The organism is Haloferula sp., assembly GCF_049672945.1.
Lineage (GTDB): Bacteria > Verrucomicrobiota > Verrucomicrobiia > Verrucomicrobiales > Akkermansiaceae > Haloferula.
In genome coordinates this window covers 1-45957 of record NZ_JBATWY010000028.1, presented here as the reverse complement: position 1 = coordinate 45957, position 45957 = coordinate 1, and the positions used below count along the sequence as shown (strand labels likewise).

Genomic DNA, 45957 nt, shown 5'->3' with positions numbered 1-45957 from the left:
AGGTTTAACGATTAAGCAATCAATCATAAATGTGGGTTCTGGCAAGTCGTAGAATTCCTTGCAGGGCGGTCGCCGGCTGCCGGTGTTGCCCTTCCAGCCCTTGCCGACAAAGCGACTTCGGCGAGCGTGCAGGCGAGCTCACTCCGCCGCATCGACGCGGATAAGCCCTTCCTTATTGGCGAGATATTCCTCCAAAGCGAGTGACCAGTCGGCCCAGGACTGACCGTGATCCGTATTCAAAATGGTCCCCAGTTCCGCCATGATGGTCGCCTTGAGGCTGGGTTCGACGTGCTCGCTTCGCGCCAGTTCGAGGAGCAAGGGCAGTCGAACGATGGGCGGGCGCAGAGTGGTCTCTTCGTAAACGATCCCGCTCATCTCCTGCCTGGTTTCTGGCGCTTCAATTTCGTCGATCATGTCGAGCAGTTCCAAAATCTCTGAGTCGGGGAGATCGAAGACGACCTCCTCGAATTCAGCCAATGATGCGGGAAGCGTTTCGCTCTGGCGGGTTGCGGATTGATCACTCGGGGGAGCTGTATGGATGATACGCCGGGGAGGTTCGGCATCGATGGACAAGGCGGAATCGTCAGTTTCCTCCTGCCGGCAATTTGAAAGGACGACGGCACCCAAGAAGAGGCCGCTGAGCCATCGTTTGCGAAACGAAAGGGGGCCACTCCACGAGCTCATGGAGTGGCCAGAAGGGTTGCGGGATGATCGACTCAATCTTCGGTGGGGGGAATGAGGACTCCGCTGATAAGATGAACGGTGCCGTTGTCAGTTTCGATGTCGGCAGCAATGACCCGTTCACCATTCACTTGAACGATACTGAAAGGAATCCTCCAGCCCCAGAACCTGAAGCTTCTGGAGGTGATTTTGACATCCGCGCTTTGAAGGGTCTGAGCTGTGCCGCGGTCAATGAGTTCGGACGCGCTCAGCGATTCCCCGAGGACGTGGTAGAGAAGGATCTGGGTCAGTTGGCCCTCGGGATCCTCAAGCAATGCGTCGACGGTGCCGGCAGGAAGCTTCCTGAAAGCGAAGTTGATCGGCGCGAAAAGCGTCAGATCCGCTTCAGGGTTGTCGAGCGCGCCAGTGAGATTGGCGGCATCAAGCGCTGCGCTGAGGGTGGACAGGTAGGGCTGGGTTCTCACGTAGTGGGCGACGGTAAACGTTCCAGGAGCAATGACGTCCTGCATGATGTGCAGGAAGCCATTTTCGGCGCGCAGGTCGGGCTCGGCAACGAGTGCGTTGTTGATGCGGATCCCGTCGTCCGCGACGGAGACCTTCAATCGTTGACCGGAGAGGCTGCGAAGGATTTGTCCGTCGTAGAGGTTTGAGGCGGGGAACTGACCCGCCACCACGTGGAGCTTCAAAACGTCTGCGAGCGCGCCAGTCGGATCGCTGAGCAGGCCATCCAGGACACCTTCGGGAAGATTGGTGAATGCGTCATTGTTCGGGGCGAAGATGGTGTAGGCAGGCCACTTGTCCGTGCTGTCGAAGGTTTCCGCAAGGCCTGCGAGGCCGACGGCGGTCACGAATGTCGCGAGCTCTTCCCGCGATGAGGCAATGTCCACGAGCGACCGGGGTTCGGCGGGGACGAGGACTTCGCCGACGACGTGAACAATGCCATTACTGGCAATGATGTTGGCGGCGTTGATTGGCTTTCCATCGACGGCGAGTCCGGTCACCGAGTCGGAACTCGGAGAAATGGCAAGCTCGCGCCTCAGGGCGGTCGTGACACTGCCGGCAGAAGACAGCTCGTCGCTGGTCAGGCTACCGAAAGCGATATGGTTTCTCAGGATGCTACGGAGGAGTCGACGGTCGGAACTCACGGCCTCAAGGGTCTCTTCACCCAGGGCCTCGAAGGCGGCATTGGTCGGCGCGAAGACGGTCAGTTCGAGGGCGTCGCTGGCGAAGACGTTGGAGTAGCCGGCCTTCTTGACGAGATCCGTGAGGATCGAGAAATCGGGATTGCCAGCCGCGATATCGAGAATCGAAGGGACCACGTCTGCCGAGGGATCGAGCACGCTTTCGATGCGGTGGATGATTCCGTTGGAGGCCGGGATGTTGGCGCGGGTAATCCGAACTTCGTCGATTTCCACCCGACGGAAGAAACCGCGGAAGAAGCTGGTGACGGAGACATCCACGGAGCTCCCTTCGAGCAAGGTCTCCCGAGGACCATCCTCGAACTTGGAGAAGCGGGTGCTTCCGGGCGATACGTGATAAGTCAGGACCTTCGTGAGAGCTTCCTTGTCGGCAAGGAGCGCATTCAGATCCTCCGGGGCAATCCGGGCGAATGCCGCATTGCTCGGTGCAAAGATGGTGACGTCCTCAGCATTGGCGAGAGCATCGACGAGGCCCGCTTCGGTCACGGCGGTTACCAAGGTCGAAAATTCCGGCTTGGAGGCCAGCTGCTCGACGACGTTCATCGCGGTGACAGCCCCGGTCATCGCGAGGGCGATGGTGGCGGCGATGAATCCCCGGCTTCTTCCTAAAATGGGTGATTTCATGGTTTGTTTGGGTTGTTTCAGGTTTTCGAGACTTTCAGAAATGGTTCGCTTCTGTGATTCAGACCTTCCAAAGATGTACGGATTCAGCACCTCGCAAGATGATTTTCTTCGTCGGCTCCCGCCGCCAATTTCAGCGCTTTTCTGCTGGTGGCAGCTTGATCCGGATCAATGTGCCTCTTTCCCTGCGGGGAAAGACATCTTCAGGATTTCGAGAACCGGAAGCGGATCCTCATGCAAAGGCTTCACTTGCTCGATGCTGAAGGTATGAATCGACCATGCCCTCGCGCGGACGTCACCAGAGCACTTCGAAAGAGTGTCGTGATCTCATTCGGCGGATCGAGGCGATGGACGGCGTGGTGGCTGTGATCATCGGGCGGTCCTATGGAGGAAAGTCCTTGGGTCAGGGCAGCCGGACCGGGGCGATCCGGGTTCAGCGAAAGGTTCCGGGAGGGCTCAAGGCGGTGACCCAATCAGCCAAGGGGATTCAGGAGATCTTCATCCGCACGGAGGCGGACAGGGAGGAGGACATCACGGCCGCGATTCTCAAGCTCGGGTAGGGCTTCAGCGGTGGTCAAAGCTCAGTCCCAGTTCCTTCTCGAGGCGGGCAATCTTCTTCCGCTCCCTCGGGTCGATCAAGGCAAGCGAGAGGCCCGACCTTCCGGCTCTTGCGGTCCTGCCGCTACGGTGGGTGTAGTACTCCGTTTGTTCGGGAAGCTGATGGTGGATGACGAACGACAGGCCTTCGACATCGATCCCTCGGGCGGCGATGTCGGTGGCGATGAGAAACTGGAACCGTCCCTTCTTGAACGACCGCATGACGGTGTCCCGCTCCTTTTGAGTCAGATCACCCTGCAAGACGCCGACGGGGAATTCGCGCTTCGTCAGCTGCTTGCCGAGGGTGATCGCTCCTTCCTTGGTCCGGCAGAAAATCAGTCCGCGCTCCTGCTTGCGTGCCTTGAGGAACTTCGCGATGAAATCGGTCTTGTCGTCGCGGGTGCAGATCGCGAACTGGTGGTCGATGTCACGATTCACCACGTGGGCCTTGTCGATCCTCAGGATGTGAGGGCTTTCGCCCATGCAATCCCTGGCCAGTTCATGGATGGCATTCGGGATGGTGGCGGAAAACAGCCAGGTGCTGCCCCGCTGGCGGGTGAGTCCGAAGATCTGCTTGAGCTCTTTCCGAAATCCCATGCTCAGCATTTCATCCGCCTCATCGAGAATCAGATGTCTGACCGAAGTCAGGGTGAGTGCCTTGCGTTTGATCAGGTCGAGCAGTCGGCCGGGTGTGGCGACGACGATCTGGGTGGGCCGCTGGAGGGACTTCACCTGGCGGTCGATATTGTCTCCCCCGCTCAGCACCTCGACGAAGATCTTCTGCTCGGAGTACTTGGTGAAGCGGAACAGTTGCTTGCCGATTTGCTTCGCCAGCTCACGGGTGGGCGCGATCACGAGGCCTTGGATATCCTCTGACTTGGAATTGATCTTGGTCAGCAGCGGCAAGCCGAAGGCGGCGGTCTTTCCCGTGCCTGTCTGAGCCTGGGCGATGAAGTCGCTGCCATCATTCATCAGGAAGGGGATGGCTTTGACCTGAATCTCCGTTGGCTTGAGGATGCCAAGCTCATTGATTCCCTGAATCAGATCGGCGGGAACTCCGAGTTCTTTGAATGCGTGCAAGATAGTGGTGCTTTCCGGTGAAGGGGACGCCAGGACTCTGGATGCCCCGCTCAGGATTGACGAGCCACGATTCCTTGATGAGCAAATGGATGCGCTCTCCGACGGAGGGAACCCGCCAGGGTCTACGGAGGTGCTGTCTGAAACTCGGTTCGATAGAACAGCCCTCCTCCGGGCGACGCTGCGGGGATGATGTTGAAGCGAACGATGGTTCGGCTGCCGATCGTGGTGGTGAGGCTGCCGGAGTAGTCCACGCCCTCGACCAGAGGCCTCCAATCGATCAGGTTCTGCGATTTCTGGAAGCTTGGCAGCACGTCTTGAGTTCCCGAGCGGTAGCTGAAGCTGACCTGCTGGCCGGAAATGCTTGGGTTGACGCGGGTGTCGTGGGGTGCCCGAGGATCAGCTCCCGCGGCGTAGTCGACGAAGTTGCTCAGTCCATTCCGATTGTCGTCGGCATGGGGATTCAGACCCGCGAAGAAGAAGTTGAAGTCGAGACGGTTTTCTCCTTCGTAGGCGCCGAGATCAATGCGGTCATCGAGAAAGCGGGGCTGGCCCTTGGCGTCCTCCACCGAGCTGTTCATGCTCGAGCCGGGTCCGCCATCGCCGGCGTTGATGGCGGGGGATGTGGCCAGAAGGCGGAGGTCGCCATAGTCATCGGCACCGAAGCTGCCGGGCTCGCGGACGAACTGGGGATCCTCGGAACCGGGATCACCTTCAACGAGGTTGAAACCGCTGTCTGGATCGGGTTCATCGCCGAGGATGCCGGAGTTGTTTCCCCAGAGGATGCAGTTTTTGAGAACGGGCTGGGATCCGGCGTTGTAGATGGCACCTCCGAGCATGTCAGCAGCTACAAGATTGCCGCTGAAGGTGCAGTTGATCAGGTGGGGGTGGGAGGCATTGAGATTGAAGATGGCACTTCCCCCGCCGACTTCGCCGGTCGAGCGGTTCTTTGAGAAGAGGCAGTTGGTAAGCTCGGGCGAGGACCCGGCAAGATTGAGGATCGCTCCGCCATAGCCGAGGGCTTCATTGCCGAGAAAAAGGCAGGCGACGAGCATTGGGCTCGCGCCTTCGTTGAAGATCGCACCGGCATTGGCTTGGGAACTGTTCTCGATGAAGGTGCATTCGATGGCGGATGACTGCGAAAACAGATTGGCGATTCCAGCCCCCTGATTGCGCGCGATGTTGCCCTCGAAGGTGACACGGGTCAGCGCCGAGATGGAACCAGCTTGATTCAGTAGCGCCCCTCCCCGGCCATCGGGAAACACTCCGGAAGCACGATTGTTGGCGAACTCACAGTCGGTCAATTCGAGGTCTTCCGAATTGAGGATCGCGCCGCCCAGCGGGGAGATCCCGTTTTTGAAGGCGACATTTTGAATCGAGACCCTGAGCTTGGTATTGAGCTTGCCGTCGCCGATTTCGAGAAGCCGGAACCTTGGGGCCGCCAGCGAGCGTGCGATGGTGATGCCCGATTGAAATCTCGAGGCATCGATTCGGAGTTCCTTGTCGATGAGGATTTGATCGCTGCTGAGGTTGATGGTTTTTCCGTTGAGATCGGAAGCGAACAAGATCGTGTCACCAGGTGCGGCATTGGTGATTGCCTGTCGCAGGGAGCCGGGGCCGCTGTCGAGCGTGCTCGAAACGATGAGCTCGGCACCTTGGGCTGCAAGTAGTCCGCCAACTACGGCAAGTATGGTAACTGGAAGGTGAACCTGCATGGGGAGGGAAATGAAAACCGAGACCACCGAGTCGGAAACAGCGGCAAGAAAACGGTGGAAGCCGAACGATCAACCAATTTCCTCAGGAGTTTCTCGAGGAGGGCTGCATGGCGGAAAGCGAACAGCGGGATTTGGAATCGGGGTTTCCTTGCGGGTGAGGGTCAGGGCTTGGACGGGGAAAGGCTGGCGTCAGGAGTTACGGTCAACGGTTGCGGGGAGATATCGATGGCCGGTGAGGATGTCGCCGGTTCTGTAGGGAGCTTTCAGTCTCAGAGAGATGAGAGAAGCTGTCTAGAACTGAGTATTTCGTAGGAATTAGATATCCATACATCCGAAGTTCCGATGCGGCAGCGGCATCTTGCTTGCAGGCGAAATTCCATGCCTTCCAGCCTTCCATGGTGGAAGGCTTCATCGGGTCGGGTCCGACCGCTCGAGCGGAGGATTGAAGCTCCGGCCTTGTTCAGGGAGTTCGGCTGGTTTCCACGCCACTGACTGCCACGAAGACATTCGCGACGACTGCGAGAATGAAAAAGACGATCAGGATGCCGGTCAGGACCTTTCCGGCGGTATCGAGCTGCTTGTGGTCGTGATAACCGGCAGGGCAGGCGAACATTCGCCAAGAGATCCAGACGCTGATGATCGGAACCAGTGACCATAGGATCGCCCACCCTGACATGCCGAGATTCTGAACCCGTTTCACGCCGAGGAAGACGGCCGCCACACCAACGATCATCACGACTAGGATGAACAAGCCGGCGATTCCTTCCGAACCACCCGATCCAGAACTCCCGAGAATAACTGCAAAGAGGAGCCCATAAGCGATGACGGAAATTCCCATTTGCCAGAGAAAATAGGCAAGGCGTCCGATTCCAGGGTATTCGAGGGTCTGCGCGGAATCACGCGTGGCGGTGATGGTGCTCGAAGGTGCGGCGTAAGGATTGAGGGCGCCGGTGCTTTGTGGTGCCACCTGGGCGGGGGTGGGAGTTGGCTGAGGGTTGGCGACGGCCGAAGGGGTTTGCAAACCACCTGTTGCGGGCGGAGGCGATCCCATGGAGATCTCCTTGAGTAGACCAGCCTCCGCGAGGCTTTTCCATTCAGCCATTCCTTCCTTCCAGGCGAAGGTCGTATTGGCCTTCACTTCACCGTTTGCAAGCAGGGCGCCTACCTGTGCCGCCGTCATCGGTCCCTCTTGCGAGCCGTCGCGGGCAATAAACCATTCGCTCATCTGGCCTTCTGTTAGGCTGACAGGGTGTGCCGGTCAATTCACAAATCGCCCGTTTTCCGAGCTAAGACCTCGCCGCAATACGGAAACCCGAGAGAGCGCCAGAGATTCTCAGCCAAACCGGGGGGTGCCAAAGAATCCCTGACGCTCTGAGGGGATGGGTTCCCGGGGAGATCGAGTGCAACCATGAAGGGGAGTATCGGACAAATACGGGGTGATACTTCTTGCGCGTAGGTCTCGGATCCATAAAATCGCAGCCATGTCGAAGCTTCGGGACCGACGAGTCGGAGGTTCTCGCCGTCCGATCCACCGGATTCACTTGATTCACGAGGCCGTGAAAGAGGGGGGCTTCCCCAATTGCCGCATTTTGGCCGAGCGCTTGGAGGTCACCGACAAGACCGTTCAGCGTGATATCAACTTCATGCGTGACGATCTGGGCCTGCCCTTGGAATACGATCGGCGGATGCACGGCTATACCTACACCGGTGCGGTGGACGATTGTCCCGCCTTTGGCATCGGGGCGAAGGAACTCGCAGCTTATCTGCTGGCTCGCGAGGCGATCGGTGCGGTGAGTGGGACGGCGCTCGAGCAGGTCGTGAGAGACTTGTTTTTGCAGCTCAATCGCATGGTTGAGTATCAGGCGAACGTCTCCTGCGAGCATATCGACCAATTGGTTTCCCGGCGGGCGAGAGGTCTGGCACGAGCGGATCCGGAGACTTTTGGTCGACTTGCGGAAGCGCTGCTCGGGCAGTTCGAGATCGTCTTCTATTATCACAAGATTGGGGCTGAGCGATCGGAGCCGCGCAGGGTGCGGCCCTACCACCTCGGCGAGGTGGATGGCTGCTGGTATCTCATTGCCCACGATCTGAAACGGGGGGCGCTGCGGACTTTCGCGCTGCCGCGGATTTCGCGAGTCCATCTGGAGGAAACGAAATTCAAGCGTCCGGCGGATTTCGATGGATCGGCCTACCTTGATCGATCCTTCAGTGTGTGGTCGGCACAGGAAGGGGAGTCGCCCCAGTTGGTGCAGGTGCATTTACGCGGATATGCCGCCCGGATGGCGCAGGAGAGGCGCTGGCATCCGACTCAGGAACTGAAGCGCCTCGATACCGCGGGAGAGCTGGTCGAGCTGCGCTTCATGGTCAGTCGCCCCGAAGAACTGCTGCGCTGGGTGCTCAGTTGGGGGAGCAAGGCGAAGGTGATCGGCCCCGAATGTCTGAAGCAGAGAGTCAGCAAGGAGCTGGCCCGGATGCGTGATGAGGAGAACGACGGTTGGGGAAAATAAAACATCCCGACCCGCGGTGGCAGATCGGGATGTCGTAAATCCTGAAGGACGGCTCAGGCGTGAAGATCGAAGCGGTCGAGTTCCATGACTTTGGCCCATGCCGCTACGAAGTCCTGAACGAACTTCTCCTCGCTGTCACCGCAGGCGTAGACTTCTGCGACGGCGCGAAGGACGGAGTTCGAGCCGAAGACGAGGTCGACGCGGGTCGCCGACCATTTCGGCTGGCCGCTTTCGCGATCCATTCCGGCGAAGGCATTGCCACACGGCGACACCTGCTTCCACTCCGTCGCCATGTCGAGGAGGTTGACGAAGAAGTCGTTGCTCAGCACGCCGGGACGATCGGTGAAGACCCCGTAGTCGCCGCCGTCGGCATTGGTTCCAAGGACACGCATTCCTCCGATCAGCACGGTCAGTTCGGCCGGAGTGAGCGTGAGCAGTTGGGCCTTGTCGATCAGCAGCGCCTCGGCGGGCACGGCATACTTGCCTTTGAGGTAGTTGCGGAAACCGTCGGCATAGGGTTCGAGAACCTCGAAGGACTCGGCGTCGGTCTGATCCTCGGTGGCGTCACCGCGACCCGCGTTGAAGGGAACGGTGACCTGGTGTCCGGCGCTCTCAGCGGCCTTTTCGATACCGGCATTTCCGGCGAGGACGATGAGGTCGGCGAGCGACACCTTTTTGCCGTTAGACTGCGCATCATTGAATTCGCTCTGCACCGCTTCGAGCACTTCCAGGACGTGGGCGAGTTGGCCGGGTTGATTGACCTCCCAGTCCTTCTGGGGGGCGAGGCGAACGCGTGCGCCATTGGCACCGCCGCGCTTGTCGGAACCACGGAAGGTGGAGGCCGAAGCCCAGGCGGTCGAGACGAGTTGCGAGACCGTGAGGCCCGAGTCGAGGATCTTGGATTTGAGTGCGGCGGCGTCCTGTTCGTCGATCAGCGGGTGATCGACGTCGGGAATCGGGTCCTGCCAGATCAGCACTTCCTCCGGCACTTCCGGTCCGAGGTAGCGGGCGCGTGGCCCCATGTCGCGGTGGGTGAGCTTGAACCAGGCACGCGCGAAGGCGTCGGCGAATTCATCGGGATTCTCAAGAAAGCGGCGCGAGATCTTTTCGTAGGCCGGATCGGTCCGCAGCGCGATGTCGGTCGTCAGCATCGTCGGCCGATGCTTTCTCGAAGGATCATGCGCGTCGGGAATGGTCTCTTCGGCATCCTTGGCGACCCATTGATTCGCACCTGCCGGACTCTTGGTCAGTTCCCACTCATATTTGAACAGGTTTTCAAAGTAGAGGTTGCTCCACTGGGTAGGCTTCTGGGTCCACGTCACCTCAAGACCGCTGGTGATGGTGTCACCGCCTTTGCCGCTGCCATAGCTGTTTTTCCAGCCGAAGCCCTGCTCTTCAATCGGCGCTGCTTCTGCGTCGGGGCCGACATTGTCCGCAGGTCCCGCACCGTGGGTCTTTCCGAAAGTATGCCCCCCTGCGATCAGCGCGACGGTTTCCTCGTCGTTCATCGCCATGCGGCCGAAGGTATCACGGATGTCGTAGGCGGACTTCAGCGGGTCCGGATTGCCGTCCGGACCTTCGGGGTTCACGTAGATGAGACCCATCTGAACGGCTGCGAGCGGGTTCTCAAGATCACGGCTGTGCGTGCTGCCATCCGCCTCGTCCTCACTGACAAGTACGCCTTCTCCAGTAACTCCCGGGGAACCTGCGGCGTAACGCTCGGTGCCACCCAACCAAGTGGTTTCACGTCCCCAGTAGACGTCTTGATCCGGCTCCCAGGTGTCGGGGCGTCCTCCGCCGAAGCCGAAGGTCTTGAAGCCCATCGATTCGAGCGCGACATTCCCCGCGAGGATCATCAGGTCGGCCCAGGAGATGTTGCGGCCATACTTCTGCTTGATCGGCCACAGCAGTCGGCGCGCCTTGTCGAGGCTGACGTTGTCGGGCCAGCTGTTGAGCGGGGCGAAACGTTGCTGACCGCGTCCGCCACCACCGCGGCCATCGCCCGTGCGGTAGGTGCCGGCGCTGTGCCAGGCCATGCGGATGAAGAGCGGACCGTAGTGACCGAAGTCGGCCGGCCACCAGTCCTGCGAATCGGTCATCAGCTCGGTGAGGTCCGCTTTCACGGCGGCGAGGTCGAGGCTCTTGAAGGCTTCCGCGTAGTCGAAATCACTACCCATCGGGTCGGACTTCGAGGAATGCTGGACGAGGAGATCGACTCTCAAGCGATTGGGCCACCAGTCTTCGTTGGTGGTTCCACCTCCAGCGGTGGCGCTGGAGTGAGCGAAGGGACATTTGGATTCTGACATGTTCGTAGTTAGGTTGTTTGGTATTGGTGAGTGTCGGTTGAATGGAGCAGTTGGCCTACGGAGCGGACGTCGCCGCCTGTTTCTGGCAGTCGGGACAGGTTCCCCAGTAGATCACTTCGGCCTCATCGATGGTGAATCCATGATCCTCGCCAGCCGTGAGGCAGGGAGCCTGGCCGATCGAGCAGTCGACGTCGACCGTCGTCGCGCAGATCCGGCAGATCAGGTGGTGATGGTTGTCGCAGACCCGGTCTTCGTAGCGAGCGGAGGAGCCGGCGGGATGGATGCGGCGGATGAGGTTCTTGTCCGTCAGGACGCCGAGAACGTTGTAGACGGCTTGGCGGGAAATGGTGCCGATCGAGCTCCGGACATGATCGGCGATGTCATCGGCCGTGGCATGGGGAAGCGCCCTGACCGCCCTCAGGACGGCCACCCGCTGCGCGGTTACGGGAACCCCGTGTTCGCGCAGAAGTTCATTCGGATCAGACATCGGGACAGAGCTATCGGCAGAATCTGGACAATGTCAAAAACTTGTTCATGTCAATTTCAGCCGACCCGAGGTGCCCGGGGACAGCCTAGATGCCCCTTCAGAGACTCGCTCTGGGAACTGAATTCGCGCTCGGTCCTAGGCCTTGCGCTTGAGCTTGGGCGAGATCCACGCCTTCAGCCCGGGCTGGGCGTGATCGGGGGCGTGATCCGCGATGACCCGGGGGAGTCTGGAGATCAGCTGGGGAACGAACTTCTTTCCCTGATCCGCGACCCCTAGCACGCCCGCAAGATTTTCAGCCATCTCAAGATTGCGGGGACTCGGTTCGTCGTCGGCGTATTCGGGCTCCACCTCGAAAAAGAAAACAGGTTCTCCAGCGGAGAGGGCTTGGAACGATTTCATGGGTTTTGAACGGGTTAGGATTCACCGGTTAGTTTGACCGCGATGGAGGGCGGAAGACGAGCATTTATTTCAGTCCTGTGGTCGAGGAGTTGAGGGATCCGGCAGTCATTTGAAATAGATTGGAAAATTGAATCCATCTCCTAATTGTCGCGGCCGGATCCTTTGGCGAAGATGCTCCCATGACCGAGAAGGAATCATACTCAGCCAACGGAGAAGCGCTCTATTCGATCTGTCTGCTCGCTGCCTTTGCCGATGGAGAGAAGGGCACCGTGGAGCGTGAGGAGCTGAAGAAAATTGGCGAAGCCCTGCTTCCCGAGGAGCTGCACCCGGCGGCCGTCTATCAGAAGGTGCTGCTAGGAAAGACCGATGCGGCGGCCGAAGCCGCCAAGCTCGAGACCAAGGAGTGGAAGCAGCTTGCCTACGAAATGGCCGTCAAGGTGTGTGAAGCTGACGGGGTGACCGAGCCCTCCGAGAAAGCCTTCTTGAAGGAGCTTGCCGAACAACTCGGAATCCCTGCGAAGGAAGCCGGAGCGATTGTTGCCGACGCCGACGAGATGGGGGCGGCTTCGCTTGAAGAAGTCGATACGGCGCTGCTGCCGCCTCCATTGCCTGCCGGCCCGGCCGTCAAGGATGAGGTGGACTCCCTGATCATGCGCTACTCGATCATCAACGGAGCCCTCGAACTGCTGCCGGAAACGCTTTCCACCATGGCGATCATTCCGCTCCAGATGAAATTGGTGAATTCCGTTGGCAAACACCATGGTGTGTCAATGGACAGGCAGCAGCTTGTCGAATTCCTCGGTGCCGCCGGTATCGGCGCAACCTCCCAGGTTGTCGAAGGCATGGCGCGGAAGATGATTGGCGGATTGACCGGCAAGCTGGGGAAGAAGTTCCTCGGAAAATCCTTCGGTGGCTTGGCGAAGAAGGGAGTCGATCAGCTGACCAGTTCGGCGTTTTCCTTCGCCAGCACCTGGGCCATCGGCCAACTGGCCCAGCGTTACTACGCCAATGGTCGTACTTGGTCCGGGATCAACGCCCGCGAAACCTATCAGGCGCTCCGCCAGCGCGCCGAACCCCTGCATCAGAAATTTCTCCCGGAAATCCAGAGGGAGGCCTCGGTCCTCGATTACAAGAAGGTGCTCTCGATGGTTCGTGGCTGAGGAAGCCGGAGGGTTGGGAGAAGGGTCGGCGTCCAGGCTCCATGCAAAGAATTTGATGCCTGCCTCGGACGGAGGTAGTTTGAATCTTCTCGCAAGAAAAAGCCTGTTTTGTTTTCCGGGATCGGCTCCTTGCTTCAAAAGAGTGAAATCCTTGAGTGTCCCCGTTTACCATTCAACACGGACACCATTTCACGAGTGTTGCCATCTGCAAAGAGAGAGACCTGTGCTGTCTACAGTTCTTCCTTCTGAAAATGGCATTATCTTCCGCCCCGCCGGGGCATCTTATCACAGACCAGGGCAAGGGTTCGGATACCGTCTGTATCCATTCCGTAGCCCTGAAAAGGCGATCCAACTCCCAGCGCCCCGCCAACGTCATGCCGCAATCCCCTACCAACCTTTACGTTCACCTGATCTTCTCCACGAAGAACCGGCTTCCGTTCCGCACCAAGGATGTTCGCCCGGATCGGCACGCCGAAATGGCCACGGTGCTGACTAACCTGAAATCCCCGACGGTGCGCATCAAATCGGTGGAAGATCACGTGCACGCTCTTTTCATTATGGGGCGAACGGTGATGCTGGCACAAGCTGTGGAAGATGTGAAGAAATCGTCATCGAAGTGGCTCAAGACAAAGTCTCCGGACCTCGCATCGTTTTCGTGGTAAATGGGATACGGCGGATTCGACATTAAGAACTAAGAAGAACATCACCGGAAGACCACCTTCGAGGGGGAATATCGTGAGTTCCTTGCCAAACACGAAATCGGATTTGATGAGCGTAGGTGTGGGATTGATTGGGGGGGTGGCCATGCGCACCGATTCGGCCGCCCTTTCAGGGCTCCGGTCCTTGCGGCGATAAGGCGCGCCGTTGCCGTTGAGAATCCGGGAGGAGTGCTTGGGAAAAAAGGGTCAGTCAAGGGTTACCGTGATTCAAAGCTGCCGGGAGAGAGAAACCGGAAGGGACTACGGCTCATCTTCGCTTGGGATTCTTGTGATCTTGTCGCTGCTGTAGCCCCAGCCGACGTACTTTCCAACATGCTCCTTGGCGAATTGACGGACCGCAGAGGTGGTCTCTACGATCGTGCTCTCGGAGAATTCCATGATCTTGAAGAAGCGCAGGTAGAACCATTTTTCTCGGTGACTCGATTCCGGCGTGGTTGTCATCTCCCAAGTCATGCCACGGCTGGTGGCGAAGGATTCGATGTCTTCCTCGGACGGTGGGAGAGTGAATCTCAGGGTGTATCTGATCTTCCAGGTGCCGACCGACGTTCGGGCTCTTTCGCGGAGCGATTTGAGCATCCGGCCGTCACTATCCAGTTTCGCATTGGCCTCGAGCTCTCTTGCGCTGCTTCCCGGAACCTGGACGAGGGCTTCAAGGTCGAGTGGCAAGGATGCCTTCGCGGCAGTCCGGATCGACTGCTTGCTCTTCTGGTTCCCGTTGAAGAGCAGCTGACTGTAGTGGACTCGTGTTTCTGAGAAGCCGCCACGAGCTGATGCCTTTCCCGGAATGGCGATGATGCTTACGATCGCCGAGCGTGTTCCGTCTCCGAAAGCGAACGAAAACAGGTGATCTGCCCCAGAGGATGCCTCAAACGCAGGATCCCAGCTCGCGCAAATTCTGTTCGCAAAGGTGCGTAGCTCATTCGCCTCCAGCACTTCGCCCGGCACGGTCCACGACCAGAACTGTTCACGGACAGTGGCACCGATGAATCCGTCTCCGGGGCTGTCGAACTTGTAGCGATTCCGCTCCCGCGGATTGCTCGAAGGAACGGTGTAAAGAGTGATGAGGCGCTCGAGCTCCGAGGTGAAAAGTGACCTGAGTTGATCGAGCGATTCAGAATCAACTGGGAGCTCGCTCTTTTTGATGGGCAGGTGTGGGTCGTCGTTCGGAGGGCTCTCAATCGCACATGCTTGAGAATGGATCCTGGTCAATCCTCCTTCCTCAAAAGCGGTGAGCAGCACCTGGGCATGGGTTTGGGAATCACCGAATGAAAAATCGAAACGTGACCCTCCTCCTCCCTGTCCTTTGCTTGGGTAGGCTTCTTGAATCTTCCATCCGTCGAGAACGATCTTGGAAAAGGAGGAAAGGTCTGCGGCAGGAAGGACGTCCGAAGGCAGGGTCCATATTTGGTCACGCCTGAAAATGCCGATGGTTTCACTGTCATCTCCGGGCCCGACGGAGCTCATGCGAAGTTCTCCCTCAAGCTTCCTTTCCCGTGACAAGTGCTCGAGCCCTTCATGAAATCGTTGGTGGAATGATTCGACTTCCTGAGCGATGCGGGGCTCCGGCGCGCGAGGCGTTTTCAAAAACAGGAACCACACGAGCGCCAGGACAAGGATCCCCAGCGACCCGAGGGCAATGACGGTTTCCTTTTTCGGCCGAGCGCGGCGAGCAGGTAGTGGCGGCTGCGACGACGGGGACATGACGGGACGAGATCAGCATTGACGCGGGTTTGAAATAACAATTGGCGTTGTTCGTGTCAGATAGGAATGGGGCAGGGATCAGCGATTCGGACCTTTGTCTCTCCGACTGTCTTCGTTCTCCTGCTCGTCCGTCGTCCTCGAGCAATCGAGCCCGAAGAGCCAATCGATCCGAGAGCGGGCAAGAGGGACGAAGGATGAGAGGGCCCTTGGGCACCAACCATTTTTATTAGACCGCAAGGGTTCCTTCTGGTTCCGGGTGGACGGTCGATCGGGATTCATTTCCCGGAGTAGTTGACGTCATGGAGTTTTTTTAAGACACTGGTGATCCGTCGAATAAACCAAGTGCCAAGCCCATGAACCCCATCAAGTCTGCCGTTGTCTGTTGTCTCGCCTTCTTCCTGCCCGCCGCAGCCATCGCGAAGGAGCCCTCGGTGCGCCTGCTTGCCGATCATGTGCCGGCGGACCTCGGACAGCTCTGTCTCGTTGCCGGGAAGAAGAAGTCTGATCCGATGAGCCTTCCGATAAACTCCCTTTCCGCCGCTGTGGTGGTTCCTGACCGGCACTTCGAGCTTCGTCGTATCGATGGAAATGAGGCTCTGGCAAGCGTGGAGTTACCGGCAAAAGGCCGCGAGTTTGTCGTTATGCTCTCCTCCATCGACACAGGCTTTCAGGCCGCGGTGATACCGGCGGATGATCGTTCGTTCAAAAAAGGGGATGTCTACCTGTTCAACAACTCAGGTGAGACGATTGTTGGAAAGGTCGGCGGCGCGGAACTGGAGATCGAAAACGGGAAAGGCATCATGCTGCACCCGGAAGCCAAGGATTCCGAGACAAGCTATTCGGTCTCTTTCAAAGTGCGCGAAGATTCGGGTGAGCGTGTTTTGAGCAACACCTCCTGGCCCGTCGAGGAGAACATGCGCAGCTACGTTTTCTTTTACGTCGATCCGAAACGGGAACGAATCAGCTTCCGGTCCGTCGATGAATTCATCGGGGATTGAGTTGAACGAAGACTCATGGAATGCCGCTGATTCTTCCGCTGCCAGCTTCATTTTTTCGTCGGCGGTTTCAGAACAAGAAAGTCCTTCGCCGATTCTCCTGACGTGCTCTCGAGCAGTGCCGCCATCCGTGTCGTCGAGGAATAGGACCTCGTCCGCAGTTTCAACGAGGGACGACTCGGCTCCGCGCCTTGCCGCCGCACGTATCCGGGATTGAAGCGAGCTGGATGTTTGACTTGGTCGACAGGACAGCGGGTGCTCCGATTGAAATGTCGAGGGTTTGAAACAAGCGTGATTGTCGCGGCGAGACAGCCCTGAGAGTCTCGCGAGCTTGCCGGGCGGTATGAGATCTGCTGGAATTCGAAACGATGATCGATATCAACTGCGAGTGCTGTGACCTTCCCACCAGAAAGTTCTCGGAGGGAGAAGTGATCATTCGGGAAGGCGGACGATCGGGCTGTCTTTTCTTTCTCGTAAGCGGGGTGCTCGAGGTCAGGCGGGGCGAGGTTTTGATCGGAGAGATTTCGGACAGCGGATCGGTGATTGGTGAGATCTCCGTTCTTCTCGATCGTCCCCACACGGCAGGAGTCACTGCGAAAACGGACGCCACCTTTCACGTCGCTGAAGACGCCGTGAGCTTCCTCCGGGAGCACCCCGAAGTGAACCTCCACATCGCTTTGGATCTGGCGAAAAAAGTCGATGCATTGACCTGCTACATCACCGACCTCAAGCAACAGTATGAAGGCGATGAGGGGCACCTGGGCATGGTGCACGAGGTGCTCGACTCACTGGTGCACCTCAAGCACTAACCGTCAAAGGCGGAGCGGGCCCTCGAGTGGCCGGCATTCCAGCGGGAGGACGAGCCTGGCTTGCTGGGCGTCTTCAGCGGAGATCCAGATGGCGTGATCTTTTTCAGTGTCGATCACGGTGAAGGTCGGGACGCTGCCGGGTTGCCGACCGCTGTTGAACAGCCAGGTGCCATTGATCTCATCGATCCAAGCACCGTCGCGGACGAAGGGTGCTTGATGAACGTGGCCGCTGAGGACCATCTCGGGTTTGAAGCGTTCGATCCATCGGCCCGCATGTTGGTCGCCCCAGTCGGCGCGGCCGTTCCACGCAACGGTCCTTTGCTTCGGCGGCGGATGGTAGATCCAGATCCATTGCTTTCCCGCGGCGCGGATTGCGTGCTCTTCAAGCAAGACTTCGATGCGTGCGACATCATCCTCCGTTTCCCACCACGGGAGAAGGCTGAAGAAGAGCCCGTCCTGCTCATAGTGGTCGCCATCGACGAAGAGCTGGTCCCGGCGCTCGTGTTGGAGCCATGCGGCGGTCTTGGCATCGCCTTCGGTCGGTGAAAGCACGTCGTGGTTTCCTGACGACACCAGCACCGGAGGTCCCGGGGCGAGGCGCTGGAGGTATTTCCGAATGACGACGATCTGGGCTTCTTGTGAAACGATCGAGGCGATGTCGAGCAGGTCACCGGCGATGACAATCAGATCGAACTGTTCCGCGACCGACTTCAGCCAATCCCACTGCCTGAGCGTGTAGTGGAGGTCGGCGACAAGAAGCAGTTTCATCGTGTGAACATACGACGCCGGGATTGGTCGCCTGACAAGCAGGGAAACCGGCTTGGGAGGCAGTTGTTAGGTTGGTGGGCTTTTGAGATCCGATCTCCCGTAAACTAAACCGCCCCTGACCGTTTTTCGGGTCAGGGGCGATTTTGCGCAACCTTGCAGGTATCCGATAGACCTGCAGAATGGTTCAAACTCTCATTTAGAAGCGCCAGACAAGGTCGACGGTCAGGCGACTTTCAATGACGCTGTTCTCGTCATTGGTGAGTGGGATTTCATAAGCGACCCCGGTTTGAATCGAATCGGTGATCTGGGAGCGGAAACCGATCGCTGCAGTTACCAGATCGCGGTTGGCGGTCGCGTTGGAGGCTCCAAGATTGAAGAAGTCATTACCTTCAAACTCGGCAATCACCGGAACAACACCGCCGGCCTGTCCGTCGAAAGCACGCCGACCATCGCCCGCGCTCAGCACGGAGAACCAGTTCAGTTCCACCAGTGGGATGAACCATGGCGTGACTTCATAGCTCACGTGGGCACTGAGGAAGCCATTCGTCGCCTGCTGATTCGAGAAAGGAATCGAGACACCCGTGCCACCAGCGAACTGCCAGTCGTCGATCGTCTTCACGCCGGAGAGGATGAGATTGACCGATCCGTCACCTGCTCCCTGGAAGACATCCGAATTGCCCGTGGGAAACTCGAAGGTCATCGATCCGCTCAGCGCATGGCCGGCGGCGGGGTCGAGGAGGAAGGCGTATTTGAGTCCGCCGCCGAGGTTGGCGAAGCCGCTCCCGTTACTAAGCGTGGCATCCGGGTTGAAGTCGATGTAGCCGTCCTTGGTCGCCACGATCGAAAGGCGCTCGCTGAGCGCGTATTCGAACTGCAGCGCATAGACCTGAACGTCACCGCCGACGGGTAGATTACCCGCGATCGTATTCACCGCATCCGGCAGCGCGTGGTAGGCGAAAATCGGCCTGATGTTGGTTGTGGGAACCGCCAGATCGAAGAGGGTGGGGTTGGTCATGGGACGTCGGAGGTCCATGGCCCAGTCACCTTCGTTGGTGACAGGCGGGGCGGCTGTCTCCAGGACGGCAGTACCAGCGATGGCTCCAGCGGCGGATCCGATGAAGAGGAGTGGGTGAAGGATGGATTTCATGGTGTTGCGTATTTGTTCAGGTTGTTGCGTTTGGCCCTTGGGCGATCCCTACTTAAACGAGTTTGGGAAATCCCCAATTGGAAATCGGCCTCCACTTTCCAATTACACGAAAAACGAAGCATGCATCGGGTTGCAGGAAAAAAATGGCATCCTTACGGCTTGACGAAGATGGTCGGGCATCGGTCTTCCCTCCACGAAGCGCGGACGTGTCATTCCGTTCCGAGGACCCCGGCGGTGATTTCGCATGCTTGAAGTTCGCCAATCAAAGCGAGTAGGGGGTTCCATTAAGGAAGTCTGGACCGGTTCAAGCCGCGGGCCTGACGGAACGCGCGGCATGGAAGATAGCTGGTTGGTCAACGGCGCAAGCGAAAATCGATAATCTGAAATTTTCTCAGGACAGGCCAAAAATCGATGCTCACCTTGGGTTGTTGAAACGATTCAACACACGAAACACGAAACCAACTACACAACGATGAAACTCACAACAACACTGTTTGCCGCTGCCGCCCTCCTCCTTCCAATCTCGTCCCATGCTGAGACTGCTGAAAAGCCTACCCAGACGGTGGTGGAGATTGCTGCAGGTAATGATTCATTCTCGACACTGGTCGCTGCCGTCAAGGCCGCTGAACTCGCCGAAGCTCTTTCGGGCGAAGGACCGTTCACGATTTTCGCTCCGACCAATGACGCGTTTGCTAAGCTTCCAGAAGGCACGGTCGAGACCCTGCTCAAGCCTGAGAACAAAGAAAAGCTGCAAGGCATCCTGAAATACCATGTCGTTGCCGGCAAGGTCATGGCGGCGGATGTTTCCGCAGGAGAGGTTGAAATGCTCAACGGTTCCAAGGCCACCATCACCGTCAAGGATGGCGTCGTGATGATCGACAAGGCCAAGGTGGTGAAAACCGATATCGTTGGAACCAATGGAGTCATTCATGTGATCGATTCCGTGATTCTGCCAGCTGAATAAGCGGAGGGATTACGCATTGGATCAAAGGAGTCGTGCCTTCGGGCACGGCTCTTTTTTGGTTTGTGGCAATGACCCGACTCGAAGTCCCGTTGCATCCGCCGGATGGACCTGTTTAATGATCGAGACGGCCTTCCGCTTGAAGGGCCTCCATGACTTTCAGAGCCGCGAAGGCGTCGTTGGCGGCGTAGAGCAGTTGACGGGGCGTAAGCTTGAATGCCGCCCAGTTGCTGGTGGTGACGGATTTGGATTTTGGGAAGCTCTGATTGAGCAAGGCACCGATGGCCCCCCGGACGCCAATCTGGCCGCGGTAGCCAAGTTTGCGAAAAACCTGATCGAGATCGAGCACATGGTTGAGCTGGATGCCAAGTCGATGCCGGATTTGGCCGTGATCGTTCTTCAAGCCGAAGCCCACTTTCAACACCTGTTTGGAGGCAATCAAATCGGCCGCCATCTTCAGGCACGATTTCCGGTGCAGTTGGAGAATGTAGGCGCTATCGGTGAGGGCGAACTGGACCACATGAGGACCACTGCTCTTCTCGCCAACCTTGAAGGTCGGTTTGGCTTCAGTGTCAAATCCCACAACCCCTGCTGCGAAGATCTCCTGCATGGCGGCCTCACACTCGGGCGCTGTCTTGGGGACATGGATCTGATCCGGAGAGAGTCCGGGGAAGGCCGGTAAGAGGATCGTCTCTGCCTTCGTCGGAGCCACTGGCCTGATCCCGCTGCAGCCCTTCTGCGGTTTGCTCTGACCAGCGGAAGCGGAAGAAGATTTTGACGAGGAAGTCCTGCGTCGTCGTCGGGGCTGGCGTTGGGGGGTGGATTCGCTCATCTTTGACTCGTTGGCGGCTATCTTGGTGAGACTGGTAGCCACAAGCAACACCGACTTGACACCTTGGGCCACTGGCATTCTCCACAAGGGTGATCCTCATCTCCTCACGAGGGATGGGCAGTTGATGAGACCTCAGATGCTGCCTATAAGCCTTCATGTCCTTCTCTTCTTTCGGTTTGTCAGCCCCGCTCGTTGAGGCGGCGGCTTCATTCAAAGAGCCTACGTCGGTGCAGCTTGCGGCCATTCCGGTAGTGCTGGCAGGTGACGATCTCCTTGCCACGGCAAAGACAGGTTCAGGGAAGACGACCGCTTACGTGCTGCCCTTACTGGAGCGCTGGATAGCAGCTCGGCGGACGAAACCACGGCGGGTCCATGCGCTTGTCCTGGTGCCCACCCGCGAACTCGCGACGCAGGTGAGGGAGGTCATCCAGCAATTCGCCAAGGGTCTTCCCGAGCGGATCAAGGTGGTCAGCGCGGTTGGAGGGAGTTCGATCAATCCTCAGATGATGGCCTTGAGGGGTGGTGCGGATATTGTCGTTGCCACTCCGGGGCGATTGCTTGATCTCGTCGATCACCGTGCCATTCAACTCCACGATGTGGGTTCGCTGGTGTTGGATGAAGCCGACCGGATGCTCGATCTCGGATTCGCCGACGAACTGTCCCGCATCCTTTCCTTACTACCAAGTCGGCGCCAGAATCTGATGTTTTCCGCGACCTTTCCGCCGGCGCTTGAGTTGATCGCGCGGGATCTTTTGAATGAACCCCGCCGGATTGCGGTCGACACCGAACCTGCCGAGGCACCCGACATCGAACAACGTGCCATCCGCGTGGATAAGGCGCTGCGGACGCCCTTACTGCGTCACTTGATTGCTGCGGAGAACTGGACGCGGGTGCTCGTCTTTGTGGCAAAAAAATACTCGGCGGATCATGTTGCCGACAAACTCAACCGCCATGGGATCAAGGCGCTTTCATGGCATGGAGATCTCAGTCAGGGCGCGCGACGTGATGCTCTGAATGACTTCAAGAACGCATCGATCCAGGTGCTGGTGGCCACGGATCTGGCAGCCCGTGGATTGGACATTGAGAGACTCCCGGTCGTGGTGAACTATGACCTGCCGCGATCACCGACTGACTATATTCATCGTATTGGGCGGACGGGTCGGGCGGGTGAGAAGGGGAGGGCGATTAGTTTCGTGACCGCTGACTCCGTCGCGCACTTCGGACTTATCGAGAAACGAAACGATTTCTTGCTCCCTCGTGAGGTCGTGACCGGTTTTGAGCCGACCGAGCTTCCGCCGGTGCCATCGGCTGGAACGGGTGGCATCAAAGGGCGGCGCAAAAGCAAGAAGGACAAACTCCGAGAGGCTGAAGGTCGAAAAAAGCAATAGGAGGGCTCTCTGACTGATTCGAGAAGTGGCTCCCTACTGGTTCGTTACGCGTTTTTGGTTTCCAAGGCTTGCCCTAGGTGGTTACCTTGAACGGTTTGCTTGGGAACTAAGCCTTCTTCCTGTGAATTCGAGACCTTCCAGCCCTCGTTCTATCTGTCCGTCTCGCACGGGGAGCAGAGCTGCACCTGGAGGACTTAGGAGCTTCTGGCAGAAGTCATGGGTTCGCATGGCGGTAGTGCTCGTGTTTATCGTCGGTCAGTGTCCGGTGTTTGCCGCAGGTCTGATCGTCGCCGCGAGTGCCGGGAGCGACCACCGCGTTCTGTGTGGTTTCGATTCCCACGAAATCACGGTCGTCCTCGCCCATCACCCGCGTGGCATTCCTCATCGACACACGCTCGCCGAACGATTGTTTCTTTCATCAGCTGAGGATGATGACCACCCGGATCATCAGTTTCACTTTGTAAGGGAGGCAGCGATGACGGCTGTTGAAGATTCCTCCTTGCCGTTGCCGACGGCCATGCCGGTATCAATCTTTTTTGCCGACGAGCATTGGGACTCTTGCTTCATTGAGTCCTGCGTCAGCGTCCTGGCCCCGCATCCCCCTCCGTCGCTGGGGACGAGTTCTCCCAACGCATTGCTTCTGTGCGTCGTGATGCGGCGTTGAGTCGATATCCCTGATTCCCCGACACCCCTATTCTGCGTGTGTGTCCTACGGCGCACTGCACCGTTTTCCAACTCAATCCCTCACTCGAATTCTCATGAAAATTTCCAATCTCTTCGGCGGTCTTTTTGCCGCCTATGTTTTTCTCGTTGTCGGCCTCTGGGGCTTTGAAAAGGCCTCGCCTGCTCCGGAACCGAGCGATGGATGGACGCTCACCACGTGGAATGACCTTGGCATGCACTGCATGGATGAGGACTTCTCGATCTTCGCCATCCTTCCGCCTTTCAACACGCTTAATGCCCAACTCGTCGACAAGAATGGCGACCGTGTGACTCCGGACGGAGGCGTTCAGTTGTTCTACCAATCCGCGATCGATCCGGATGGTTCGGAAACGCATTCCTCGTCCTCTCAAAGCAATTTCTGGGAGCATGCCGAGGAGCTCTTTGGGACGCAGTTTGCCGACGACACCGGGCTTTTCGGAAATAGGATGCCGGGACCGAACAACACGCCACAAGCGATGCACTGGAACAGTGATCACCGCTGGTGGACCGCCGAAGGCATTCCGATCATTCCCAAGGACAAGTGGGGGGACGATCAGGCTTACCCGCTCGTTCGTGTGACCGCGCGGGACTCATCTGGAAAACTCCTTGCCGAGACGCTCGTAACGGCTCCGGTTTCGTCCGAAATGAACTGCAAGACCTGCCACGCATCGGGCACCAACATCGGCGCCAGGCCACGCAACGGCTGGGTCAGCGAGTCCGCCACGCCGGAGAGCGATCCGGTCCGCGACTTCCGGATGAACATCCTGCGACTGCACGACAGCAAACAAGTCGGCAACGCCGTCTACACAGCGGCGCTCGCGGAGTTCGGTTACCATGCCGACGGTCTTGAGGCGTCGGTGAGGGCGGATCAAAAGGCGGTGCTGTGCGCGTCCTGTCATGGCAGCAATGCGCTCGGCACGAATGGTGGTGCAGGAATTTCGCCGCTGACCCAGGCGATGCATGCGGGTCACGCGGGTGCCACCGACCCGGTCACCAGCCTGCCGCTCGGTGCGGCGACCAATCGTGCCAGCTGCTACCAGTGCCACCCGGGCAAGGAGACCAAATGCCTGCGGGGGGCGATGGGTCGGACCTCCGACGAGTTCGGTCAGCCATTGATGTCCTGTCAGAGTTGCCACGGCGGCATGGCGGCGGTGGGTGAAGCGGGACGAGTGGGTTGGTTCGAAGAACCGAACTGTCAGAGCTGCCACACCGGCACCTACACGAACAACGCCGGGCAGGTGCGATTCACGGATGCCTTTGATGCTCCGGGTCATCTGCGCGAGCCCGCGGATGATCGTTTTGCCACCACACCTGACTCCCCGGCACCGGGGGTTTCCCTCTTCCGCTTTTCTCACGGTCACGGAGGCCTCGCTTGCTCGGCTTGTCATGGTTCGCCCCACGCCATCTATCCAACATCCGAACGCAACGACAACCTGCAGTCACTCGCGATCCAAGGTCACGTCGGCACCATTTCCGAATGCTCGTCCTGCCACCAGAACGACAGCAACCATACCCGGACCGTCACCGGTGGTCCGCACGGCATGCACGGCGTCGGTCAATGGTGGGTTGAAAAACATCATGACTTTCTCCCTGAGGTGAATGACCGGCGCGACACCACCGCCTGTCAGGCTTGCCACGGCAACGACAGCACCGGAGGTGTCCTCTCGCAGGCTTTCGGGCCGCGAGCGCTCCAGTCGGAAAAAGGGGGGCCGATCACCTATTGGCAGGGTCAGCGGGTCAGTTGCTACGACTGCCACAACGGGCCGAATGAAAGCGACAAGTTCAGACAGAAGAAGCCGGTGGTGCAGAACTTCACGATCACAACGGCGGCAGAAACCACGGCCATGGCGACGCTTCTTGGAACGGATGCCGACACCGCGGTGCTTAATTACCGTATCGTCGAACCGCCGAAGAGCGGCACGCTTTCGATCTTGGGTTCACAGGTCGCCTACACCCCGAATCCCGGCTTTTCCGGGACCGATGCCTTCAGTTATTGCGCCCGGGACAACCGGACGGATTCCAACCTTGCGACCGTGAGCATCAGCGTGGGTGCGGGAGCCAGCACGGTCGACAACGACCACGATGGCATTGCGGATTTGGTCGAGCGAGCCTTCGGTCTGTCGACCTCTCGCCTCAGTCGTGGCACTGCGCCCGACTATCAACTCTATGATGATGGGAACGGCAACCTTTCGATCCAGGCCGTCTACAATCCGCGGCTCATTCCCTCCGATCTTGGTTTGGTCTTTGAGGCGTCCAACGATCTCGAGAACTGGGACCCCGATGCACCGAACCTTACCACCACCACCGATGCCCGTGGAAACAGCGTGGTTCGTCTGGCTGTCCACGCGAACTCGTCAACCCAGAGCTTCTTGCGCTGCCGGGTCGAATCACGTTAGCCAACAGGCAGCTCCATTTATTTAGAGATTCCCTGCTTACTCGGCCCCTTTGACCGTTACATCCTCAAACCAGATGCGGACGGAGTCATCGGGTGATGGACGATTGAGTGAAATACTCAAGCCGTTGAAGTCCTTGTAGTCCTTCCATTCACTGACCCGGCTTGGTTCCGCGCTGCCACCTTTGCGAAAGACCCAATGAGTGACTTTGTGGTCCTTATCATAGAAAAGATCGTAAACATCGCCTGGAGTGTAGCCCATCCCGGCGGGATAGCGGACACGCAGGCCTGCAGGCGCATCCGGGACGACGGCTGCGGCAGCTTTCGGTAATGCTTCGACTGAAACACTCGGATCCCAAACGACCTGAAAAGGGAAAATCAGCCAGTAGAGGTCGTTGACAAATTGTTGGTCAATCTTCGTGAGGTCGGCATCCTCGCTCGAAGCGATTTGTCCGCGTTGGTAGCTGATGTCCTGTGCAGTGGACTCACCGTGCAAGGTGACATCGTTGGATCCGGGCAGCCATGTCCATGAGCGGATGAACTTTTTTTCACCGAGGTCCGCATTGAAGGTGTAGCTCAGGGATTCCACTGAACCGAATGCATCAAGCCCTGCAGCCTGGGCGATTTTCTGCATCGCTTCGTTTGGGGTCTCAGCGGGTTCTTGTTTGCAACCAGAGCTGAGAAAAAGAATGGGCAGGGCAAGAAGCCGGATATGACATTGCATGGCCGGGACAATAGCGGGGAACCCAAGGTTGTCCTCTGATTTATCCAAGGCCGGGAAATGTTGCAGGGAGAGGCAATTGTTCCGCAGGGAATAGACCCCCCTACTTCCAGAAGGCGACGATCGGTCGCTTGGTTTCAGAGACTTGTTCGTAGCCTCGTTCGATGAGTCGCTTTTCGACGTCGGGGAGGTGGGCAGCTCCCCAGGGAACGTAGACTTCGGTGAAGTCGGACGCCATGGCATCGAAGTGATCGATGAGTATTTGATTACGGGCGCCGATGAGTCCGTTCACAAAGAGGTCTTCGAGGTCCTCGCCAGTGGCATTGCCCACATCGGCGATGAGCATTTCCTGAATGTTTCCGCCGCTGATGACGCCAAGCATGGCAAGCAACAGGGTCTGATGGTGGGCCTCGAGTTCGGAGACGTCGATGTCGGCGTTCTGCCATACGATGCCGTTTCGCTCGGTGGCGATTGAGGGAGGGCGAGGCTCGACGACGCTTGAATCAGGGGTCGCGGAGGGCGGGGATGGCTCGAGTGACTTCTGGGCCTCCAGACCGAAAGTGGCAGCGAGTCTGGCGTAGGTCGTGCCGTTGGCGAAGTCCTTGGGAAGAAGTTTGTTCCGGTCGGAGACGCCTTCCATCAGGACGAGCCGTTTCTCACCGGCGGGTTGATCGGCGTTCATGCGTTGTTTGAGGTCGCGGTAGTAGTTCCCGTCGCCGACGTGCATCATGCCGACGAGGAAAACGCGTTGGCCGTTCTTCTCAAACACCCGCTCAACAAGAGTGATGCCTCGGTGGGACAGCTCGGTATAGTCGCCGAGCAGGGTGCGGACTCCGTAGCCGGCACCGACGACCAGCATGGGAATGCTGATGATGGCGGTGAGGATCCAAATCGCGAAGACGGTGAGGGTGTGCTTGCGTTGCATCCATGGGCGGGAGCTGGTTCGAAGCATCTTTTTCACGGAGAGCACCAGGTAGCTGAGGGAAAGGATCAGCAGGAGGACGCTGGTCATCCGTGCGGCGGTGCTGCTGTCCATTGCCATACTAAGCGGGAAACCATAGGAGAGGCGGCAGAGCAACAGGAGGTTGGCCCCGATGATCATCCGTTTGGGGAAAATGGCGACGATCAGGGAGGTAAAGAAGAGCAGAGCGAAGACGATGAGGGAGATGAGGAAACTGGCGGACGTCTGGAAGAGGAGGTCGCCGCGGTAGGAGAAGTCCGCGATGGTCATCCAAAAAGAGAGCAGGGTGAGGACGGCGGCGACGGCAATATTCCAGCCCATCTTGGTTTGATTGGCGGCGGGTAATGGAGGCGGGGAGGTCGTCATTTCTATTGCAGGTGAGCCGTATCCATGGCGGCGCGACGACTAGAATACGGTGGCAAAGTTCCAGTGATTCGGGAATTTACAGATCCTCGGGGAGCAGGGCAGCCCTGGCAGCATCGTCATGATCGGCATCGGCGACCCGCCGCTGATAGGTCGATGGGCTGATCCCTTCGCTGGCTTTGAAACGGCGGTTGAACTGGGAAAGAGACTGGAAGCCACTCTCGAAGGCCACCTCCGTGATCTGGGCCGCAGGGTTCCGCAGGAGTTGGCGGCAGCGAGCCAGACGGACTCGGTTCAAATAATCGGAAAAGGTGATGCCAAGCGAGGCGTGGAAGAGGCGCGACAAACGTTCTCCGCTGACGCCGATTTCCTCGGCGACACTGCTCAGCCGCAGCGGCTCCTGAAAGCGGGAGCGCAGGATCTTGCTGGCCCGCTCGACCGCAGCCGGCAGGGCAACCCACCGGTTTGCCCCCGACGGGTCGATGAGTTCCCGGGTCAGGGCTTCAGCGAGACCCGCAAGCAAGCGCGCCATGGCTCCATTCTTTTCGGAGTCCTTCGAGAGGGCGCAGGCAAGCCAGCCAAGATCGCAAGCGCCCGCCTTCAATGGCACAAAGACCTTCGATGCACTGCTGGGCTGATCCGAGGTGAAATGATCGAGTCTGATTCCCGTGAGAACGAAAAAGTCGCTCTGTAGACGCGCCAGTGCACCACTCTCATGGAGGCGTTGAAGCAAGGCACTTTGGGCGATCGATGGCATGGGTTGTGGCGATTATGATCTATTTGAGGTCATGATATGCGCAGTGTCTTGCTGCAGATGCGTAGCCGTCAACTGCGATTTTGTGATGACATCCCGACCATGTCTGAAATGCCACCCAAGGTCACCGACCTTCTCCCATTCACCCTTCCTGACGAGGTCTCGAAACTGGTCGCAAGAGCGCCCTCGGTGGTTGTGCCGACGTCGCTGAAGGATCTCGAGGATCTTGCCGTGCGTGATGCCGACGAGGCAGGCTGGCATCAGGTCTCCTACGACGTGCCGGGCCGTGGAATGGTGGCGGAGGTGAATGTCTGTCGGGTGAAAAATGGCATCGCTGCCAATTACATCGAGGCCTACATGCGCCGCCGCGATCCTGATTGCATGGTGATCGGCGACGACCGACCCACCGACAAGCCGACCTACCAATCCCGTTTCGGAGCTTCTTTCGATCCTCTGCGCGAAGAGACACTGGAATGGTTGGCTGGCCAGCCGCTGGCGATTTTCCCCTTCTCTGCGGGCATCGCCGGCAAGGGCGTGGACGCGGTCGTGGTGGCGCCGGACAATGCCGGCTTCTTCGCGCTCGGACTTGCGCTGCTTCAGGGAATGATGACTCCCGATGAGGTGCCCGAGGGCTTCTCGCCGAAAGCGATCATCTACGTCGCGCCACCTTTTCGGCACACCCATTTCGAAGGCAAGCAAGTGGTGGTACACAACCGCTGTGCGGGCATGCATGAGCTTTTCAGCTACAATCTCTACCCCGGACCAAGCGCCAAGAAAGGGATCTACGGCGTCCTGATCAATCAGGGCGAGGCGGAGAACTGGATCACCATGCACTGCTCGACCGTGCGGGTGATCACGCCTTATGAGAATCAGTTGGTGATTTCCCATGAAGGGGCCAGCGGAGGCGGGAAAAGCGAGCTGCTGGAGCAGGTGCACCGTCAGCGGGATGGCTCACTGCTGCTTGGCGAAAATACGGTGACCGGCGAACGCCGCGCGCTGAGTCTGCCGCAAGCCTGCGACCTGCGCGCGGTCACCGATGACATGGCGCTCTGTCATCCGTCGCTCGACAAGGGCAAAGGGAAGTTGAGCTTGATGGATGCCGAGGACGCTTGGTTTGTGCGGGTCAACCACCTGACACGCTACGGCACCGATCCGCACCTTGAGGCCCTCACATTGCAGCCACCGGCAGGTCTGCTCTTTCTGAACATCGATGCCAAGCCGGGCAGCACTGCAATCATCTGGGAGCATACGGAAGATGAGCGAGGCGTTCCTTGTCCGAATCCCCGAGTGGTGATCCCACGAAGTGTGATTCCGGGAATTGTCGACGGTTCCGTGGAAGTGGATATCCGCAGCTTCGGAGTGCGCTGCCCGCCGTGTACCCGCGAAAAGCCAACTTATGGAATCATTGGCATGTTCCACCTGCTGCCACCCGCCCTGGCGTGGTTGTGGCGACTGGTCGCACCACGTGGTCACGCGAATCCGAGCATCGTGGATAGCGAAGGCATGTCCTCGGAGGGTGTCGGTTCCTACTGGCCCTTTGCCACCGGGCGTCGGGTCGATCAGGCGAACCTGCTCCTGCGCCAGATTCAGGATACGCCGGAAGTGCGCTATATCCTGATGCCGAACCAGCACGTCGGCTGCTGGGCCGTGAGCTTCATGCCGCAATGGATCACCCGCGAGTATCTCGCGCGCCGTGGCGGTGCCAAATTCGATTCCAGCCAGGTGGAGGCCTCGCGCTGTTCGCTCCTAGGTTGGAATCCGCGTTCGCTGGTGGTCGAGGGACGGCCGATCGGCACCGCCTTCTTCGAAGTCCACAGCCAACCGGAAGTGGGCGAGGAAGCCTATGATCAAGGGGCCGCGATTCTTGCCGATTTCTTCCGCCGCGAGTTGGCGCAATTCCTCGTCGATGACCTCGATCCGCTGGGCCGCGAAATCATCGAATGCTGTTTTAGAAATGGCAGCGTCGAGGATTATCAGAAGCTGCTCGACCACCCGACCATCATGGACCAGTGACCCAAGTCAGAGAGATCCTCTGATTGCCAACATCACCTTAAAGAATATCCGGAAACCCAAATTACCCTGAAAGGAGCCATTGGTCTTGTCACCACAACCGACCTTCTTTCCTGATCGTATTTTCCCAGCACAAAATTCACCTCCAACCCCATGATTCAGCCCTTTCGCCACGCAGCCGATCAGTTTCCCTAAATGAAAGGAAGCTCGATCGATTACGCAGCAAATCTCAAAAAGTGCTCAAATCTCCGCCAAATCTTTACCCAAGCGCAAAAATCAGACATGGTCTCATTGTTACATTGATCGACGCCCGTTCATCGGACGCCAGGCCGAACTGTAGCCAATATATTTTTTGGCTCAGACGGCCCAAGGTAATGAGAACGACAATCGGCAGCAACTCCAACTCCTACCTCTACTCCGTTTATGAAAACTTCTCTAGTCACCGCAAACCCTAAAAATTCGGCTCCTGAAAACCTTTCGGATCCGTGGAGATCATTCACCCAGGGAGTGTGGACTGAAGAGATCAACGTTCGCGACTTCATCGTCAGCAATGTCACTCCATACACAGACGACGAGGCGTTCCTCACCGGACCGACCGACCGCACTCGCAAGCTCTCCGACAAACTCGCGGTTCTCCTCAAGAAGGAAATCGAGAGTGGCGGTGTGCTCGACGCCGATGAGAAAGTCGTCGGCACCATCAGTTCCCACGGTGCGGGATACATCGATCGCGATCTCGAACAGATCGTCGGTCTACAAACGGATGCCCCACTCAAGCGTGCGATGCTTCCTTATGGCGGCCGCCGCATCGCCGACCAGGCCTTGGTGGCTCATGGCAGAAAGATGGACCCACAGGTCGAGGACTTCTTCATCAAACACCGCAAAACCCACAACGATGGTGTGTTTGATGCTTACACTCCGGAAATTCGGAAAGCACGCTCGATCGGCATCATCACCGGTCTGCCCGATGGCTACGGCCGCGGACGAATCATCGGCGACTACCGCCGCGTCGCTCTCTACGGAGTCGATCGCTTGATCGCGGATAAAAAGCAGCAGCACGCCGCTTCGAACGATGGCGAATTTTCCGATGCCTGGGTGCGTGAGCGCGAAGAGCTCAGCGACCAAGTCCGCGCCCTGACCGAACTCAAGCAGATGGCTGCTGCTTATGGGCTCGATATCAGCCGACCCGCTGCCAACGGTCGCGAAGCCGTCCAGTGGACCTACTTCGGCTACCTCGGCGCTGCCAAGCAACAAAACGGCGCGGCCATGTCCTTCGGCAGAACGTCGACCTTCTTCGACATCTACTTCGAGCGCGACCTCGCTGAAGGAACCATCAACGAAGAGCAGATCCAGGAGATCATCGACCACCTGGTGATGAAGATGCGGATCATCCGTTTCATCCGCACACCCGACTACGACGCGCTGTTCTCCGGCGATCCGACTTGGGTCACGGAATCTGTCGGCGGCATGACCGAATGCGGCAAGACACTCGTCACCAAGTCCTCGTTCCGCATGTTGCAGACGCTCTACAACCTGGGCCCAGCACCCGAGCCGAACCTCACCGTTTTGTGGGCACGCGAAATGCCCGATGCCTTCAAGCAGTTCTGCGCCAAGGTTTCCATCGAGACCTCGTCCATTCAATACGAGAACGATGACCTGATGCGCTCCTACTGGGGCGACGACTACGGAATCGCCTGCTGCGTTTCCGCCATGCGCCTCGGCAAGCAGATGCAATTCTTCGGTGCCCGAGCCAACCTCGCGAAAGCCATGCTTTACGCGATCAACGGCGGACGCGACGAAAACACCGGCGAGCAAATCACGCCGAAGATGCCATCGATCACCGGTGACACACTCGAATACGATGAGCTCATGGAGCGCTTCGATGTCACCCTCGACTGGCTCGCCGCGACCTACGTCAAGGCACTCAACATCATCCACTACATGCACGACAAGTATTGTCCCGAGCATGTGATGATGGCACTGCATGACCGTGAAATACTCCGCACCATGGCTTGCGGCATCGCCGGACTTTCCGTTGCCGCCGACTCGCTCTCTGCGATCAAACACGCCAAGGTCACCATCATCCGCAACGAAGATGGACTCGCCATCGACTACAAGATCGACGGTGATTACCCCGCCTTCGGCAACGACGACGACCGTGTGGATCAAATCGCCAACGACCTGGTCGAACTCTTCATGAGCAAGATTCGCAAGCAGCCAACCTACCGCGGATCCACACCGACGCAGTCCATTCTGACCATCACCTCAAACGTGGTTTACGGCAAGAAGACCGGCAACACCCCGGATGGCAGAAGAGCGGGCGAGCCCTTTGGCCCGGGCGCAAACCCCATGCACAAGCGCGACACCAAAGGCCCTGTCGCTTCGATGTCATCCGTCGCGAAACTCCCCTACGAGCACAGTCAGGACGGGATTTCCTACACCTTCTCCATCGTGCCAAAAGCCCTCGGGCAAACCGAGCTTGAGCGGATCAACAACCTTGCCAGCCTGCTCGAAGGTTACTTCACCGAGGACGGCCACCACATCAACGTCAACGTCTTCGACAAGGAAACCTTGCTCGATGCGATGGAGCATCCCGAGGAATATCCACAGCTGACTGTCCGGGTCTCAGGCTACGCAGTGAACTTCATCAAGCTCACCCGTGAGCAGCAGATGGATGTCATCAGCCGCACCTTCCACGGCGAGTAAGACCTCACATCAAGCGAAGTCTCTAATGCCGTCCCTCACACAGCCCACCACCACACCACCTTGTGAGGTGGTCGGGCAGGTTCATTCCATCGAGACGATGGGCACCGTCGACGGCCCGGGGCTTCGCTACGTGCTGTTTCTCGCAGGTTGTCCGTTGCGCTGCCAGTATTGTCACAATTCGGACGCGCAAGGACCACCGATCGGTACGCCGACGACTCCAGGCGCTGCCATCGCCGACATTATCCGCTACAAGGCCTTCATCAAGAGTGGCGGGCTGACCATCAGCGGTGGGGAGCCCTTGCTCCAACCGGACTTCGTTCGCGAACTCTTCAAGCTCGCCAAGGAGCACGAGCTTCACACCACGCTCGATACTTCCGGATTCCTCGGCGCTGCTGCCGATGACGAACTACTAGAGCACACGGATCTCGTCCTGCTCGATATCAAGAGTGGTGACCCCGCCGTCTACAAGCGCACCACCGGCGTCGATCTGGAGCCCACGCTCACCTTCGCCCGCCGGCTCGATGAGAAGGGAGTCCCCGTCTGGCTGCGCTTCGTTCTGGTGCCCGGTCTCACCGATGCCGAAGCGAACGTCGAGAAGGTCGCCGAGTTCGCCGCCACTCTGAGCAACGTCGAGCGCATTCAGATTCTCCCCTTCCACAAAATGGGTGAGCATAAATTCGAAACGGCCGGCAAGGCATACAAGCTGGCGAATACCCCTTCACCTACGGACGACCAGGTTCAGGCCGCCCGGGAGATTTTCAAGCGTCACGGACTCACCGCGGAATAGTCGGATTTCTGACCGACGGCGCGTGAGCCTATGAGCACTCGTTACACCGTCATGCCCAAGCACACGAAAAACCGCTGGCTGATCGCCGCGTCCGCCGTCGGAATCCACGTATCCATTGGTTCAGTTTACGCCTACAGCGCGTGGAAGATGCCCCTCGAGAACACCTTCGGCTGGTCATCATCGAACACCGCGCTGGCATTCAGCATTGCGATCTTCTTTCTCGGCGTTTCGGCCGCATTTCTTGGACGCTTCATCGAGAAAAAAGGACCGTCCAAAGGCGGACTTCTCTCCGCTGCCTTTTTCTGCACCGGCCTGATCGGATCCGGCATCGCCTGCTGGATGGAGAACCTCATGCTGTTCTACCTCTTCTTCGGCTTGGTCAGCGGCATCGGCCTGGGACTGGGCTACATCGCCCCGGTTTCCACCCTCGTGAAATGGTTCCCGGATCGGCGGGGACTCGCCACTGGTCTCGCCATCATGGGCTTCGGTTTCGGCGGATTGGTGTGCGCGAAGCTGATCGATTTCTTCGTTCCTCCCCAGCAGGAAATCGTCCTCGGTGCCGACGCCTCGACTTACGAATACTTCCGAGCGGCGCAGGACGACACCGCGGCCGCCGGGGAACAACTCGTCGGCACGCCATCGCTTGAAGAGTTCAAAACCAACAGTGCGCGGGTTGCCGAGTTGTTCCGCCTCGATCAAACTGAAACCGCCGAGTACGAGCGTCTCGTCGCCGCGACGAAGCCATTCAAGTCCGCCGTTCTTTACGACAAGAAATCCATCGCCACCGCGTTCATCTTTCTTGGTGTGATCTACTTCTGCATCATGCTGCCAAGCGCGCTCTACATCACACCACCACCGGAAGGCTACGCGGAGAAACTCGCCGCCACCAAAAAGTCCGCTGGTGCTCCGGTCAACGATCCCGCTGGAGAAATGACCGCCATGCAAGCCATCCGTACCCCTGGCTTCTACGGCTTGTGGTTGATGCTCTTCATCAACGTGTCCTGCGGCATTGCCGTCATCGCTACCGCCAAGAAAATGGGTTACGAGATGGTCCGTCTGGATATCGCCATGGCGAGCTTCCTGGTGATGGGCATCTCACTCTTCAATGGACTCGGGCGCATTCTCTGGGCATCATTCTCAGACCACATCGGCCGAGCGAATACCTACATCGCTTTCTTCGCCATCCAGATCGTCGCTTTCCCGTTACTCGCCAATCTGACCACCGTGCCGTGGGCCTTCGTCGCTGTCACCTTCCTGATCCTCACCTGCTACGGCGGCGGCTTCGCCAGCATCCCCGCCTACATCAGCGATCTGTTCGGACTGAAGGAAATGCCCACCATTCACGGCTTCATCCTCACCGCGTGGTCACTCGCCGGCATCGTCGGACCGATGCTCAACGCTTACGTCTACGAGCGCACTCACAGCTACCAGCAGAGCCTCTACATCTTCGGCGGAGCCTTCGTCCTTGCGCTGATCATCGCCATCCTCGTGCGCTTTGAGATCAAGCGCATTCGCCGCTTCTACGCCAGACTGCCGCATGGGTCGGTTCCTGAGAAGGGGTATTCAGACTGAGTCAGCGTCAGGTGGTTGAGCTGCTGCGGTTTCATGGAGGCGTTTTTTCCCAACCGCCTGAGATGTCCCGGGAACTTCTTCGTCACCGTTGGGCGAAGCTTTGGCCATTCACGAGTGAGGTAGTGGGGCCAGTCGCTTGCCGGTTTCCAACGAATGCAGGATCTCGGTGTGAATCTTCCAGATGGGGAGCGAGGAGGGCAAGGCATGAAACGGAGCGCGCACGCCAGGGCTCATCGCGGGTGATGGAAATGAGATGGCGATAAACAGGAATGAGAGTTTGATGAGTTCGTTGTGGACCGATTTGCCATGGAGTCGATCCCGATCCCGCATCCGCAATTTACACAAGGTTGGGTGGCAAGTATGGCTGTTTGCCATGAATACCTCGTTTTCTCTCGCGCTCTCGATCGTGGTATTTGCTCTCAATGGGCGTGCCGCTCCGGAAGCTCTGGCTTCTTACGATCGGGCGACAGATCCCCATGGTTTCACGGTGTTCATGAGGGACGGCGGCTGGTGCTGGTATCAGGACCCGCGTGCGATCCTCCATGACGACAAGGTGATTGTCGGGTCCGTGAAGGGAAACGGCAAGGGCTCGGCCCTTATCGGGGTGTACGATCTTAAAGCCGGTAAATCCTTGGGAAATACGACAATGGTCGAAGACTTCCGGCGAGACGATCACAACTCGCCGGTCTTTTTCGTGCGCTCGGATGGCAGCGTGTTGGCAACCTGCGCCCTGCATGGAAACGACCGGCTTCACCACTCGCGCATTTCCGACCCCGGGGACGTCACGAAATGGGGCGCCCGCTTCACCCACGAGCGTAAGCTTCCCGGCAGGGACAAGGTCACCTACATGAACCTTTACCCGATGGAGAAAGAGGGAAGGCTCTACAATTTCTTCCGGGGTATCGAGTTCAACCCGACCTTTGTCTGGTCGACCGATGAGGGGCTGACGTGGAGCGATCCGGAGCACTTCATCAAGAGCGAGGTCAAAGGTCGCCACCGTCCCTACGCCCGCTACGCCGGTAATGGCACCGATACGGTGTACGTAAGTTTCACTGATGCCCATCCGAGAGACTATGGAAATAGTATTTACTATACCGAGTTTCGTGATGGGAAGTTTTTCAAAGCGGACGGCAGCCTTATCAAAAGCCTCGACACCGCTGGCCCACTGCGACCGAGCGAGGCGGAGCTGGTTTACAAGGGGACTGGAAAGCCAGGCCGCGCTCATGATCTCAGCGCCGAAGGCGCGGCGTGGACAAGTTCGATGTCGGTCGATGCAGATGGTCATCCACACATCGGATATACGCTCTATCTGAGCAATTCCGACCACCGCTATCGGCTTGCATCATGGGACGGCTCCAAGTGGATCGACCGCGAAGTCGCCTACGGCGGAAACTGTCTCTACGACCGTGAATCGAGCTACACCGGACTGATTACCACCGATCCAGTCGATCCCTCGTGGGTCTACATTTCCACCGATGTTGATCCCTCCAGCGGCAAGGACAGCGGCGGAAAGCACGAAGTCTACCGGGCAAAAGTCGGCATGGCTGACGATGTGAAGTCGATCGAATGGCAGCCCCTGACCAGGGGTTCGGAGGTGCGCAATATCCGCCCCATCGTGCTGCGGGACGGTGACACACGGGTGGTTCTTTGGAACCGCGGTGATTTCAAGACTTACATCGATTACGATCTGGATACGGTTGGGATCGTTGAGACAGTGGGTGATTTTTAATGGAAAGAAGTGCATGCCCTAACGGCGAACGCTGGCTTCCGCCGTTTCACGAAAGCTGGGTGATCGGAATGGAGCACTACCCCTCTTCGTGATCTCGGACACATCGGAATCCGATGTGATTGGTGGGCGACTCGGTGTCCTGGGACTGCCTCGCGGCTGGCCGGTAGCGGAGACAGTAGGATTCATGACAGAGAAAGGATCCGCCTTTCATGATGCGATGAACGAGGCCGCCGCCGCGCTCGCCGGTATCACGATTCACCCACACCTCCGGGCCCTTGGGATTGTCGGTTTCGCCTTTTGTGTAGTATCCGGGATCGTAATAATCAGAGCAGATTTCCCAGACGTTGCCTGCCATGTCATGCAGTCCATAACCATTCGCGGGAAAAGTGCCAACGGGTGCGGTGAATTCGTAGCCGTCTTCCGCGCTGTTGCGGTTCGGGAAGTCTCCTTGCCAGATATTGGCGAGCGAGGCGCCGGGTGGTTTGGGCTCGTCTCCCCATGTGTAGATTTTTCCCACAAGACCACCGCGGGCAGCGAACTCCCACTCAGCTTCAGTCGGCAAACGCTTGCCGGCCCATTCGGCATAACTACTGGCATCCTCGTAGGTGATGCATACCACCGGGTGATCTCCCTTGCCCTCGATGTCAGAGCCCGCACCCATTGGCGACCGCCAGTTGGCTTCACTTTTCCAACTCCACCAGTTGAGGTACTTGCCGGGCATGTTCGGGTTGCCTTCGGTTCCGGACTGGGGAACGAAGACGATGGCCCCGTTGGGAAACTCCTTGCCGGGAAGACTCGCTTGAGCGGCAGCGGGAAAGTCTTCAGCTTTTACGATCCGCTCGGCGAAAGTCACGTAGCCGGTGGCAGCGACAAAGGCGGCGAACTGATCGTTGGTCACCTCGAACTGGTCGATCCAGAAGGAATCAACCATGACCTCATGGGCCGGCTTTTCCTCAGGGAAGCTCTTTGGACCGCTCTCGGTTGCAAAGTCGCCATCGTGACCCCTCAGCACGGTTCCGCCCGGGATGAAGATCATTCCATCGCGCGACCCGGGGCCGCTGGACTCTTTGGATCCGACAATTTTGGAAGTCTTCGAGGGCTCGGAATCGCAGGCTGCGAAAAAGAGGATCGGTAGGATGGCGAAATGCTTCATGGGCCTGTTCGGATGCTAAAGCGGCACGGTGGTCGCGCCACCGCGAAATTCCGGTGAGCCGCTGCTATTCGTTGATGGAATGCGAAGGGCGTCATTGGCCCGGTTTTCGAATTGGTTCCCATTGGTGTCGCGCTTTCATCACTCGCCGGTGACCTGATGTGTGCCTCACGGATTTGTATGATGAAAGGAACTGGATTCGAGCACCGTTGGAGTGCATGAATCCATGAAATCCTCGCTTTCTTCGAGCTCCTCGCGCCGGACTTTCCTCAAGCAGTCCGCTGGAGTGCTTGCGACCCCTTTCGTCGCTCCGCTGATTCTTGCCAAGCCGGTCAATGGAGCGAACGAGAAGCTCAATCTCGCCTGGGTCGGTTTCGGAAATCAGGGCGGCGGAGATCTCGTCGCCTGCTCCAACGGCCACAACGTCGTGGCACTGTGCGACTGTGATCCGAATACATGGGGTGATAAGAAGAAACGCTTTCCGCAAGCGAAGTTCTACTTGGACTTCCGCAAGATGCTTGAGGAAATGGGCGACCAAATCGATGCCGTCGGGGTCGGAACGCCCGACCATACCCACTTTGCGATCGCCTACATGGCGATGAGCATGGGCAAACACGTCTTTGTCGAGAAGCCCCTTGTGCATTCCCTGTGGGAGGCCCGCACCTTGCAGGAACTCGCCCTTGAGAAGAAGCTGATCACGCAGATGGGAAATCAGGGCCACGCCTTTGAAGGTGCCCGGCTGATCAAGGAATGGTATGAGGCCGGATTGATCGGCGAAGTCCGTGAAGTGATCACCTGGACCGATCGCCCGAAGGCGGGTTGGGGATTCAATGGAGTGGTGAAAACCGAGTTCCCGTCGGCGGAACCCTTGCCCAAGGGCATGGATTGGGATCTGTGGCTTGGCCCGGTCGAGAAGAAGATTCCTTTCAGCAAGGAGCTGCACCCGACGACATGGCGCCCCTGGTGGGACTTCGGCTGCGGTGGCCTCGGAGATATCGGCTGCCACACGATTGATACCGCCTACTGGGCTCTCGGTCTTGGAGCCCCTGAAAGCATTGGCGTCGAAATGCACGGTGAGGCCAATCCGATCCACACCCCGAACGGCTCAGTGGTCAGTTTCAATTTTCCGGCCCGCGACGGCAAGCCGCCGGTCGTGGTGAAATGGTACGAAGGACCTAGTATTCCCAAAGCCCCTGAAGGCATGGACTGGGACATGCCGGAGCATGGCGGGTTCCTGATGGTCGGAGAAAAGGGCGGCATCTTCCATCCGGGCATGCGCCCCGACAGCCCGCGCCTCTACCCCAAAGAGAAATGGGAAGACTACCGCAGCAATAAGGAGGCCCAGGTGGCCAAGACCCTGCCACGAACCAAGGGGATTCATCGCGACTGGACCGAAGCCGTCGTCAACGGCACCAGGGCTTGCTCGGATTTCAGCTACTCGGCCCCGCTTACCGAAGCCATTCTGCTCGGTTCCCTGACCATTCGGACCGGCAAGGGACTCACCTGGAATGAAGCGGCGATGACTATCGACGACAACCCCGAGGCCGCTGATTTGATCAAGGTCGAGGCCCGAAAAGGTTGGCGCCCGGAAGACCTTGCATGAGGGAACCTCGATGATTCCCTTGCCCAAATCGCGGAAGCGCTGCCCGGCTGCGGCAACATGTATATGATCACCTCCCTGAAACGTTTGGCCATCGTGCCTTGCTTCGTAATCTCTGGACTCCTTGCCCCTGTAGTCGTCAGCGATGCGGCAACTGGCGACACCAAAGCTCGAGTCGCGTATCCGGGATCCTTTTCCCGGCCTCCTTCCGAAGGGAAGGACTACGATACCTGGCGTGGTGCGTCTCATCCTGACATCGGTGGGACGGCGGTCGACATCGACCGCTTGCCGTCCCGGGTTGATAATTCCGTCCGTCCGCAGTTCCCGCCCATTTACAAACAGAAGTGGGGTGCTTGTGGTCAGTTCGCCTCGGTGGCTTCAATTTTCACTTACGAAATGAATGTGTTGAATGGCACCGTCGCCGACACGGATGCGACGCGATTCCCGGCCCATTTTTCGTGGAACATGATGAACAACGCTGAAAACAAAGGCTCAGAAGCCTACCACGGTTGGGAAGTGGCAAAGCGCATCGGTGTGCCAACGGCCAGGTCCTACGGCGGTGTCCGCCTGGAGAAGATTGGCGTTTGGCCAAACGGTTATCCGACCTGGCGCGAGGCGATGGAGTACCGCGTTTCGGGTTATCGCTACTCCCCGGCCCAAACCATCGACCAGCTCAACGAAGCTCGGGGTTGGCTCCATGACCGCAATCAAGCCAGGCCGAATCTACCGGCCATCGGTGGACTGTTTGCCATGGATGGACGCATGGGCGAAATGGAAAAAGTCACAGTGACCATTCCGAAAGGTGAGCATGAGGCGGGCAAAGACATCTGGACCCGCTGGGGCCCGAGCGGTTACGGGCACGGACTCACTTGTGTGGGATACGATGACCAGGTCGGATACGATTTGAATTGCGACGGCAAGATTACCAACGACATCGACCTCAACGATGATGGTAAGGTCACCCTCGCCGACTGGGAACGCGGGGCCTACATCGTCGTCAACTCATGGGGTGAAAAGTGGTCAGGCGACGGCCGGATCTATCTGCTCTACAGCGCGATGATTGACCCGACATGGGAACGGGGAAATTACTTGGGCCGGGCCGAAGTTGCGCGCTACCTGCCGCGCAGGACTCTAAGGCTCAAGCTCGCCTGCGATAACCGGACAGACCTGCGGATGAGCATCGGGATCTCGGGTGACAAGGATGCCGCCGCCTCAGATCACGAGTTCGCTCCGCAAGCATTCAATGGCTGGCCCCTGTTTGGCCGGGGTAATGCAGGTCAAGTTCCGATGGCGGGCCCGAATGACAACACACCGATCGAAGTCGGGATCGACCTCACGCCTCTCCTGAAGGATCTGGGTCCCGACGAGGACGGCGAAGGTCGCTTTTTCCTGAAGCTCAGCTGTGCTGACGGGAGCGACGCCGTCGGCGAACTGCATGAGTGCGCGATCCGCAGCTATGACGACCAAGGTGGCTTCATTCAGGAATCGGAAGTGGAGTTGGAAGGGGCGAGCTTTGGAAAATCACCACTCAGGATTGAGGCGATCATCAGCGGTCTCGAACGTGGGTAAGTGACTTTCGGATGAGCGGGAGACATCCGCTTTTCGCGCCGGAGCTGCCACGGCGTTGAAGCGTTTGCAGTTTGTTCAGGCTGACCCGATTCGCTCACCGGCGAGGGCCAAGAATTTGATCTTCGAAAGGCGATCGTTCAAATGCAATAATGAACCCTTACGGCGGTCTCTTCCCGTCGACCGACCTGCCTAAGGCGGATAAAAACATAAGGATGTTTGGCGCTACGCGGGAATCCGCAGAAGTCCCGCATTTTTGTGGATCTCCTTGATTTTGAGGGCTTCCAGATGAAATTTTTAGTCCCCATAACCACCATGCCCAAACTCAGCCATGAAAACCATTCTGACCGGTATCGACTTCACCGCACCGTCGCCGGCGGTGCTTCGCCACGCGATTCACGTGGCTCGGCCTTCGGGCAACCCGGTCCATGCGGTCCATGTTCTGGACTCAGGAAGGATCGCTCGTTGGGCATCTGGAGGAGAAAGAACTTCAGCCGACGCGCTCAGCGAACAGGCGCAGCATCGGCTTGATGCCTTCGTCTCCGAGCACGCTCCCGATGCTGGCGTGGCAACCGAGATCCGCGTCGGCCGCACAGCCACGGAGTTATGTCATGCGGTCGAGGAACACGACGCGGACCTGCTGGTGATCGCGGCGAACGACCTGACAAAGAAGCGGCTCGGATCGGTGGCGTCGGCCTGTGTGCGCTGCGCGGCTTGCGACGTGATGGTGCTGCGCGATTGGCAGGAAGGTGACTTCGAAAAAATCGTGGTATGCACGGATTTCTCGGCGATGTCCGCGCGTGCGATGGAGCGTGGAGCCCGTCTGGCCGCCGCCAATGGTGCCCGGTTGGAGATCGTCCACGTGCTTTATCCACCGGACCATGACTTGTGGGGTGTAGCGGTGGAGATCGGCGAGGAACCGGAGGAAGGTTATGCCACTCGCTGCCGCGAGCGCGCACGTCGCGAGGGCGAGGACTTCCTTGCTTCCCACACGGCGGCCCTGGAGAAGGTCGACCACCAGTTGGTGATCCTCGAATCGGAAGTTCCCTCGGTCGCAATCAACTCCTACCTCGAGGACTCAGGCGCGGACCTCGCGGTTCTCGGTACACGGGGCCATTCACGCATCGGTGGGATGTTCCTCGGGACCAACGCCGAGCGGCTGCTTCACGACGTGGCCGTCTCCGTAGTCGCCGTGCGCCCTGACGAGGCGAGTCATTGATCCGGGGGGGTAACCCGCCATGGCCAAGATTCCATTCAGAGACCCTGATCACGATGCGCCGTGCCACTTTCACCATCGGGAAATCCCGGAAGTGGTGCGCTTGCTGGGGTCCGACTGCGGACACGGGCTGGCCACCACCGAGGTCGCCAATCGCCAGGAAAAATACGGCCTGAACCGTGTCACTGCCCGTGCCGGAACGCCGCCATGGAAGCGCTTCCTGCTCCAGTTTCACGCGCCGCTCGTTTACATCCTCCTCGCTGCCGCGACCGTCACACTTTTCCTCCACGAATGGGTCGATGCCTCGGTGATCACCGCGGTGGTACTGGTGAATGCGATCATCGGCTACTTTCAAGAAGCGAAGGCCGAGAAAGCCATCGCTGCGCTGGGTGAAATGGTCGGCACCGAAGCCACCGTGCGCCGCGACGGCCGACGCCAGCGGGTGCCCTCGGCCGAGCTCGTTCCCGGCGACGTGGTGTTGCTGCAAGGCGGCGACCGCGTGCCGGCCGACCTGCGTTTGTTTGAAGTCCAGAACCTGCATGTCGATGAAGCCCCACTGACCGGCGAGTCACTGCCGGTCTCCAAGCATGTCGACCCACTTGAGCGCGACGTGGTGCTCGCCGACCGGCGCAACCAAGCCTATGCCGGCACGCTTGTCACCGCTGGTCAGGCGGAGGGGCTGGTGTGGGCAACCGGAGACAGGACCGAAACCGGGCGCATCGCTTGGCTGATCGCCGAGGCGACCGAGATCTCCACGCCGCTGACGCGCAAGATCGCCGCTTTCAGCCGGCTGCTGCTATGGGTGATTTTGGCGCTTGCCGCAGCTACTTTCGCCGTCGGTGTGCTGCGCGGGCAGTCGCCGGTGGAGATGTTCAAGGCGGCGGTCGCCCTGGCGGTGGGAGCCATTCCCGAAGGCCTGCCGGCCGCTGTAACGATTGTGCTCGCGATCGGCGTCAATCGCATGGCCAAGCGGCGCGCAATCCTGCGCAAGCTGCCCGCGGTCGAAACGCTGGGAAGTACGACGGTGATCTGCTCGGACAAGACCGGCACGCTCACCCAGAACGAGATGACCGTGCAGCGGATCCATGCCGGCGGAAGGGATTACGAACTCACGGGGGTCGGCTACGGGGCCAACGGCGAAATCCTCCGCGACGGTCAAACGGTGGACTTCGCTGCCGAACCGGCGCTCCTCGAATGCCTGCGCGCCGGCGTGCTGTGCAACGAAGCCGAGTGGACGAGCGGCGACGACGGGCATGCGCGCATTCAAGGTGACCCGACCGAAGCCGCGCTGCTGGTGGCCGCGGCAAAGGGTGGGCTCGGCATGATGGAAACGCGCGAGCAGCAACCACGGATCGCGATGATTCCGTTCGAGTCCGAGCACATGTTCCGTGCGACGCTGCATGAGGCCGATGAAAACGACGACAATACGACACGGATGATCTACAAAGTCGGCGCAATCGAGCGGCTGCTGGATCGTTGCGAGGACCGGCTCGGGCCGGATGGGTCGGCGGTGCCACTGGACCGCGACGAGATCCTCTCGCGGGTCGATGAAATGGCCGCCGAAGGCTTGCGCGTGCTGGCCGTCGCGCGTCGTCGCCCCCTCTCCGGGCACGACCAACTCGAACACGGCCACGTGATGGAAGGACTCACGTTTCTCGGTCTCCAGGGGATGCTGGACCCACCCCGTCCCGAAGCGATCGAGGCGGTGGCGAACTGCCGTCACGCCGGAGTGCAGGTGAAAATGATTACTGGAGATCACGCCGTGACCGCCCGGGTCATCGCGACGCGGATCGGGATTGCCGACGAGGGGGACGACGGCATCCACGTCGTGACCGGGCGGGAGTTGGAGGACGTCGACGACGCCGACTTGCCGGCGCTGGCCGATTCGACCGAGGTCTTCGCGCGGGTCGCGCCAGAGCAGAAGCTGCGGCTCGTCCGCGCGCTGCAAGAGCACGGTCACGTGGTGGCGATGACTGGCGACGGAGTGAACGACGCGCCCGCGCTCAAGCAGGCGGACATCGGGGTGGCGATGGGCATTTCGGGGACCGACGTCGCCAAGGGCGCGGCCGACATGATCCTGGCCGACGACAATTTTGCCACGATCGAGGCCGCGGTCGAGGAGGGCCGTGGAGTCTTCGACAACCTCCGCAAGTTCATCGTCTGGACGATTCCCACCAACCTTGGTGAAGGCGGAATCATCCTGGTATCGATCCTCCTCGGCCTGACCCTGCCGGTGCTTCCGGTTCAGGTGCTTTGGGTGAACATGGCCACCGCAGTGCTGCTCGGGCTGATGCTCGTCTTCGAGCCGAAGGAGCACGATCTCATGGGACGTCCGCCGCGCGATCCGGCCCGGCCGTTGCTCACCTATCCGCTCTTCATGCGCACCGGCTTGGTCGCCCTGATCATCATCGTGGGTGGCATCTGGCTGTTTTCCCACGAAATGAACTTCGCCGGCGACACCCTCGAGGAAGCCCGCACCGCGGTGGTGAACGTGATCGTATTCGTCGAGATCGCCTACCTCTTCTGTTGTCGTTCGCTGAGTCACTCGGTGTTTTCCCTCGGGCTGGTGACGAACCGTCCCTTGCTTTTTGGTGCGCTCGGCATGGCGGCAGCTCAACTCACCTTCACCTACGCGCCCTTCATGAACCTGTTGTTCCACACCAGCCCACTCGGAGCCGGCTCGTGGATGCGTATTCTTTCGGTGGCACTTCTGTCACTCGCTGCGGTCGAGTTGGAAAAATGGATCCGCTTCGGCGGCCAACGCGGCAAAGACGCCCAGCCCGATTGATCGAACAGAACCCAAACTCCGCAGCAAGGCACGAACCGGGCCCCTGACGTACCTCTTTCATTTCCCTCTGGAGGTAACAGTTTAGCTGATTTTCTGGTCAGGACGAATCGCTGAAAAGGGGGTCGAAAAGGGGGTCAGTCAAGGTTTTCTGCTTTTTTATAATCCTTTTCCAGTTCCCGCAAAAGTTTCGCTGCCGCCTTCCAATCACTTTCCCACTTCCCCTTCGTCGGTGGATGGGACGTCAGCCGTCCGGCCCGCGTGGGGATCCCCATCACCAACTCCTTGGCGACCCAGCCAACCTTCACCGTCGTATGTCGTCTCACCATCAGCCCGATCACGCGCTTCCGCCAGTCACCCTTCGGCAACGACTTCAGTTCTCCCGGCCCGATCTTTGCCAGGCGTAGGCCGGAACGAATGATTCGACGCGCTTCGCGCTCTCCGTGGTCCCGCATCTGCTCGCCCACGTAGCCGGACTCGCGTCGATACCTCTTCTTTCCCCGTTCCCGCCCCTGACCCGCACCTAGTCGATACAGCATGCTTTCCCGAAAAGATTCACCGCCGAAATACCAGCCTCGTCTCAAGCTGGACTGCAAGGTCCGCTCTTCCTCCCCCGGAGCAGAGGGAATCCCCTTCTCCTGTCGCGCAATTTCCTCAAGATGCGCAAGCTACCTGCGCCGTTCCGCGACCTTCTCTCCAGCATACCCCCGCTGCGCAAACCCAAGATCCGCCCTCACCCAGCCAGAGCGCTTGCGTGGAGGCAACAGATAGTCGCCCAGGCTCGACCAGGGGTAACACTCGAGCCCCTTCCTCAAATTAGCTAAGCCGGCACGAAATGGGTTGAGATGGACGTAGTCGATCAACACCGAAAGGTGAG

36 protein-coding genes and 1 pseudogene are annotated in these 45957 nt (G+C 58.8%); 19 read left to right on the top strand and 18 right to left on the bottom strand.

What is annotated here, in order from left to right; all coding sequences use genetic code 11:
* Positions 1-138 precede the first annotated feature (138 nt).
* Together WBG04_RS02575 and WBG04_RS02570 are read right to left on the bottom strand one after the other, a co-directional pair.
* Positions 139-684 carry a hypothetical protein gene (locus WBG04_RS02575; protein ID WP_424312788.1) on the bottom strand — a complete coding sequence of 182 codons (546 nt, stop codon included), beginning with the start codon at positions 682-684 and terminating at the stop codon, positions 139-141.
* A gap of 32 nt (positions 685-716) precedes the next feature.
* The gene (locus tag WBG04_RS02570) at positions 717-2504 is read right to left on the bottom strand and encodes a fasciclin domain-containing protein (protein ID WP_424312787.1); all 1788 of its coding nucleotides are present in this window, start codon (positions 2502-2504) and stop codon (positions 717-719) included.
* A 275-nt stretch (positions 2505-2779) separates the two neighbouring features.
* Between WBG04_RS02570 and WBG04_RS02565 the strand changes: the two genes are divergently transcribed.
* Positions 2780-3061, top strand: a complete 282-nt coding sequence (locus WBG04_RS02565) for a DUF2103 domain-containing protein (protein WP_424312786.1) — start codon at positions 2780-2782, stop codon at positions 3059-3061.
* Between the two features lie 4 nt (positions 3062-3065).
* Here the strand turns inward: WBG04_RS02565 and WBG04_RS02560 are convergent, their stop codons facing one another.
* The 3 genes from WBG04_RS02560 to WBG04_RS02550 all read right to left on the bottom strand — a co-directional run bounded on the left by WBG04_RS02560 (position 3066) and on the right by WBG04_RS02550 (position 7115).
* A complete protein-coding gene (locus WBG04_RS02560) occupies positions 3066-4178 on the bottom strand; it encodes a DEAD/DEAH box helicase (protein ID WP_424312785.1) in 1113 nt (370 codons plus the stop codon).
* A gap of 122 nt (positions 4179-4300) precedes the next feature.
* Positions 4301-5890, bottom strand: coding sequence for a right-handed parallel beta-helix repeat-containing protein (locus WBG04_RS02555; protein WP_424312784.1), 1590 nt, complete (start codon positions 5888-5890; stop codon positions 4301-4303).
* A 460-nt stretch (positions 5891-6350) separates the two neighbouring features.
* Positions 6351-7115 (bottom strand): GYF domain-containing protein, encoded by a 765-nt coding sequence (locus WBG04_RS02550; protein ID WP_424312783.1) that lies wholly within the window; start codon positions 7113-7115, stop codon positions 6351-6353.
* A 256-nt stretch (positions 7116-7371) separates the two neighbouring features.
* On the opposite strand from WBG04_RS02550, the gene WBG04_RS02545 reads away from it, so the two are divergent.
* Complete coding sequence (locus tag WBG04_RS02545; RefSeq protein ID WP_424312782.1) at positions 7372-8397, top strand: helix-turn-helix transcriptional regulator; 1026 nt, start codon at positions 7372-7374, stop codon at positions 8395-8397.
* Positions 8398-8450: 53 nt separating this feature from the next.
* Here WBG04_RS02545 and katG read toward each other — a convergent pair whose 3' ends face one another.
* The 3 genes from katG to WBG04_RS02530 form a co-directional block, all read right to left on the bottom strand.
* Entirely contained in the window at positions 8451-10703 is a 2253-nt protein-coding gene (gene katG, locus WBG04_RS02540; RefSeq protein ID WP_424312781.1) for a catalase/peroxidase HPI, read from the bottom strand.
* A gap of 55 nt (positions 10704-10758) precedes the next feature.
* Positions 10759-11190, bottom strand: coding sequence for a Fur family transcriptional regulator (locus WBG04_RS02535; protein WP_424312780.1), 432 nt, complete (start codon positions 11188-11190; stop codon positions 10759-10761).
* 135 nt (positions 11191-11325) lie between these two features.
* Positions 11326-11589, bottom strand: coding sequence for a hypothetical protein (locus tag WBG04_RS02530; RefSeq protein WP_424312779.1), 264 nt, complete (start codon positions 11587-11589; stop codon positions 11326-11328).
* A gap of 179 nt (positions 11590-11768) precedes the next feature.
* Here WBG04_RS02530 and WBG04_RS02525 point away from each other — a divergent pair, with 179 nt between their 5' ends.
* Both WBG04_RS02525 and WBG04_RS02520 read left to right on the top strand, forming a co-directional pair.
* A complete protein-coding gene (locus tag WBG04_RS02525) occupies positions 11769-12749 on the top strand; it encodes a TerB family tellurite resistance protein (RefSeq protein WP_424312778.1) in 981 nt (326 codons plus the stop codon).
* 251 nt (positions 12750-13000) lie between these two features.
* The gene (locus WBG04_RS02520; protein WP_424312777.1) at positions 13001-13411 is read left to right on the top strand and encodes a transposase; all 411 of its coding nucleotides are present in this window, start codon (positions 13001-13003) and stop codon (positions 13409-13411) included.
* A 297-nt stretch (positions 13412-13708) separates the two neighbouring features.
* Here WBG04_RS02520 and WBG04_RS02515 read toward each other — a convergent pair whose 3' ends face one another.
* Entirely contained in the window at positions 13709-14932 is a 1224-nt protein-coding gene (locus tag WBG04_RS02515) for a hypothetical protein (RefSeq protein ID WP_424312776.1), read from the bottom strand.
* A 590-nt stretch (positions 14933-15522) separates the two neighbouring features.
* Between WBG04_RS02515 and WBG04_RS02510 the strand changes: the two genes are divergently transcribed.
* Both WBG04_RS02510 and WBG04_RS02505 read left to right on the top strand, forming a co-directional pair.
* Entirely contained in the window at positions 15523-16167 is a 645-nt protein-coding gene (locus WBG04_RS02510; RefSeq protein ID WP_424312775.1) for a hypothetical protein, read from the top strand.
* A gap of 365 nt (positions 16168-16532) precedes the next feature.
* Complete coding sequence (locus tag WBG04_RS02505; RefSeq protein WP_424312774.1) at positions 16533-16973, top strand: Crp/Fnr family transcriptional regulator; 441 nt, start codon at positions 16533-16535, stop codon at positions 16971-16973.
* Positions 16974-16976: 3 nt separating this feature from the next.
* Here the strand turns inward: WBG04_RS02505 and WBG04_RS02500 are convergent, their stop codons facing one another.
* A complete protein-coding gene (locus tag WBG04_RS02500) occupies positions 16977-17741 on the bottom strand; it encodes a metallophosphoesterase family protein (protein ID WP_424312773.1) in 765 nt (254 codons plus the stop codon).
* Between the two features lie 196 nt (positions 17742-17937).
* Positions 17938-18888, bottom strand: a complete 951-nt coding sequence (locus tag WBG04_RS02495; RefSeq protein ID WP_424312772.1) for a hypothetical protein — start codon at positions 18886-18888, stop codon at positions 17938-17940.
* A 472-nt stretch (positions 18889-19360) separates the two neighbouring features.
* Between WBG04_RS02495 and WBG04_RS02490 the strand changes: the two genes are divergently transcribed.
* The gene (locus WBG04_RS02490; protein ID WP_424312770.1) at positions 19361-19852 is read left to right on the top strand and encodes a fasciclin domain-containing protein; all 492 of its coding nucleotides are present in this window, start codon (positions 19361-19363) and stop codon (positions 19850-19852) included.
* A gap of 112 nt (positions 19853-19964) precedes the next feature.
* Here WBG04_RS02490 and WBG04_RS02485 read toward each other — a convergent pair whose 3' ends face one another.
* Positions 19965-20561: a 3'-5' exonuclease gene (locus tag WBG04_RS02485; RefSeq protein ID WP_424312769.1), complete on the bottom strand. Its 597-nt coding sequence runs from the start codon at positions 20559-20561 to the stop codon at positions 19965-19967.
* Positions 20562-20836: 275 nt separating this feature from the next.
* On the opposite strand from WBG04_RS02485, the gene WBG04_RS02480 reads away from it, so the two are divergent.
* From WBG04_RS02480 to WBG04_RS02470, 3 genes are all read left to right on the top strand, one after another.
* The gene (locus WBG04_RS02480; protein WP_424312768.1) at positions 20837-22069 is read left to right on the top strand and encodes a DEAD/DEAH box helicase; all 1233 of its coding nucleotides are present in this window, start codon (positions 20837-20839) and stop codon (positions 22067-22069) included.
* A 226-nt stretch (positions 22070-22295) separates the two neighbouring features.
* The gene (locus WBG04_RS02475; RefSeq protein WP_424312767.1) at positions 22296-22733 is read left to right on the top strand and encodes a hypothetical protein; all 438 of its coding nucleotides are present in this window, start codon (positions 22296-22298) and stop codon (positions 22731-22733) included.
* Between the two features lie 94 nt (positions 22734-22827).
* A complete protein-coding gene (locus WBG04_RS02470; RefSeq protein WP_424312766.1) occupies positions 22828-25167 on the top strand; it encodes an Ig-like domain-containing protein in 2340 nt (779 codons plus the stop codon).
* Positions 25168-25203: 36 nt separating this feature from the next.
* Here the strand turns inward: WBG04_RS02470 and WBG04_RS02465 are convergent, their stop codons facing one another.
* The 3 genes from WBG04_RS02465 to WBG04_RS02455 form a co-directional block, all read right to left on the bottom strand.
* Positions 25204-25797, bottom strand: a complete 594-nt coding sequence (locus WBG04_RS02465) for a hypothetical protein (protein WP_424312765.1) — start codon at positions 25795-25797, stop codon at positions 25204-25206.
* A gap of 190 nt (positions 25798-25987) precedes the next feature.
* The gene (locus WBG04_RS02460) at positions 25988-27211 is read right to left on the bottom strand and encodes a hypothetical protein (RefSeq protein WP_424312764.1); all 1224 of its coding nucleotides are present in this window, start codon (positions 27209-27211) and stop codon (positions 25988-25990) included.
* Positions 27212-27287: 76 nt separating this feature from the next.
* Positions 27288-27965 (bottom strand): helix-turn-helix transcriptional regulator, encoded by a 678-nt coding sequence (locus WBG04_RS02455; RefSeq protein WP_424312763.1) that lies wholly within the window; start codon positions 27963-27965, stop codon positions 27288-27290.
* Positions 27966-28064: 99 nt separating this feature from the next.
* Here WBG04_RS02455 and WBG04_RS02450 point away from each other — a divergent pair, with 99 nt between their 5' ends.
* The 5 genes from WBG04_RS02450 (at position 28065) to WBG04_RS02430 (ending at position 36763) form a co-directional block, all read left to right on the top strand.
* Positions 28065-29975: a DUF4914 family protein gene (locus WBG04_RS02450; RefSeq protein WP_424312761.1), complete on the top strand. Its 1911-nt coding sequence runs from the start codon at positions 28065-28067 to the stop codon at positions 29973-29975.
* A 420-nt stretch (positions 29976-30395) separates the two neighbouring features.
* Positions 30396-32675, top strand: a complete 2280-nt coding sequence (pflB, locus tag WBG04_RS02445) for a formate C-acetyltransferase (protein ID WP_424312760.1) — start codon at positions 30396-30398, stop codon at positions 32673-32675.
* Positions 32676-32700: 25 nt separating this feature from the next.
* Complete coding sequence (gene pflA, locus WBG04_RS02440; protein WP_424312759.1) at positions 32701-33462, top strand: pyruvate formate-lyase-activating protein; 762 nt, start codon at positions 32701-32703, stop codon at positions 33460-33462.
* A 51-nt stretch (positions 33463-33513) separates the two neighbouring features.
* On the top strand, positions 33514-35034 hold the full coding sequence (locus WBG04_RS02435) for an OFA family MFS transporter (RefSeq protein WP_424312758.1): 1521 nt from the start codon (positions 33514-33516) through the stop codon (positions 35032-35034).
* Between the two features lie 373 nt (positions 35035-35407).
* Positions 35408-36763, top strand: a complete 1356-nt coding sequence (locus WBG04_RS02430) for a BNR-4 repeat-containing protein (RefSeq protein WP_424312757.1) — start codon at positions 35408-35410, stop codon at positions 36761-36763.
* Positions 36764-36839: 76 nt separating this feature from the next.
* Here WBG04_RS02430 and WBG04_RS02425 read toward each other — a convergent pair whose 3' ends face one another.
* Complete coding sequence (locus WBG04_RS02425) at positions 36840-37916, bottom strand: formylglycine-generating enzyme family protein (protein WP_424312756.1); 1077 nt, start codon at positions 37914-37916, stop codon at positions 36840-36842.
* A 223-nt stretch (positions 37917-38139) separates the two neighbouring features.
* On the opposite strand from WBG04_RS02425, the gene WBG04_RS02420 reads away from it, so the two are divergent.
* The 4 genes from WBG04_RS02420 (at position 38140) to WBG04_RS02405 (ending at position 45083) form a co-directional block, all read left to right on the top strand.
* A complete protein-coding gene (locus WBG04_RS02420; protein WP_424312755.1) occupies positions 38140-39516 on the top strand; it encodes a Gfo/Idh/MocA family oxidoreductase in 1377 nt (458 codons plus the stop codon).
* A gap of 93 nt (positions 39517-39609) precedes the next feature.
* The gene (locus WBG04_RS02415; protein ID WP_424312754.1) at positions 39610-41082 is read left to right on the top strand and encodes a hypothetical protein; all 1473 of its coding nucleotides are present in this window, start codon (positions 39610-39612) and stop codon (positions 41080-41082) included.
* Between the two features lie 328 nt (positions 41083-41410).
* Positions 41411-42298: a universal stress protein gene (locus WBG04_RS02410; RefSeq protein ID WP_424312753.1), complete on the top strand. Its 888-nt coding sequence runs from the start codon at positions 41411-41413 to the stop codon at positions 42296-42298.
* Positions 42299-42317: 19 nt separating this feature from the next.
* A complete protein-coding gene (locus tag WBG04_RS02405) occupies positions 42318-45083 on the top strand; it encodes a cation-transporting P-type ATPase (protein ID WP_424312752.1) in 2766 nt (921 codons plus the stop codon).
* Between the two features lie 134 nt (positions 45084-45217).
* On the opposite strand, the gene WBG04_RS02400 is transcribed toward WBG04_RS02405, so the two are convergent.
* Together WBG04_RS02400 and WBG04_RS02395 are read right to left on the bottom strand one after the other, a co-directional pair.
* Positions 45218-45619 carry a hypothetical protein gene (locus tag WBG04_RS02400; protein ID WP_424312751.1) on the bottom strand — a complete coding sequence of 134 codons (402 nt, stop codon included), beginning with the start codon at positions 45617-45619 and terminating at the stop codon, positions 45218-45220.
* Between the two features lie 129 nt (positions 45620-45748).
* Positions 45749-45957, bottom strand: a pseudogene (locus WBG04_RS02395) (transposase); the annotation flags it as partial.

Coding starts and splice junctions, on each gene's coding strand:
- WBG04_RS02535 (WP_424312780.1), bottom strand. CDS start 11,190: ATGTCTGATCCGAATGAACTTCTGCGCGAACACGGGGTTCCCGTAACC.
- WBG04_RS02530 (WP_424312779.1), bottom strand. CDS start 11,589: ATGAAATCGTTCCAAGCCCTCTCCGCTGGAGAACCTGTTTTCTTTTTC.
- WBG04_RS02570 (WP_424312787.1), bottom strand. CDS start 2,504: ATGAAATCACCCATTTTAGGAAGAAGCCGGGGATTCATCGCCGCCACC.
- WBG04_RS02565 (WP_424312786.1), top strand. CDS start 2,780: ATGCCCTCGCGCGGACGTCACCAGAGCACTTCGAAAGAGTGTCGTGAT.
- WBG04_RS02520 (WP_424312777.1), top strand. CDS start 13,001: ATGGCATTATCTTCCGCCCCGCCGGGGCATCTTATCACAGACCAGGGC.
- pflA (WP_424312759.1), top strand. CDS start 32,701: ATGCCGTCCCTCACACAGCCCACCACCACACCACCTTGTGAGGTGGTC.
- WBG04_RS02490 (WP_424312770.1), top strand. CDS start 19,361: ATGAAACTCACAACAACACTGTTTGCCGCTGCCGCCCTCCTCCTTCCA.
- WBG04_RS02480 (WP_424312768.1), top strand. CDS start 20,837: ATGTCCTTCTCTTCTTTCGGTTTGTCAGCCCCGCTCGTTGAGGCGGCG.
- WBG04_RS02550 (WP_424312783.1), bottom strand. CDS start 7,115: ATGAGCGAATGGTTTATTGCCCGCGACGGCTCGCAAGAGGGACCGATG.
- WBG04_RS02545 (WP_424312782.1), top strand. CDS start 7,372: ATGTCGAAGCTTCGGGACCGACGAGTCGGAGGTTCTCGCCGTCCGATC.
- katG (WP_424312781.1), bottom strand. CDS start 10,703: ATGTCAGAATCCAAATGTCCCTTCGCTCACTCCAGCGCCACCGCTGGA.
- WBG04_RS02575 (WP_424312788.1), bottom strand. CDS start 684: ATGAGCTCGTGGAGTGGCCCCCTTTCGTTTCGCAAACGATGGCTCAGC.
- WBG04_RS02430 (WP_424312757.1), top strand. CDS start 35,408: ATGAATACCTCGTTTTCTCTCGCGCTCTCGATCGTGGTATTTGCTCTC.
- WBG04_RS02465 (WP_424312765.1), bottom strand. CDS start 25,797: ATGCAGAAAATCGCCCAGGCTGCAGGGCTTGATGCATTCGGTTCAGTG.
- WBG04_RS02555 (WP_424312784.1), bottom strand. CDS start 5,890: ATGCAGGTTCACCTTCCAGTTACCATACTTGCCGTAGTTGGCGGACTA.
- WBG04_RS02470 (WP_424312766.1), top strand. CDS start 22,828: ATGAAAATTTCCAATCTCTTCGGCGGTCTTTTTGCCGCCTATGTTTTT.
- WBG04_RS02410 (WP_424312753.1), top strand. CDS start 41,411: ATGAAAACCATTCTGACCGGTATCGACTTCACCGCACCGTCGCCGGCG.
- WBG04_RS02510 (WP_424312775.1), top strand. CDS start 15,523: ATGAACCCCATCAAGTCTGCCGTTGTCTGTTGTCTCGCCTTCTTCCTG.
- WBG04_RS02455 (WP_424312763.1), bottom strand. CDS start 27,965: ATGCCATCGATCGCCCAAAGTGCCTTGCTTCAACGCCTCCATGAGAGT.
- WBG04_RS02515 (WP_424312776.1), bottom strand. CDS start 14,932: ATGAGCTCCGTCGGGCCCGGAGATGACAGTGAAACCATCGGCATTTTC.
- WBG04_RS02495 (WP_424312772.1), bottom strand. CDS start 18,888: ATGAAATCCATCCTTCACCCACTCCTCTTCATCGGATCCGCCGCTGGA.
- WBG04_RS02460 (WP_424312764.1), bottom strand. CDS start 27,211: ATGACGACCTCCCCGCCTCCATTACCCGCCGCCAATCAAACCAAGATG.
- WBG04_RS02505 (WP_424312774.1), top strand. CDS start 16,533: ATGATCGATATCAACTGCGAGTGCTGTGACCTTCCCACCAGAAAGTTC.
- WBG04_RS02435 (WP_424312758.1), top strand. CDS start 33,514: ATGCCCAAGCACACGAAAAACCGCTGGCTGATCGCCGCGTCCGCCGTC.
- WBG04_RS02525 (WP_424312778.1), top strand. CDS start 11,769: ATGACCGAGAAGGAATCATACTCAGCCAACGGAGAAGCGCTCTATTCG.
- WBG04_RS02450 (WP_424312761.1), top strand. CDS start 28,065: ATGTCTGAAATGCCACCCAAGGTCACCGACCTTCTCCCATTCACCCTT.
- WBG04_RS02425 (WP_424312756.1), bottom strand. CDS start 37,916: ATGAAGCATTTCGCCATCCTACCGATCCTCTTTTTCGCAGCCTGCGAT.
- pflB (WP_424312760.1), top strand. CDS start 30,396: ATGAAAACTTCTCTAGTCACCGCAAACCCTAAAAATTCGGCTCCTGAA.
- WBG04_RS02500 (WP_424312773.1), bottom strand. CDS start 17,741: ATGAAACTGCTTCTTGTCGCCGACCTCCACTACACGCTCAGGCAGTGG.
- WBG04_RS02420 (WP_424312755.1), top strand. CDS start 38,140: ATGAAATCCTCGCTTTCTTCGAGCTCCTCGCGCCGGACTTTCCTCAAG.
- WBG04_RS02400 (WP_424312751.1), bottom strand. CDS start 45,619: ATGCTGTATCGACTAGGTGCGGGTCAGGGGCGGGAACGGGGAAAGAAG.
- WBG04_RS02405 (WP_424312752.1), top strand. CDS start 42,318: ATGGCCAAGATTCCATTCAGAGACCCTGATCACGATGCGCCGTGCCAC.
- WBG04_RS02475 (WP_424312767.1), top strand. CDS start 22,296: ATGGCGGTAGTGCTCGTGTTTATCGTCGGTCAGTGTCCGGTGTTTGCC.